This is a genomic window from Streptomyces sp. NPDC051214, from assembly GCF_040682375.1.
GTDB lineage: Bacteria > Actinomycetota > Actinomycetes > Streptomycetales > Streptomycetaceae > Streptomyces.
The window spans coordinates 395,535-447,568 of record NZ_JBFBAT010000009.1 but is presented as its reverse complement, the minus strand read 5'-3'; the positions used below and the strand labels follow the sequence as shown (position 1 = coordinate 447,568).

Annotated in this window: 53 protein-coding genes and 1 other RNA gene (1 of these 54 only partly in view); 23 read left to right on the top strand and 31 right to left on the bottom strand. The window is 71.2% G+C overall.

Annotation, left to right across the window (positions count from 1 at the left end; all coding sequences use genetic code 11):
* Positions 1-619: 619 nt before the first annotated feature.
* A complete protein-coding gene (eda, locus tag AB0M70_RS25755; protein ID WP_365823161.1) occupies positions 620-1,270 on the bottom strand; it encodes a bifunctional 4-hydroxy-2-oxoglutarate aldolase/2-dehydro-3-deoxy-phosphogluconate aldolase in 651 nt (216 codons plus the stop codon).
* A 74-nt stretch (positions 1,271-1,344) separates the two neighbouring features.
* A complete protein-coding gene (yaaA, locus tag AB0M70_RS25750) occupies positions 1,345-2,145 on the bottom strand; it encodes a peroxide stress protein YaaA (protein ID WP_365823159.1) in 801 nt (266 codons plus the stop codon).
* Between the two features lie 159 nt (positions 2,146-2,304).
* On the opposite strand from yaaA, the gene AB0M70_RS25745 reads away from it, so the two are divergent.
* On the top strand, positions 2,305-3,747 hold the full coding sequence (locus AB0M70_RS25745) for an RNB domain-containing ribonuclease (protein ID WP_365823157.1): 1,443 nt from the start codon (positions 2,305-2,307) through the stop codon (positions 3,745-3,747).
* A 1-nt stretch (position 3,748) separates the two neighbouring features.
* Here AB0M70_RS25745 and AB0M70_RS25740 read toward each other — a convergent pair whose 3' ends face one another.
* Together AB0M70_RS25740 and AB0M70_RS25735 are read right to left on the bottom strand one after the other, a co-directional pair.
* Entirely contained in the window at positions 3,749-4,561 is an 813-nt protein-coding gene (locus tag AB0M70_RS25740) for a hypothetical protein (RefSeq protein WP_365823155.1), read from the bottom strand.
* Positions 4,558-5,382 (bottom strand): MerR family transcriptional regulator, encoded by an 825-nt coding sequence (locus AB0M70_RS25735; RefSeq protein ID WP_365823209.1) that lies wholly within the window; start codon positions 5,380-5,382, stop codon positions 4,558-4,560. Before AB0M70_RS25735 ends, AB0M70_RS25740 begins: the two co-directional genes overlap by 4 nt.
* A 246-nt stretch (positions 5,383-5,628) precedes the next feature.
* On the opposite strand from AB0M70_RS25735, the gene AB0M70_RS25730 reads away from it, so the two are divergent.
* Positions 5,629-6,198, top strand: a complete 570-nt coding sequence (locus tag AB0M70_RS25730) for a Uma2 family endonuclease (protein ID WP_365823207.1) — start codon at positions 5,629-5,631, stop codon at positions 6,196-6,198.
* Positions 6,199-6,250: 52 nt separating this feature from the next.
* An RNA gene (gene rnpB / locus AB0M70_RS25725) (RNase P RNA component class A) lies at positions 6,251-6,670 on the top strand.
* 69 nt (positions 6,671-6,739) lie between these two features.
* Here the strand turns inward: rnpB and AB0M70_RS25720 are convergent.
* The 3 genes from AB0M70_RS25720 to AB0M70_RS25710 all read right to left on the bottom strand — a co-directional run bounded on the left by AB0M70_RS25720 (position 6,740) and on the right by AB0M70_RS25710 (position 8,282).
* Complete coding sequence (locus tag AB0M70_RS25720) at positions 6,740-6,997, bottom strand: Txe/YoeB family addiction module toxin (RefSeq protein WP_365823153.1); 258 nt, start codon at positions 6,995-6,997, stop codon at positions 6,740-6,742.
* The gene (locus tag AB0M70_RS25715; protein ID WP_365823150.1) at positions 6,994-7,266 is read right to left on the bottom strand and encodes a type II toxin-antitoxin system prevent-host-death family antitoxin; all 273 of its coding nucleotides are present in this window, start codon (positions 7,264-7,266) and stop codon (positions 6,994-6,996) included. The genes AB0M70_RS25720 and AB0M70_RS25715 overlap by 4 nt, the downstream gene beginning before the upstream one ends.
* A gap of 74 nt (positions 7,267-7,340) precedes the next feature.
* On the bottom strand, positions 7,341-8,282 hold the full coding sequence (locus AB0M70_RS25710; protein ID WP_365823148.1) for a glutaminase: 942 nt from the start codon (positions 8,280-8,282) through the stop codon (positions 7,341-7,343).
* A gap of 294 nt (positions 8,283-8,576) precedes the next feature.
* Between AB0M70_RS25710 and AB0M70_RS25705 the strand changes: the two genes are divergently transcribed.
* Positions 8,577-8,981: a hypothetical protein gene (locus AB0M70_RS25705; protein WP_365823205.1), complete on the top strand. Its 405-nt coding sequence runs from the start codon at positions 8,577-8,579 to the stop codon at positions 8,979-8,981.
* Between the two features lie 25 nt (positions 8,982-9,006).
* Here AB0M70_RS25705 and AB0M70_RS25700 read toward each other — a convergent pair whose 3' ends face one another.
* On the bottom strand, positions 9,007-9,741 hold the full coding sequence (locus tag AB0M70_RS25700; RefSeq protein ID WP_365823146.1) for a DUF883 C-terminal domain-containing protein: 735 nt from the start codon (positions 9,739-9,741) through the stop codon (positions 9,007-9,009).
* Positions 9,742-9,904: 163 nt separating this feature from the next.
* Between AB0M70_RS25700 and AB0M70_RS25695 the strand changes: the two genes are divergently transcribed.
* Entirely contained in the window at positions 9,905-10,846 is a 942-nt protein-coding gene (locus tag AB0M70_RS25695) for an aminoglycoside phosphotransferase family protein (RefSeq protein WP_365823144.1), read from the top strand.
* Positions 10,847-10,884: 38 nt separating this feature from the next.
* Here AB0M70_RS25695 and AB0M70_RS25690 read toward each other — a convergent pair whose 3' ends face one another.
* From AB0M70_RS25690 to AB0M70_RS25680, 3 genes are read right to left on the bottom strand one after another with little or no spacing between them, the layout of a single operon-like run.
* Positions 10,885-11,655 (bottom strand): methyltransferase, encoded by a 771-nt coding sequence (locus tag AB0M70_RS25690; RefSeq protein WP_365823142.1) that lies wholly within the window; start codon positions 11,653-11,655, stop codon positions 10,885-10,887.
* Between the two features lie 19 nt (positions 11,656-11,674).
* Entirely contained in the window at positions 11,675-12,202 is a 528-nt protein-coding gene (locus AB0M70_RS25685; RefSeq protein WP_365823140.1) for an AAA family ATPase, read from the bottom strand.
* A gap of 36 nt (positions 12,203-12,238) precedes the next feature.
* Positions 12,239-12,784: a DoxX family protein gene (locus AB0M70_RS25680; protein ID WP_365823138.1), complete on the bottom strand. Its 546-nt coding sequence runs from the start codon at positions 12,782-12,784 to the stop codon at positions 12,239-12,241.
* Between the two features lie 170 nt (positions 12,785-12,954).
* Between AB0M70_RS25680 and AB0M70_RS25675 the strand changes: the two genes are divergently transcribed.
* Positions 12,955-13,278, top strand: a complete 324-nt coding sequence (locus AB0M70_RS25675; protein WP_365823136.1) for a nuclear transport factor 2 family protein — start codon at positions 12,955-12,957, stop codon at positions 13,276-13,278.
* 165 nt (positions 13,279-13,443) lie between these two features.
* On the opposite strand, the gene AB0M70_RS25670 is transcribed toward AB0M70_RS25675, so the two are convergent.
* Positions 13,444-13,914 (bottom strand): lamin tail domain-containing protein, encoded by a 471-nt coding sequence (locus AB0M70_RS25670; protein ID WP_365823134.1) that lies wholly within the window; start codon positions 13,912-13,914, stop codon positions 13,444-13,446.
* A 168-nt stretch (positions 13,915-14,082) separates the two neighbouring features.
* Positions 14,083-14,934, bottom strand: a complete 852-nt coding sequence (locus tag AB0M70_RS25665; RefSeq protein ID WP_365823132.1) for an SDR family oxidoreductase — start codon at positions 14,932-14,934, stop codon at positions 14,083-14,085.
* Positions 14,935-15,067: 133 nt separating this feature from the next.
* Between AB0M70_RS25665 and AB0M70_RS25660 the strand changes: the two genes are divergently transcribed.
* The gene (locus tag AB0M70_RS25660; protein ID WP_365823130.1) at positions 15,068-16,702 is read left to right on the top strand and encodes an alkaline phosphatase D family protein; all 1,635 of its coding nucleotides are present in this window, start codon (positions 15,068-15,070) and stop codon (positions 16,700-16,702) included.
* A gap of 15 nt (positions 16,703-16,717) precedes the next feature.
* Here AB0M70_RS25660 and AB0M70_RS25655 read toward each other — a convergent pair whose 3' ends face one another.
* The gene (locus tag AB0M70_RS25655; RefSeq protein WP_365823128.1) at positions 16,718-17,719 is read right to left on the bottom strand and encodes a Gfo/Idh/MocA family oxidoreductase; all 1,002 of its coding nucleotides are present in this window, start codon (positions 17,717-17,719) and stop codon (positions 16,718-16,720) included.
* Between the two features lie 192 nt (positions 17,720-17,911).
* Between AB0M70_RS25655 and AB0M70_RS25650 the strand changes: the two genes are divergently transcribed.
* From AB0M70_RS25650 to AB0M70_RS25640, 3 genes are all read left to right on the top strand, one after another.
* Positions 17,912-19,234 carry a Bcr/CflA family multidrug efflux MFS transporter gene (locus AB0M70_RS25650; protein WP_365823126.1) on the top strand — a complete coding sequence of 441 codons (1,323 nt, stop codon included), beginning with the start codon at positions 17,912-17,914 and terminating at the stop codon, positions 19,232-19,234.
* 59 nt (positions 19,235-19,293) lie between these two features.
* Complete coding sequence (locus AB0M70_RS25645; protein ID WP_365823124.1) at positions 19,294-20,358, top strand: serine hydrolase domain-containing protein; 1,065 nt, start codon at positions 19,294-19,296, stop codon at positions 20,356-20,358.
* Between the two features lie 160 nt (positions 20,359-20,518).
* On the top strand, positions 20,519-21,526 hold the full coding sequence (locus tag AB0M70_RS25640) for a small ribosomal subunit Rsm22 family protein (RefSeq protein ID WP_365823122.1): 1,008 nt from the start codon (positions 20,519-20,521) through the stop codon (positions 21,524-21,526).
* Here the strand turns inward: AB0M70_RS25640 and ddaH are convergent.
* Together ddaH and AB0M70_RS25630 are read right to left on the bottom strand one after the other, a co-directional pair.
* Positions 21,523-22,347 (bottom strand): dimethylargininase, encoded by an 825-nt coding sequence (gene ddaH / locus AB0M70_RS25635; RefSeq protein ID WP_365823120.1) that lies wholly within the window; start codon positions 22,345-22,347, stop codon positions 21,523-21,525. The genes AB0M70_RS25640 and ddaH overlap by 4 nt on opposite strands.
* 116 nt (positions 22,348-22,463) lie before the next feature.
* Complete coding sequence (locus tag AB0M70_RS25630) at positions 22,464-22,646, bottom strand: DUF6243 family protein (protein WP_365823118.1); 183 nt, start codon at positions 22,644-22,646, stop codon at positions 22,464-22,466.
* Between the two features lie 142 nt (positions 22,647-22,788).
* On the opposite strand from AB0M70_RS25630, the gene AB0M70_RS25625 reads away from it, so the two are divergent.
* Positions 22,789-23,421, top strand: a complete 633-nt coding sequence (locus AB0M70_RS25625; RefSeq protein WP_365823116.1) for a TetR/AcrR family transcriptional regulator — start codon at positions 22,789-22,791, stop codon at positions 23,419-23,421.
* A 276-nt stretch (positions 23,422-23,697) separates the two neighbouring features.
* Entirely contained in the window at positions 23,698-24,441 is a 744-nt protein-coding gene (locus AB0M70_RS25620; RefSeq protein WP_365823114.1) for a bifunctional DNA primase/polymerase, read from the top strand.
* Between the two features lie 35 nt (positions 24,442-24,476).
* On the opposite strand, the gene AB0M70_RS25615 is transcribed toward AB0M70_RS25620, so the two are convergent.
* The 7 genes from AB0M70_RS25615 to AB0M70_RS25585 form a co-directional block, all read right to left on the bottom strand.
* Positions 24,477-25,415 carry a hypothetical protein gene (locus tag AB0M70_RS25615; protein ID WP_365823203.1) on the bottom strand — a complete coding sequence of 313 codons (939 nt, stop codon included), beginning with the start codon at positions 25,413-25,415 and terminating at the stop codon, positions 24,477-24,479.
* Complete coding sequence (gene efeU, locus AB0M70_RS25610; RefSeq protein WP_365823112.1) at positions 25,318-26,316, bottom strand: iron uptake transporter permease EfeU; 999 nt, start codon at positions 26,314-26,316, stop codon at positions 25,318-25,320. Before efeU ends, AB0M70_RS25615 begins: the two co-directional genes overlap by 98 nt.
* A gap of 22 nt (positions 26,317-26,338) precedes the next feature.
* Complete coding sequence (efeB, locus tag AB0M70_RS25605) at positions 26,339-27,637, bottom strand: iron uptake transporter deferrochelatase/peroxidase subunit (protein WP_365823110.1); 1,299 nt, start codon at positions 27,635-27,637, stop codon at positions 26,339-26,341.
* 19 nt (positions 27,638-27,656) lie between these two features.
* A complete protein-coding gene (gene efeO, locus AB0M70_RS25600; protein ID WP_365823108.1) occupies positions 27,657-28,820 on the bottom strand; it encodes an iron uptake system protein EfeO in 1,164 nt (387 codons plus the stop codon).
* A 296-nt stretch (positions 28,821-29,116) separates the two neighbouring features.
* Entirely contained in the window at positions 29,117-29,962 is an 846-nt protein-coding gene (locus AB0M70_RS25595; protein WP_365823106.1) for a heme ABC transporter ATP-binding protein, read from the bottom strand.
* On the bottom strand, positions 29,959-31,050 hold the full coding sequence (locus AB0M70_RS25590) for an iron ABC transporter permease (protein WP_365823201.1): 1,092 nt from the start codon (positions 31,048-31,050) through the stop codon (positions 29,959-29,961). Before AB0M70_RS25590 ends, AB0M70_RS25595 begins: the two co-directional genes overlap by 4 nt.
* A 5-nt stretch (positions 31,051-31,055) precedes the next feature.
* Positions 31,056-32,069 (bottom strand): ABC transporter substrate-binding protein, encoded by a 1,014-nt coding sequence (locus AB0M70_RS25585; RefSeq protein WP_365823104.1) that lies wholly within the window; start codon positions 32,067-32,069, stop codon positions 31,056-31,058.
* A 156-nt stretch (positions 32,070-32,225) separates the two neighbouring features.
* Here AB0M70_RS25585 and AB0M70_RS25580 point away from each other — a divergent pair, with 156 nt between their 5' ends.
* The 3 genes from AB0M70_RS25580 (at position 32,226) to AB0M70_RS25570 (ending at position 35,895) form a co-directional block, all read left to right on the top strand.
* Positions 32,226-33,665 (top strand): HtaA domain-containing protein, encoded by a 1,440-nt coding sequence (locus AB0M70_RS25580; RefSeq protein WP_365823102.1) that lies wholly within the window; start codon positions 32,226-32,228, stop codon positions 33,663-33,665.
* Positions 33,666-33,749: 84 nt separating this feature from the next.
* On the top strand, positions 33,750-35,210 hold the full coding sequence (locus tag AB0M70_RS25575) for an HtaA domain-containing protein (protein WP_365823100.1): 1,461 nt from the start codon (positions 33,750-33,752) through the stop codon (positions 35,208-35,210).
* Between the two features lie 25 nt (positions 35,211-35,235).
* Positions 35,236-35,895, top strand: coding sequence for a PhzF family phenazine biosynthesis protein (locus tag AB0M70_RS25570; RefSeq protein WP_365823098.1), 660 nt, complete (start codon positions 35,236-35,238; stop codon positions 35,893-35,895).
* Positions 35,896-36,094: 199 nt separating this feature from the next.
* Here AB0M70_RS25570 and AB0M70_RS25565 read toward each other — a convergent pair whose 3' ends face one another.
* Both AB0M70_RS25565 and map read right to left on the bottom strand, forming a co-directional pair.
* Entirely contained in the window at positions 36,095-36,751 is a 657-nt protein-coding gene (locus tag AB0M70_RS25565; protein ID WP_365823096.1) for a biliverdin-producing heme oxygenase, read from the bottom strand.
* A gap of 162 nt (positions 36,752-36,913) precedes the next feature.
* Positions 36,914-37,771 carry a type I methionyl aminopeptidase gene (gene map / locus AB0M70_RS25560; protein WP_365823094.1) on the bottom strand — a complete coding sequence of 286 codons (858 nt, stop codon included), beginning with the start codon at positions 37,769-37,771 and terminating at the stop codon, positions 36,914-36,916.
* A gap of 60 nt (positions 37,772-37,831) precedes the next feature.
* Between map and AB0M70_RS25555 the strand changes: the two genes are divergently transcribed.
* Positions 37,832-38,053 (top strand): hypothetical protein, encoded by a 222-nt coding sequence (locus AB0M70_RS25555; RefSeq protein WP_365823092.1) that lies wholly within the window; start codon positions 37,832-37,834, stop codon positions 38,051-38,053.
* A gap of 40 nt (positions 38,054-38,093) precedes the next feature.
* Here AB0M70_RS25555 and AB0M70_RS25550 read toward each other — a convergent pair whose 3' ends face one another.
* Both AB0M70_RS25550 and AB0M70_RS25545 read right to left on the bottom strand, forming a co-directional pair.
* A complete protein-coding gene (locus AB0M70_RS25550) occupies positions 38,094-39,365 on the bottom strand; it encodes an MFS transporter (protein ID WP_365823199.1) in 1,272 nt (423 codons plus the stop codon).
* A gap of 50 nt (positions 39,366-39,415) precedes the next feature.
* On the bottom strand, positions 39,416-40,030 hold the full coding sequence (locus AB0M70_RS25545; RefSeq protein WP_365823090.1) for a hypothetical protein: 615 nt from the start codon (positions 40,028-40,030) through the stop codon (positions 39,416-39,418).
* Positions 40,031-40,109: 79 nt separating this feature from the next.
* Between AB0M70_RS25545 and AB0M70_RS25540 the strand changes: the two genes are divergently transcribed.
* The 3 genes from AB0M70_RS25540 to AB0M70_RS25530 are packed head-to-tail and all read left to right on the top strand — an operon-like array spanning position 40,110 to position 42,192.
* On the top strand, positions 40,110-41,186 hold the full coding sequence (locus tag AB0M70_RS25540; protein WP_365823088.1) for a sialidase family protein: 1,077 nt from the start codon (positions 40,110-40,112) through the stop codon (positions 41,184-41,186).
* 37 nt (positions 41,187-41,223) lie between these two features.
* Positions 41,224-41,928, top strand: coding sequence for an NADPH-dependent F420 reductase (gene npdG / locus AB0M70_RS25535; protein ID WP_365823086.1), 705 nt, complete (start codon positions 41,224-41,226; stop codon positions 41,926-41,928).
* A gap of 12 nt (positions 41,929-41,940) precedes the next feature.
* A complete protein-coding gene (locus AB0M70_RS25530) occupies positions 41,941-42,192 on the top strand; it encodes a hypothetical protein (protein WP_365823084.1) in 252 nt (83 codons plus the stop codon).
* Here the strand turns inward: AB0M70_RS25530 and AB0M70_RS25525 are convergent.
* Positions 42,182-42,985: a site-2 protease family protein gene (locus AB0M70_RS25525; protein ID WP_365823082.1), complete on the bottom strand. Its 804-nt coding sequence runs from the start codon at positions 42,983-42,985 to the stop codon at positions 42,182-42,184. The genes AB0M70_RS25530 and AB0M70_RS25525 overlap by 11 nt on opposite strands.
* Before the next feature lie 109 nt (positions 42,986-43,094).
* Here AB0M70_RS25525 and AB0M70_RS25520 point away from each other — a divergent pair, with 109 nt between their 5' ends.
* Both AB0M70_RS25520 and AB0M70_RS25515 read left to right on the top strand, forming a co-directional pair.
* On the top strand, positions 43,095-43,454 hold the full coding sequence (locus AB0M70_RS25520) for a DUF6578 domain-containing protein (RefSeq protein WP_365823080.1): 360 nt from the start codon (positions 43,095-43,097) through the stop codon (positions 43,452-43,454).
* A 103-nt stretch (positions 43,455-43,557) separates the two neighbouring features.
* Positions 43,558-46,872: a BTAD domain-containing putative transcriptional regulator gene (locus AB0M70_RS25515; RefSeq protein ID WP_365823078.1), complete on the top strand. Its 3,315-nt coding sequence runs from the start codon at positions 43,558-43,560 to the stop codon at positions 46,870-46,872.
* Between the two features lie 11 nt (positions 46,873-46,883).
* On the opposite strand, the gene AB0M70_RS25510 is transcribed toward AB0M70_RS25515, so the two are convergent.
* From AB0M70_RS25510 to panB, 3 genes are all read right to left on the bottom strand, one after another.
* The gene (locus tag AB0M70_RS25510) at positions 46,884-47,711 is read right to left on the bottom strand and encodes an ABC transporter permease (protein ID WP_363208388.1); all 828 of its coding nucleotides are present in this window, start codon (positions 47,709-47,711) and stop codon (positions 46,884-46,886) included.
* The gene (locus AB0M70_RS25505; RefSeq protein WP_365823076.1) at positions 47,708-48,727 is read right to left on the bottom strand and encodes an ATP-binding cassette domain-containing protein; all 1,020 of its coding nucleotides are present in this window, start codon (positions 48,725-48,727) and stop codon (positions 47,708-47,710) included. The genes AB0M70_RS25510 and AB0M70_RS25505 overlap by 4 nt, the downstream gene beginning before the upstream one ends.
* A gap of 154 nt (positions 48,728-48,881) precedes the next feature.
* Positions 48,882-49,769 carry a 3-methyl-2-oxobutanoate hydroxymethyltransferase gene (panB, locus tag AB0M70_RS25500; protein WP_365823074.1) on the bottom strand — a complete coding sequence of 296 codons (888 nt, stop codon included), beginning with the start codon at positions 49,767-49,769 and terminating at the stop codon, positions 48,882-48,884.
* Positions 49,770-49,925: 156 nt separating this feature from the next.
* On the opposite strand from panB, the gene AB0M70_RS25495 reads away from it, so the two are divergent.
* Together AB0M70_RS25495 and AB0M70_RS25490 are read left to right on the top strand one after the other, a co-directional pair.
* Complete coding sequence (locus AB0M70_RS25495; RefSeq protein ID WP_365823072.1) at positions 49,926-51,518, top strand: MFS transporter; 1,593 nt, start codon at positions 49,926-49,928, stop codon at positions 51,516-51,518.
* 77 nt (positions 51,519-51,595) lie between these two features.
* Positions 51,596-52,034, top strand: partial view of a TetR/AcrR family transcriptional regulator gene (locus tag AB0M70_RS25490; RefSeq protein WP_365823070.1) — the 5' portion only. The gene runs 161 nt beyond the window's last position; 439 of the gene's 600 nt are visible here — the first part of the coding sequence; it begins with the start codon at positions 51,596-51,598; its stop codon lies off the right edge, out of view.

Genomic DNA, 52,034 nt, shown 5'->3' with positions numbered 1-52,034 from the left:
ACCCCCCAGGTCATGCCTTCGACAGGGGGACACAGTCATGCCGGGCCCGGAAGCCAGCGACCCCGTTGCGGAGCCGCGGAAAACATAACGGGGGCGGGGCGGTTGCCCGTGCCGTCCCCTGCGGGCGAGTGGGGGCGGACCGCGCAGTTCCCCGCGCCCCTGGGGGCATGCCGTCGTGTTCCCTCTGCGGGTAAGTGGGGGTTGAGCGCGCAGTTCCCCGCGCCCCTGGGGGGCATGCCGTCGTGTTCCCTGTGCGGGTCAGTGGGGGCTGAGCGCGCAGTTCCCCGCGCCCCTTCGGGCGCGGTGCGACGGGGCCCCGCCAGGGGCGCGAGGAACGGCGCGCTCAGCCACAACCCACCCGCAGGGATCTATAGGGGCGCGGGGAACTGCGCGAGCGACCACGAAGCACCTGTGCAGGGATGAGCGCGGGGCGGGGCCCCGTGAGGGGCGCGGGGAACTGCGCGAGCGGCCACGAAGCACCTGCAGGGATGAGCGCGGGGCGGGGCCCCGTCAGGGGCGCGGGGAACGGCGCGCTCAGCCACAACGCACCCGCAGGGATCCTCAGGGGCGCGGGGAACTGCGCGATCGCCCCCCAGGCCCCCAGCCGGGGCCCACGGATTCAGCGAAGGGACGCCGCCTCGCGGGCCAAGCCCTCGACACGGGGCCAGTCCTTCGCCAAGACCGCGTCAGCGGGAAGCATCCAACTACCCCCCACGCACCCCACGTTCGCCAGAGCGAGGTACGCCGGCGCGGAGGCCAGACCGATACCCCCCGTAGGGCAGAAGCGGGCCTGCGGCAGCGGCCCCCCGAGCGACTTGAGATAAGCCGTACCGCCGGCGGCCTCCGCCGGAAAGAACTTCATCTCGCGCACCCCCCGCTCCAACAGCGCCACCACCTCGGAAGCCGTCGAGACCCCCGGCAGGAACGGCACCCCGGACGCCTTCATCGCGGCAAGCAGCGTGTCGGTCCACCCGGGGCTGACCAGAAAGCGGGCCCCGGCGTCGACGGACTCCGCGACGCCCTGGGGCGAGATGACGGTGCCCGCACCGACCACCGCGTCCGGCACCTCCGCCGCGATGGCCCGGATCGCGTCGAGCGCGGCGGGCGTACGCAACGTGACCTCGATCGCGGGCAGCCCGCCCGCGACCAGCGCACGCGCCAGCGGCACGGCGTCGGCGACGTCCTCCACGACGACCACGGGGACGACGGGGGCAAGATCGAGCACGGAGGCGGAGGCGGAGGAGGAGGCCGCACCGGAGGGGGAAGTCATGGCTGCATCCTGCCCCGGGCCACGCAGCATGCGCAAAGGGCGTTGCGCATGCTGCAACAAGCACCCGTCCGGAGTCAGTGAATCTCCCGCACCACCACGTCCAAGGCCCACGCCTTACCAGCCTTCGAGGGCGCCTCCGCCTCCACCACATGCCCAAGATCCCGCAACGCCTCGACCAGCTCGGCCGGATTCTTCGGCTGCGTGCCGGTCTCCAGGAGCGACCGGACGATCCGCCCCTTCGTCGCCTTGTTGAAGTGCGAGACGACGGACCGCTTCTCGACGCCGTCGACCATCTGCGCGTGCAGCACCCGCACGGTCGCCGTCCGGTCCGCGACCTCACCCTTCGGCTTCCACGCGGCCGCGTACGCCGATGACCGCAGGTCCAGTACGAGCCCGTCGCCCGCGGCCTCGGGCATCGCAGAGGCCATCGGCGTACGCCAATAGGCGCCCAGGGCGCCGAGGCCGGGCAGTTTCACGCCCATCGAGCAGCGGTAGGAGGGGATGCGGTCGGTGACGCTGACGGCGCCCCACAGCCCGGAGAAGACCAGAAGGGAGCGGGCCGCACGGCGCTTGGCGGCGGCATCCAGCGTGGCGAGGCCCAGGGCGTCGTACAGAACGCCCGTGTAGATCTCGCCCGCGGGCCGCGCACCCGCCGTACGCAGCTCGGCGTTCTTCGCGATCTCGCCGCGCAGACCCTCGCTCAGACCGAGTACGTCACGGGCCTTCTCCTCGTCCGCCACGCAGAGATCGACCAGCTCGTCGAGCACCGCCTGCCGCGCGTCCGCGAGCGCCGGCAGGGAGAGCGACTCCGGCTTCAGGGGGGCGCCACGGCCGGAGGACGCCTTGCCTTCGGAGGGCGGCAGCAGGACGAGCATGGGTCTCCTTCAGAGAACAACGGATGGGGGTGCGGACCCTGCGCCAGGGTAATCGCCACCGGGTCCGAGGGGCGCCCACGCCTCCCTCCGCCGGGTCCGGGAGACGTCCACGCGTCCCTCCACCGTGCCACCCCGCCCCACCCCGCCTACGCTCGACCCATGCCCCGTCGCCATCTCCGTGTGACCGGCGCAGCGGAAGCTCCCCTGGGGGGCGCGCTGCGTGAGCTGCGTACGAAGTTGGACGTGCCCGAGGGATTTCCCGCGGACGTCATCGCCGATGCCGAGCAGGCCCTCGCCGCTCCGACCCTCCCCGCGCACGACGCGACCGACATCCCCCTGTTCACCATCGACCCGCCCACCTCCGTCGACCTGGACCAGGCGATGCACCTCTCCCGGCGGAACGGCGGCGGATTTCGCGTGCGGTACGCCATCGCGGACGTCGCCGCGTACGTCACCCCCGGCGGACCCCTCGACACGGAGGCCCATCGGCGCGTCACCACCCTCTACTTCCCCGACGAGAAGGTCCCGCTGCACCCCACCGCCCTGAGCGAGGGCGCGGCCAGTCTGCTGCCGGGTCAGGACTGCCCGGCGGTGCTGTGGACCGTCGACCTGGATGGAGAGGGGCGCACCCTCTCCACCGACGTGCGCCGTGCCCTCGTACGCAGCCGCGCCAAGCTCGACTACGACGGCGTGCAGCAGGCCATCGACGCCGGCACCGCAGAGGAGTCGCTCGCGCTGCTCGCCGACATCGGGCGGCTGCGCGAAGGGCTCGAGGTCGAGCGGGGCGGCATCTCCCTCAACGTCCCCGAACAGGAGATCGTCGAGCGGAACGGCACGTACGAGCTGGGATTCCGCGCGCCGCTTCCCGCCGACGGGTGGAACGCCCAGATCTCCCTCCTCACCGGCATGGCCGCCGCCGAGCTGATGATCCAGGCGGGCGCGGGCATTCTGCGGACCCTCCCCACCGCCCCGGACGGCGCCGTCGGCCGCCTGCGCCGCACCGCGAAGGCCCTGGACGTCGACTGGCCGCACCACGTCCCGTACGCCGAGCTCGTCCGCTCCCTCGACCCGCGCCTGCCCCACCACGCCGCGTTCCTCCAGGAGTGCACGACGCTCCTGCGCGGCGCGGGATATACCGCGTTCAGCGGCGGCCACGTCCCGGAGCTGATCACCCACGCAGCCGTCGCCGCCCCCTACGCCCACTGCACTGCCCCCCTGCGTCGTCTCGTCGACCGCTACGCCTCCGAGCTGTGCCTGGCCGCGATCGCCGGGGACGAACCGCCCGAGTGGGTGCTCGCCGCGCTCCCCGAGCTGCCCAAGGAGATGGCGGACGGGACGCGGCGTGCCAACACCGTCGAGCGCGAGTGCGTGGACCTCGTCGAGGCCGCGCTGCTCAAGGACCGGGTGGGTGAACTCTTCGACGGGGTGGTGGTGGACGTCCAGGAGCGCGAACCCACCGTCGGGACGGTCCAGTTGACCGATCCCGCGATCGTCGCCCGCATCGAGGGCGGCATCGGTGGCCTGCCCCTGGGGGAGCGGCTGCGGGTGCGGCTCACGCAGGCCGACCCGGGGTCGGCGAAGGTACAGTTCGCGCCCGCGTGAGCTACTGGGTGAGCTCCTGCGCACGTCCCCGCGTGCGTTCCAGGGCCCGCCCCAGCGCCGCTCGCAGCTCCGCCGGCTCGTCGGAGTGCAGCCGTACGGTCGTCACGGGCCGGCGCCCACCAAGAAAGCCGACCGCCATGACGGGCTCCGTCAGCTCCAGCGTGAGGGACGTCTGCGCGGCGACCGGAATGTTGAGCACCCCGTCGGCGGCCTCGTGCGTGAAGAGCCGCTCGCCGCGCACGGCGGCGATCCGCTCCAGCGGTATCGACATGTCCCGGTGGGCGCCGTGGCGTACGCGGAGTGAGTCGGCGGACAGCACGTGCGGCCGCGTCACGGAGGCGGCGTGAATGCCGAGCATCAGGATCACGCCGTAGACGTCGATGACGAGGGTGATCGCGTGGAGCGTGGGCATGTTCCGCAGCAGCAGGGCGAGCCCGATGGTCTCCACGACGGAGACGAAGACGAAGCCGTAGAGCATCGCGGCCTGATCCCGGGCGTGCCCGAAGGCGAGATCCCCCTCCCGCACCCCGTGCCGCCGCCGCGCCACCCACAGCACCAGGCTCGACAGCGCCCGCACCTCGTGCCCGACGATCCGTCGCACCGGCTCCGGCACGACGTCCCTGACCGCCGCGCGTCCGCCCCGCCGGTACACGATCAGAAGCCCGGCGCACTCGATAAGAAGCAGCGCAAGGGCCACGGCCTCCACACCGACGAGCACACGCACGGGGAGCACGTCCCCCGTCAACAGGCATACGAAAAGCACGACTTCGACAGGTACGACCACCCAGGCGAGGCCCCGCACGAGCCTGGTCATCGCGCACCCCTTTCGATGAGGAGCCGCATCCCGCGGCGTACGGCCTCGGCCTGGGCGGGGGAGAAGTCGGAGAAGAAGGCTTCGAGGAACCGGTCGTCACCGCGGCCCCGCCCGTCGGCCACCGCCTGTACGCCCTCGGTGCCCAGCTGCTCCAGGAGCGAGTCGGGCAGGGCCGCGGCGAGCGCCTGCGCCGCCTCGTGCACGGCAGCCTCCGTACGCGGATCGGCGAGGTCGGCTTCCGCGAGCGCGTCGAGTAGCGCGTACACCTCGTGCGCGCGCTCCACGGCGTCCGGGGTGGACAGCGCGGGGTGCAGCGCGGCCATGAACCTGTCGCGCTCCTCCGGGGGCGCCGTCGAGTCGATCAGGGCGAGCAGCTCCCGGTCCTTCGCGGCCATCGCGGACTCGGGACCCTCGCGGCCGGCGCCGGAACGGGCCATCTCGGCGAAGAAGTCGCCCAGTTGAGGCGAGACGGGCCCCTCGGCGGACAACCGCCCGTGTTCCGCGTCGTCCAGCAGCACCCGCAGCCGCTCCCGCCGCTCGCGGATCGCGGTCTCCTGCCGGGCGAGGTCCGAGTCCAGCTCGGCGAGCACCTCGGCCAGCTCGCGCCCCGCGTCGTCCGCGAGCACGTCCCGCACCTCGGCGAGCCCGAGCCCCAGCTCGGTCAGCCGCCGGATCCGCGCCAGCGCGACGGCGTGCCGCAGCCCGTACTCCCGATAACCGTTGGCCCGGCGCTCGGGCTCGGGCAGCAGCCCGAGGTGGTGATAGTGCCTGATGGCCCGGGTGGTCACACCGACCACCCCGGCAAGCTCCCCGATCCGCATCCCGCCCGCCCCGTTCATGGAGCCCCTCGCATCGCGTTCATGGGGCCAGTAGAAACGTTGACGCTGCGGCAAGGTCAAGCAGCCGGTCAAGCAGCGACGGGGCGGGACCCGCCGGACGGGCGAAGCCTGACGTCCGCCGGTGATCCTGTGCCACGATCGAGGGAACGACTCCCGATCTCTTGGACGGCGGATCAAGCGATGTCCCAGTCTGGCGAGCGACCGAGGAAGGGGCGTGACATGACTGCCATGGCACACGAGCCGCTCACGCGGGCAGAAGTCCTGCTGGAGGGCTTCCTCGAACTGGGCACGCCGGATGGCTTCCGTGCGGAGCTGATCGAGGGGGAGATTGTCGTGACGCCACCGCCGGACGGGGACCACGAGGACTACATCGAGCTGGTCGTCAGCCAGGTCTACCGGCGCTCCCGGACCGACATGCAGTTCTCCGGGAACAAGGGCTTGAAGTTGAAAAGCGGGGGCGCCTGCCCGAACAATCACGCCATCCCGGACGGCACCTTCGCCCCCAGGAAGCTGCGGCTCTTCCGGGGCGCCGAGTCCTGGATGCCCTGTGAGGGCGTGGCTATGGTTGCCGAGGTCACTTCCACCAAACCGCAGGCGGACCGCGAGGCCAAGCGTCGCTGTTACGCCCGTGGTGGCATCCCCCTCTACCTCCTCATCGACCGTGAGGGCTCCTCGGTGACGCTGTTCAGCGACCCGGAGGGCGACGACTACCGCCAGCACTGCACGCTTCCCTTCGGCAAGGCGGTGGCGCTCCCCGAACCGTTCGGCTTCGAACTGGAGACCGCGGAGTTCGGCTGAGGCCGTCGGCCGCGCGGCTCGGGGCGCCGGGTAGCATGGTCGGCACGGCAGACGAGCCGGGCGGACGGCCGCGTGGAGGTTCCCTCACCAGGGGGTCTTCCCGAGGAACGTCCGGGCTCCACAGGGCAAGGTGGTGGCTAACGGCCACCCGGGGTGACCCGCGGGACAGTGCCACAGAAAACAGACCGCCGGAGGCTTCGGTCTCCGGTAAGGGTGAAACGGTGGTGTAAGAGACCACCAGCGCCTGAGGTGACTCAGGCGGCTAGGTAAACCCCACCTGGAGCAAGGTCAAGAGGAAGCGCCGCTTTGCGAAAGGCGGCGGTTCTGCGCGGATGATCGAGGGCTGCCCGCCCGAGTCCGCGGGTAGACCGCACGAGGTCCGCAGCAATGCGGACCCTAGATGGATGGCCGTCTCCCCGGCCGCCGCGAGGCGACCGGGCGACAGAACCCGGCGTACAGCCCGACTCGTCTGCCGCTACAGCCCTGACCTGGATCGAGGTCGCCATCCGCCCCGCCGGGATGCACGTGTGTGCCCGTGGCCTCAGTAGTGGTAGCGGGCCTTGAGGATCTTGACTTCCTTTACGTCCACCCGGTAGACGAGACGGTGCTCGTCGTCGATCCGGCGTGACCAGTAGCCGGACAGGTCGCCCTTCAGGGGCTCCGGCTTGCCGATGCCGGTGAAGGGAGTGCGCTGGATCTCCGCGATCAGCCGTGTGATCCTCCGGGCCCTGGCGCGGTCCGAGCCGAGCCAGAACAGGAAGTCCTCCCATCCGGCCGGGTCGAAGTGCACGCTCCTCACCCGTCACCCGCCAGCTCTTCGAGCTCATCCATGGTCTTGGTGACCGCGGCATCGCCGGCCCTGTCCCGCGCCACGGCTTCCATGAGGCTCTGCGCGTTGGCGGGGGAGCGCAGCAGGTAGACGGTCTCCTGCCAGGAGTCGTAGTCCTCGGAGGACATCAGCACCGCGTCGCCGTTCTTGGAGCTGATGCGCACAGGGGTGTGGTCATCGTTGACGCGCTTGATCAGCGGGAAGAGGTCCTTGCGGGCCTCGCTGGCGCTCATCGCCATTTACTGGACCTCTTTCCTTCCTGGTGGTACGGAAAAACGGTACCACGATGGTACCGATTTCTGGTACGAGTGTCTCAGAACACCGACAAGCCCGTCAGCGTCGTGAAGCGGTCCAGCGCCACCACTCCCGACACCGAGTTGCCCCGCTCGTCCAGACCCGGGCTCCAGACGCAGAGCGTGCAGTGACCGGGGACGACGGCGATGATGCCGCCGCCCACGCCGCTCTTGCCGGGCAGCCCCACGCGGTAGGCGAAGTCGCCCGCGGCGTCGTACGTCCCGCACGTCAGCATGATCGCGTTGACCTGCTTGGCCTGGCTGCGGCTGAGCAGGCGGGTGCCGTCGGCGCGGATGCCGTGGCGGGCCAAGAAGCCGGTGGCGAGGGCCAGGTCCGCGCAGGACGCCTCGACGGAGCACTGGCGGAAGTACTGGTTCAGGAGCACCGGCACCGGATTGGCGATGTTTCCGTACGACGCCATGAAGTGGCCCAGCGCGGCGTTGCGGTCGCCGTGCGCCGACTCGGAGGCGGCGACGCTCTCGTTGATGGCGAGCCCGGGATTGCCGCTCTCCGCCCGCAGGAAGTCGAGGAGGGCGACCGCCGCGTCGCCCGTCTGGGTCTGCAGGCGGTCGGTGACGACGAGTGCGCCCGCGTTGATGAAGGGATTGCGCGGGATGCCGTTCTCGTACTCCAGCTGCACGAGCGAGTTGAAGGGGTTGCCGGAGGGCTCGCGGCCCACGTGGTCCCAGAGGGCGTCGCCCTCGCGGGCCAGGTCGAGCGCCAGGGTGAAGACCTTGGTGATGGACTGCGCGGAGAACGGCTGCCGCCAGTCGCCCACCCCGTACACCGTGCCGTCCGGCTCCGCGACGGCCATGCCGAACCGGCGCGGGTCACAGGCGGCGAGCGCCGGGATGTAGTCGGCGGGCTTGCCGCGCCCCGGCGTCTTCTCGATCTCGGCCGCGATGCGGTCCAGGACCGGCTGGTAGGTCGGGGGTGTCCGGGGCGGGGTCATGATCGCCATTTTGCACCCGGACGACCGACATCGCGGGTAGCGGCCGGATTTGGCCGTAGCATGTCAACAAGTGTGGGAGCGGCTCTTGTTACCTCCAGTAAGCCGTGCCTCAATGCGACTCAGGGCGCTGACTGGTCGTCAGTTCACCTGAATCCCCCCCGCATTCCCCCCACTTGAAGGCAGGCCCCCATGAGGCAGGACATTCGCGCAACAGGCAGGCCGCAGCGCAGATTCGGCGCCGACAGGCTCCGCAGGATCGGTACCGGGTCGGCGTTGGGCGTCGGGCTGGTCGCCGTGGGTGCCATGGTGATGGCGCCCGCCGCCACCGCGGTCACCCCTGACACCGCCACCATCTCCTTCGACTGCGGGACCTGGGGCTCGGGTTCCGCGACGCTCAAGGCCACCCAGGACGGGACCGCCGCGACCATCAGCGTCTCCACGTCCGCGATCAGCGCCCCCATCGACATCGCCGCCGGTTCCGTCGCCTCGACGCTCACGCTCACCAAGAACGGAACGGACAGCACCACCTTCACCGGCAGCTCCAACCCGGCCATCCCCGCGGGCGGCGAGGTGTCCACCGGACCGCTCGACGGGACCGTCGCCACCGGCGACAGCCTGGAGGGCAAGTCGCTGCAGGTCGTGGTCCTCGGCATCACCGTGACCTGCAACGCCACCTCCGCGCAGGCACCCGGGCCGTTCGTCTTCTGACGGCCGGTTACCTACCGACAGCTGTCTACTGGTGCCCGTCGGCTTCCCCCGCCAGCGGGCGCCAGTACTGGTCCTTGCCCTCGTCCCGTACGACGTACCCCAGACCCTGCATCGTCTCGGCGAGGTCCCGGACGTCCTCCTCGGCCTTGCTCTTCAGCGCGACCTTCCGGGCGGCGAGGACCGCGTGCGCCTCGGCGGGCAGACCGGGAGCCCCGGGGATCCAGCGGTGGAACAGGGCCGCGTGCGGGTCGGTGTCGTGCCAGGGGTAGCCGTGCGAGCGGAGGGCCTTGGACAGGGGCGCGGCTGCCGTCTTGTGGACGCCGCGCGTGAACTCGCGCGATGACTCATCGAGGACCACCAGTTCCTTGCCGTCCAGGAACACCGCCGAGACGCGGGCGCGTTCGATGGTCCGCTTCTTCTCGTGCAGGTCGGCCGTCAACTCCCGGTCGGTCAGCGTCAGCTTGAGGGTCTCGTCGAAGTCCGTCGCGGCGATGAGCAGCCCGGCGACCAGGCCGAGGCCCGCCGCGATCGCCGTCTGCCACGGCCTGTCCAGCGAGCCGACGAACGTGATGCCGTCCCGCCAGGGCAGCACCGGCAGGTCACTCAGCCAGCGGGCCAGAGGCGGCAGGGCGATGCCGAGCAAGAGGCCGAGGATCGGCATGCCGATGAGTACGGTCAGCAGGTCGGCGCGCGGGTAACCGAGGACCGTCGTCCGGTCCTTGTGGAGCGGGACGGGGCCGTAGCTCTCTTCGCTGGTCATGTCCCCGACGTTAGGCGGGCAGGCACCCACGGGGGAGCGGCCGAAAGTAGGTGAGCGACAGACTTCGGTCGGTGTTGTGGGGGTGGGGGAGGGTGCGCGCCGCGGACCGGGCCGTCCACAAATGCGTTGCCGTGGCCGGGCGCCCCCTCCTACCGTGCCGATCATGCTGCCCACCGTGGACACCGACGAGCAATGGGACGTCGTCGTCCCCGACGAGGCCGTCATGCGGCCCGGCGTCGAGGACCTCTGCCGCAGGCTCGGCCTCGCCTCAGCGCCCCTCCACCGGTTCACGGAGGGGACACAACCCGTCTACGCCGTCGGGGACGACCTCGTCCTGAAGCTCTTCCCCGGCGCCGTCGCCCACGACGGCCTCGTCGAGGAGCGGGTGTTGAGCCATCTTGAGGGCCGGCTGCCCGTCCCGACACCGCGGGTGCACGCGGCGGGGACGTACGAGAACGGCTGGCGGTACGTGCTGATGTCCCGGCTGCCCGGCGAAGACCTCGCCGAGGCCTGGCCGCGCATTCCGCGCGCCGACCGGGAGCGTCTGGTCACCGAGGCCGGTGAGGCGCTCGCCGCGCTGCACGCCCTGGACCCCGGGCCGCTCGCCGATGTGCTCGGGCCCGGCGACTGGGGAGCCTTCCTCCGCAAGCAGCGTGCCGGGGCCGTCGCGCGGCAGCGGGAGCGCGGGCTGCCGGAGAGCTGGCTGGAGCAGATCCCCGGCTTCCTGGACGCGGTGCCGCCGCGGGCCGACGCGCCGCGCGTTCTGCTGCACACCGAGTTCATGCGGCAGCACCTGCTGGTCGGGTCCGTCGGCGGGGAGGGGCGGCCCCGCCTCACCGGGCTCTTCGACTTCGAACCCGCCATGATCGGGGACAGGGCGTACGACTTCGTGGGCGTCGGCCTCTTCGTCACGCGCGCGGAGCCGGGGCTCCTCGGCCGCTTCATGGGGGCCTACGGCCACACCTTCGAGCCGCGCGAACTCCTCGCCCACACCTTGCTCCACGTCTACAGCAACCTGCCCTGGTACCTGCGGGAACTGCCCGCCCCGCCGGAGCCGACGCTCGACGCGCTGGCCCGGACGTGGTTCGACGCCGGAAGCGGCTGAGCCCTGACGCCCCCCCTCAGCCCCCCGGCCCAGGACCCTCAGCCCACCGGCATCAGGGTCAGATACGCGAGGCCGAGCACCTGGCGGTAGCCCCGCAGCCAGGTGGAGCGCTGGCGGTCGGCCTTCTCGCCGGTCTCGGCGGCCAGGGGGTGGCCGGGGTTCCTGGCCAGCCATTCCTCCACGTCCGTGCGGTAGCCGGACTCGAAGTCCTCCCACTCCTCCGCGCTCGCCGTCTCCACCCACAGGGGGCGGAAGCCCGCGGCGATCGCCGCGTCCACGAGGTCGCCCAGGAAGAGGTGTTCGCCGGTGTGGGCGCCGGGCCACATCCCGGCGAGTTCGTCGGCGGTGGGCGTGCGCTGCCAGAAGCCCTCGCCGAGCACGACGCGGCCGCCCGGAGTGACCAGGCGGCGCAGGGCGCGCAGGGCGGCCTCGGTGTGGGCGGGCGGTTCGGCGGAGCTGAGCGCGTGGCTCGACCCCAGGCACAGCACCAGGTCGGCGGGGCCGCGGGTGGTGTCCGTCGCGGACTCCTCGACGAAGGAGACGCGTTCGGCCAGACCGCGCTCCTTGGCGGCGGCACGGCCCCTGGCCAGGTCCTCGGCCGACAGGTCGATGCCCACCCCGGTGGCGTCCGGGGCGGCCTCGAGGACGCGGAGCAGCAACTCGCCCCAGCCACAGCCGAGATCGAGGACGGAGCCGGTGCCCGGCGCGACACGCTCGACGAGGCGAGCGGCTCGCGCCTCGGAGAGCGGGCCGTGGAAGGTCAGGCCGGTCAGGCGGGGCGGCACGTTCTGGAGGGTGGTGTCGGTCATGGGCGAGGACGCTATCCGGTCAGCTCCCCTCCCGACCAGCGACTTTCGCAGCGATGTGCCGTGCGACCTCGTCCGGTGGCACACCGGTCGTGTCGATCACCTCGCCCGCGCGCCGCAGCCACGGCAGCGCCTCCTGGTAGGGGACGACGTGGTCGAGGCGCCAGGGGATGATCGCCGGGAGGTCGGACTCGATGCGCCGCACCAGCGTCTCGGAGTCGGCGTGCAGCACGAAGTGGTGTACGGGAACGCCGAGTTGGCCGAGCCCCTCGCGCAGCTCCGTCCAGTACTCCTCCACGAGCACCGTCTGCGGGACGACCAACGTCCCGCCCTTGTACGCGAGCAGGTGGCGCGCGGTCTCCACGACCAGGGCCCGCCACGGCGGCCAGTGCTGGAAGTCGGCCTCCTCCTGGAGAGGGCCGAGCACGTGGTGCAGCATGTAGCCGACCTCTTCGGCGTCGAAGAGCCGGGCGCCCGGGAGCAGACCGACCAGCCGCTCGGACGTGGTGGTCTTGCCCGCCCCGTAGCTTCCGTTGACCCACACAATCATGGGGGTCAGGCAACCACGTACGCCGTGAAGCCGCCGTCAGACCTCGTCCGGCCCCGACGCGCTCTCCTGCTCCCGTACGTTCTTCGCCCGTGAGCCCACCGAGACGAGTACGCCGAGTGCCGTTCCCGCCAGGGCCGCCGGCACCATCCAGTTGCGGTTGAAGGAGTGGCCGAGCGCGTCGTCGAGGGAGTAGGCGCCGGGGCCCGTGACGGCGAGGGTGGCGGCGACCATGCCGAGGAACGCCGGGTACTCGTAGCCGCCCGCCTGGCTGAAGAAGCCGTTGGGGGCGTGCACCGCGGTCGCCCCGGTCATCGCGCCGGCCGCCGCGGAACCGGCGGCGGGGGTCGCGAGGCCCAGTGCGAGCAGCGTGCCGCCGCCTGCCTCGGCGAGCCCGGCGACGACGGCGTTCGCCTTGCCGGGCGCGAAGCCGATGGACTCCATGAAGGCGCCGGTGCCCTCGATGCCGTGGCCGCCGAACCAGCCGAAGAGCTTCTGGGCGCCGTGAGCGGCGAGGACACCGCCGGTTCCGACGCGGAGCAGCAGAAGGCCCAGGTCACGTCGGTCGAAGCAGGAACGGGTCATGGCGCTGTCTCCTGGGGTGGGGGCCGGGTGGGTGCCGGTGGCTGCCGGACGGGTGCCGGGTGCTCGTCACTCCACCGTCCGTCAGAGCTCCGCCGCGCACCCCGCTCGGGCGGCCGTACGGGTGACTCCGTGCGGTGGCGGGGCGGGGCGGGCGATGTGACGGTGAGCGCATGAGCATCGAGGCAGAGCGGCTCGCCGACCCGACGGTCCGGGCCTTCGTCACCGCAGTGAACGCCCACGACGAGGCCGCCTTCCGGGCCGTCCTCACGCCGGACGTGACCATGTCCGACGACGGCTCCGACCGGAACGTCGCCGACTGGGCGGACCGCGAGATCTTCTCCTCCAACGGCCACATGGACGTGGAGAGCGAGTCGGACGGCGGGCACACGCTGGTCGTCACGTACCGCAACGACACGTGGGGCGAGATGCGGACGAAGTGGGGGTTCACCGTCGACGGCGGAAAGGTCTCGCGCTTCGAGACGGGGCAGGCCTGAAGCGACCGGCATGCCGCAGGGCAACCGTTCCGTGGCCCCGGCCCTTCCCGCGGCACTGCGCGGGTCCCCGCCGGCCGTCACGGAGCGGCTGCCCTGCCCCCCTCCCCCTTCACTGTGGCTGATGCAGCAGATGCTGTAGACGCAGCAGAGGTGACAGATGTGCCGTCAGTGGCAGTTCTTGTAGCCGGGGTTGCTGTTCGTCCAGGAGCAGGAGTCCTTGAGCGAACCGCTCGGCTTGATGAGGCGGGCCTTGTCGCTGGTGTTGTTCCAGACGTACGAGCCGCGGCCCCAGTAGCGGACGCCGGACGCGTTGGTGCCCTTGCCGGTGCGGACCTTGACCGTCTTGCCCGCCCCGATCTTGTAGCTGCCGAAGGTGTACGTGTAGCCCGTGTTGTCCTTCAGCTTGTAGCCCTTGAGCTGGATCGCCGAGCCGGAGTTGTTGTGGATGTTCACCCACTCCGCGTTCAGCGAGGAGTTGGAACGGGAGTCCCGGCCCGGGCTGTCGAACTGGATGTAGCCGAGGTGCAGTCCGCCCTGGTGTGCGGCGGCGGCCGCCGCCGCCGGGGACGCGGCGAGCAGAGGGGCCGCGAGTGCGGCCGCGGCGAGGACGGCCGGGGCCGCGGAACGTATGCGCAAGGTGTGCTCCGAGTGTGCAGTTCTCGTGGAGGGCACGCTGAGCATACGGGGGTTGATGCGCGTAATTGACGCGGTATTTCCCATTCCGTTTGTGAAGATGTGGGCCGACCGTGAACGAGGGGTCACGGTCGGCCACGAGGGGCCGGCGGGGCCGTCGGCGCCAGGGACCTAACCCCGCCCGATGAAGGGCATGTTCGTCGCGAGCACCGTGGCGAACTGGACGTTCGCCTCCAGCGGCAGTTCCGCCATGTGACGCACCGTCCGGGCCACGTCCGACACGTCCATCACCGGCTCGGGCGCCAGCTCTCCGTTGGCCTGGAGGATCCCGGCCTGCATCCGCTCGGTCATGTCCGTCGCCGCGTTGCCGATGTCGATCTGGCCGCAGGCGATCCGGTGGGGGCGGCCGTCCAGGGAGAGGGACTTCGTCAGGCCGGTCAGCGCGTGCTTCGTCGCCGTGTACGCGATGGAACGCGGACGCGGCACGTGCGCGGAGATCGAGCCGTTGTTGATGATCCGGCCGCCCTGCGGGTCCTGCTCCTTCATCTGCCGGAAGGCCGCCTGCGCGCACAGGAACGCGCCGTTGAGGTTCGTGTCGACGACGTGCCGCCACGCGTCGTACTCCAGTTCGTCGACGGACACGCCGCCGGGGCCGAACGTGCCGGCGTTGTTGAAGAGGAGGTCGAGCCGGCCGAAGCGGTCGCGCACGGCGGCGAACAGCGCGGCCACGTCCTCGGGCCGTGAGACGTCGGTGCGCACGCACAGGGCGTCGGTCGCGGCCGGGGCGTTCGGCTCGGCGGACCCCTCGGCGTGCGGGACGGGCCGCACCGCGGCGCCCTCCGACACCCCCGCGGCGATCGCCGCCGTCTCCTCGAGCGTCTCCTTGCGGCGCCCCGCGAGCGCCACGGACCATCCGGCCCTCAGCAGTTCCACCGCCACGGCCCGGCCGATCCCGGAACCCGCGCCGGTCACCACGGCGGTCTTCGGTCGTCCGGTCGGGTGCTCAGTTGGCTCAGCGTTCATGGCCCCGCAGCGTACGGGAGGTGTGTCTATAGGGTCATCATCCGCCCGCCATTTGGGTGTTGTGTACGCGACAGTCGCGCGTCTTCCCCCGCCACTTGCATGCCCAGGACACCAATCGTCAGGGGAGGGCCACATGACACCCAAAGGCCAGCAGGACACAGCCGAGCTTCGAGCCGCCGCGCGCCACCTGGGCCGCCGGCGCTTCCTGACCGTCACCGGCGCCGCGGCCGCGCTCGCGTTCGCCACCAATCTGCCGACAGCGGGCGCCGCCGGCGCCGCCGAGATGGACGCGCGGAAGATCGCCGACGATCCGTTCACCCTCGGCGTCGCGTCCGGCGACCCGCAGCCCGACTCGGTCCTTCTCTGGACCCGCCTCGCCCCGTCCCCGTACGAACCGGGCGGCGGGCTGCCGAACCAGCGCGTCGTCGTCGAGTGGGAGCTTGCCCACGACGCCGGTTTCCAGCGGGTCGCCAGACGAGGCTTCGAGATCACCCATCCCGAGTTCAACCACACGCTGCACGTCGAGGTGGGATTCCTGGACGCGGGGCGGACCTACTACTTCCGGTTCAAGACGGGGAAGTGGATCAGCGAGACCGGCCGGACCCGCACCGCGCCCGCGGCCGGCAGCACGGTGAGCTCCCTGAAGTTCGCCGCGGTGTCCTGCCAGGCGTACCACGACGGCTATTTCACCGCCCACAAACACCTGGCGAAGGACGACGTCGACGTCGTCTTCCACCTCGGCGACTACCTCTACGAGTACGCGGTGAACTCGGCCGGCGGCCACCGCAACTACACCGACCGCGTGCTGCCCGCCGTCTTCAACCGCGAGACGCAGACCCTGGAGGACTACCGCCTGCGGTACGCCCTCTACAAGACCGACCCGGACCTGCGGGCCTCGCACGCGGCCCACCCCTTCGTCGTCACCTGGGACGACCACGAGACCGAGAACAACTACGCGGACGACCTCGACGAGAACGGCAGCCCGCCCGCCGAGTTCCTGGTGCGCCGCGCCGCCGCCTACCGCGCGTACTGGGAGAACCTGCCGCTGCGCAGCCCCCAGCAGCCCGTCGGCCCCGACCTGCAGCTCTACCGCCGGCTGCAGTGGGGCCTGCTCGCGCAGTTCGACATCCTGGACACCCGGCAGTACCGCTCCAACCAGGCCTACGGCGACGGCGCGGACATCCCGGGCCCCGAGTCGACCGACCCGAAGCGCAGCATCACCGGGGCCACCCAGGAGCGCTGGCTCATCGACGGCTGGCGCAGCTCGAAGGCCGTGTGGAACGTCATGCCGCAACAGGTCAACTTCTCGCAGCGCAAGCTGGACCTCAACGCGGTGGCGAAGCTCAGCATGGACGCCTGGGACGGCTACCCGGCCTCCCGCGACCGTGTCCTCGCGGGCGCGGCGTCGGCCGGGATCGAGAACCTGATGGTGCTCACGGGCGACGTGCACGTCGGGTACGCCTACGACATCAAGGCGGACTTCGACGACCAGGCGTCCAAGACGGTCGGCACGGAGATCGTCGCCACGTCCGTCGCGAGCGGCAGGGACGGCGCCGACAAGCCCGCCACCTGGGACACCTACACCAAGGCCAACCCGCACATGAAGTTCTACAACGGGCGGCGCGGCTACGTGACCGTGGACCTCGGCCAAAAATCCGCGCGCGCCGACTTCAAGACGGTGTCGGCGGTGACCACGCCGGGAGCGCCCGTCACGACGGCGGCCTCCTTCGTGACGGAGGCGGGGAACCCGGGCCTGAAGCCCGTATGACCTGCGGGGGTGCGCTCACTCGCCCGGGTAGCGCACCCCGATCCGCTCCCGCACCGTGTCCAGGGTCCGCATCACCGCGAGGGTGCCGTCCAGCGGGACGAGAGGCGACTCGGTGTCGCCCGCGCGCAAGCGGTGCATGACCTCGGCGGCCTCGTGCTTGAGGCTGTCGCGGGGGCCGTACTCGGGGGAGGCGGCGAACTCCTCCGGGTCACGGCCGTCGCGGTGCAGCACGAAGCTCTCCGGGAAGAAGAAGCCGTTCGGGATGTCGATGCGGCCCCGCGAACCGGTGACGGACGCGGTGACGGGGGTGCCCGCGTTGATGGAGCAGTGCAACAGAGCGTGAGCACCGCTCTCGTACGAGAGCAGCATGCCCGTCTGGAGATCGACGCCCTCGTCCGAGAGCGTCGCTCTCGCACTCACCCCCGAGGGCTCCCCGAGCAGCAGCTGCGCGAACGACACCGGGTACACCCCGAGATCGAGCAGCGAGCCGCCGCCCTGCGCCGGGTCACGGAGCCGGTGCGCGGGCGGGAAGGGACCCGCGAGGCCGAAGTCGGCCTGCACGGTCCGCACCTCGCCGATCGCCCCGTCGTCGACCAGCGCCTTCATCCGCCGGATCAGCGGATGGCAGTACATCCACATGGCCTCCATCAGGAAGAGGCCGCGCTGCCGGGCGAGCGTCACCAGCTCCGCCGCCTCGCGCGCGTTCAGCGTGAACGCCTTCTCGCAGAGCACCGAACGGCCGGACTCCAGACAGAGGCCCGCCGCCGCCCGGTGCGAGGCGTGCGGCGTCGCCACGTACACGACGTCGACGTCCTTGTCCTCGGCGAGCGCGCCCCACTCGCCGTACGCGCGCGGTATGCCGAAGCGCTCGGCGAACGCCTTCGCCGACGCGTCGGTCCGCGAGGCGACCGCGACGACCTCGGCGTCCGGCATGTCGAGGAGGTTCGCCGTGAACGATGCGGCGATCCCGCCCGTCGCGAGGATGCCCCAACGCACGGGCTCACGGTTGTCTTCCACTGCTGGGCCCCTGTTCGTACAGCCGGAGTGCCGCGGAGTACCGCGCAGTAGCACGGAAATGGTCTCAACCAGCACAGCTGAGCTGAGAGCATAGGTAATCGCACGCCTAATCGGGAGGGAATCCGCATGCCGGAGCACGGCAGCCGCACCACGAGCGGGTCGCAAGGCCCCCTCATACGGCAGTCAACGACGGTGGAAAGGACGGCGGAGAAGGGCCCGGCACCCGACACCGTCGGCCTCACCGCCCAGCGCCGCACCGGCCTTCTCGTCACCCTCGTGCTCGGCGGCCTCACCGCGGTACCGCCGCTCTCCATGGACATGTACCTCCCGGCGCTCCCGGAGGTCACCCGCTCGCTGCACACGTCCGCCGCGACCGCGCAGCTCACCCTCACCGCCTGCCTCACCGGCATGGCGCTCGGGCAGCTCGTCGTCGGGCCGATGAGCGACAAGTGGGGGCGGCGCAGGCCGCTGCTCGTCGGGCTCCTCGTCTACATCCTGGCCACGGCGATCTGCGCGTTCGCGCCCACCGTCGAACTCCTCGTCGCCTTCCGCCTGTTGCAGGGCCTCGCGGGCGCCGCCGGCATCGTGATCGCCCGTGCCGTCGTCCGTGATCTCTACGACGGCGTGGAGATGGCCCGCTTCTTCTCCACCCTCATGCTGATCTCCGGGGTCGCCCCGGTCGTCGCGCCCCTCATCGGCGGCCAGGTCCTGCGCTTCACCGACTGGCACGGCATCTTCGCCGTGCTCACGGTCGTCGGCATCGCCCTGACCGTGGTGGTCTGGCGTGGCCTGCCCGAGACGCTCGCCCCCCGGGACCGGCACAGCGGCGGGACCGTCGAGGCGCTGCGCACCATGAGGTCGCTCCTCGCCGACCGCGTCTTCACCGGGTACATGATCGCGGGCGGGTTCGCGTTCGCCGCGCTGTTCGCGTACATCTCCGCGTCGCCGTTCGTCATCCAGGAGATCTACGGGGCGTCCCCGCAGACCTTCAGCCTGCTCTTCGGCGTGAACTCCGTCGGCCTGATCGCCGTCGGCCAGATCAACGGCAAGATCCTCGTCGGCCGGGTCAGCCTCGACAAGGTGCTCTCCATCGGTCTGGGCGTCATCGTCCTCGCCGCCGGCGCGCTGCTCCTGATGACGTCGGGAGTCTTCGGTGACGTCGGTCTGTTCCCCGTCGCCGCCGGGCTCTTCGTCCTGATGTCGGCGATGGGCCTCGCGATGCCCAACACGAACGCCCTCGCCCTGATGCGCACCCCGCATGCCGCGGGCTCGGCGTCGGCGCTGCTCGGCACGTCCTCGTTCCTCGTCGGCGCGATCGCGTCGCCGCTGGTCGGCATCGCGGGCGAGGCCACGGCCGTGCCGATGGCCGTGGTCCAGCTCGTCTGCGGCCTTGCGGCCATCGGCTGCTTCTTGGGACTGTGCCGACCCTGGCAGAACTCGCACGCGCATGCGCATGCGCACGCGAACGCGCACGCGTTCTCGGCGAGACCGACTCAGGAGGGGACGGACCACTGACCGCGCCACGCCTGCTGCGCGCCGGGACGCCGGATCGCGCGGGGCTCGACACGGACGAGATGGCCCACCTCGTGCGCGAGGTGCGTGCGCTGACGCGCGGCGAGCGGCCCTGGTGCTCCGGTGCCGTCGTGCTCGCCGGGCGTGGGCCGGTGGTCGCCGTTCATGAGGCGGTGGGCCGTGCGGTGCGTTATGCCGCGTACGACCCGGAGAAGGACGCGGGCGTCGAACTGCCGCCCGCGGAGCAGGTGCTGACCCGCACGGGCACGCCCTTCGACCTGGCCTCGCTGACCAAGCTGTTCACGACCGTCGCGGCGATGCAGCAGCTGGAGCGTGGCACGCTCGGCATCGACGCGCTGGTGTCCGCGTACGTCCCTGAATTCACGGCCGCCGCCGAGCACGGCATCACGGTGCGGCAGCTGCTCACCCACACCTCTGGTCTGCGGCCCGAACTCCCGCTGTACGACCTGCCGGACGGCGCCGCGCGTCTCGCCGCGCTGCGGGGTGAGGCTCCGTCGAGTCCGCCGGGGGATCACCTCTACTCCGACCTGAACATGCTGCTCCTCCAGCACGTCCTGGAGCGCATCACGCGGCGCCCGCTCGACGTCCTCGTCCGGGAGGGGATCACCCGGCCCCTCGGCATGGCGGCCACCGGCTTCGGGCCCCGTCCCGACGCCGCCGCCACCGAGGATCAGCGCAGGCCCTGGGCGAAGGCTGACCGGGGGATGCTGCGGGGGGAGGTGCACGACGAGAACGCCTGGGCGCTGGGTGGTGTCGCGGGCCACGCCGGGCTCTTCTCCACCGCGCGTGACCTCGCGGTCTTCTGCCGTGCGCTGCTGTGCGGGGGCTCTTACGGTACGGCGCGGATCCTCGGCCCCGACTTCGTGGAGCTGATGCTGACGCCGCCGGGTCTTGGCTTCGGGCTCGACCAGGCGTGGTTCATGGGGGAGCTGGCGGGGCGGGGGGCGGCGGGGCATACGGGGTTCACCGGGACGTCGCTGGTCCTCGACCCGGCCACGGACACGTTCCTGATTCTCCTGGCGAACACGGTCCACCCGTGGCGGGGGGTCGCCGACAGTGGGCCCCGGGCTCGGGCGGCCACGCGGCTGGCCCACGCGGCGAGGTAGCCTGCGGCTCGCTGGGCCGGCTTGGCTTGGCTTTCCTCGGCTCGGCGGGACATCACCTGCGGCCCGGTGGGGGCTTGTCGCGCAGTTCCCCGCGCCCCTGACGGGGCCCGCGGCGGAGCCGCCTGCTGGATGGGTCTGGCGAGGCGCCTAGAATTGTCTGGTGAACGTCCCGATTTTTTCGGCTGGGTCTGCCGATGTCCTGCGTAGTGCTCTCGGTGGGCTTCTTGATGGGTTGCCGCCCAAGCAGGCCGCGCAGGCCGTTGAGCGGTTGATCGCCAATTACCGGGGGGTCACCCCTACCGATGCGCCGATTCTGCGGGACCGGGCGGATGTCGCCGCCTATGCCGCGTACCGCATGCCCGCGACCTTCGAGGCGGTGCGTTCCGCGCTCGGGGCCCTTGCGGACGCGGCGCCCGCCGGGTGGGCGCCCGGCAGTCATGTGGACGTCGGCGGCGGGACCGGTGCGGCCACCTGGGCGGTGAGCGCGACCTGGGACGGCGAGCGGCCCGTCACGGTTCTCGACTGGGCCGAGCCCGCCCTCGCCCTGGGGCGTGAACTGGCCGCCGCCAACCCGCGGTTGAAGTCCGCCCAGTGGCAGCGCTCTCGTATCGGATCGGCGCTCAGCATCGAGAGCACCGATCTCGTCACCGTGTCGTACGTGCTGAAGGAGCTGACCGAAGACGATCGGCGCTCCCTCGTCGACGCCGCCGCGGACGCCGCTCAGCAGGCCGTCGTCATCGTCGAGCCCGGCACCCCCGACGGCTACGCACGCGTCATCGAGGCCAGGGACCGCCTCATCGAGGCCGGCTTCCGCGTGGCCGCGCCCTGCCCGCACAGCGCCGCCTGCCCGATCGTGCCCGGCGACGACTGGTGCCACTTCTCCGCCCGCGTCAGCCGCTCCTCCCTGCACCGGAAGGTCAAGGGCGGATCGTTGGCGTACGAGGACGAGAAGTTCAGTTATGTGGCCGCCGTGCGGTTCGATGCCGAGCCCGCACCCGAGCGCGTCGTCCGCAGGCCGCAGATCCGCAAGGGCCAGGTCCTGCTCGACCTGTGCGCGGCGGACGAGACCCTGCACCGCGAGACGGTGACCAAGCGCCACGGACCGCTGTACCGCGCGGCCCGCGACGCGGTGTGGGGCGACCCCTGGCCGCCCCACCAGGAGAGCTAGCCCCGCAGCTCCTGCGTGCAGCACTTCACGCTGCCGCCGCCCTTGAGCAGCTCGCTCAGATCCATCGCGACGGGTTCGTAGCCACGTTCCCGCAGGGGTGCGAAGAGACCGGCCGCGGCCTGCGGGATCAGCACGTGCAGGCCGTCCGAGACCGCGTTGAGCCCGAGGGCCACCGCGTCCGGCTCATCGGCGATCAGCGCGTCGGGGAAGAGGCGCCGCAGCACTGCCTGGCTGCCCGCCGAGAACGCGGGCGGGTAGTACATGACGTCGTCCGCCGCGTCGTCGAGCACCGCGAGTGCCGTGTCGAGGTGGTAGTAGCGGGGGTCGACGAGATCGAGCCCGAGGACCGGGCGGCCGAAGAACTCCTGCGCCTCCCCGTGGGACAGGGGGCTCGCCCGGAAGCCGCGCCCCGCGAGGACGTACGAGGAGGTGACGGCGAAGTCGCCCTCGCCCTCGTTGATGTGGGTCGGTTCGTGGAGGTCAGTGAAGCCGTGCTGCCGGAACCACTCCAGGTGGGCGACGGCCTCGGGGCCGCGCTCCGGGTGGGCGAACCGCGCGCCGAGCACGCGGCCCTCGATGACGGTCGCGCCGTTCGCGGCGAAGACCATGTCGGGCAGGCCGGGACGCGGGGTGAGCTCCTCGACGGTGTGGCCGAGCGAGCGGTAGCGGTCGCGCAGGTCCTCCCATTGGGCGATGGCCAGGGGGACGTCGACCGGTTTCGAAGGGTCCATCCAGGGGTTGATGGAGTACGTGACCTTGAAGTGTGCCGGTGAGCACATCAGATAGCGCCGGGGTGTGGCGCGACGAGGAAAACGACTCAACGAGGGCTCCTCACGTACCGCTGGGTCAGTTACTGCCCATAGTGGGGCAGTTGCTGCCCATGGTGCGGTCTGAGGAGCCCTCGCGCAGTGATCTGAACGGGTGGTTCATCGAATGGTCATGACCGGTCGTCCGCCGTGCGGCCTTCCCGCAGTTTGCGCAGCAACTCACGCTTCTGCGCCTGCGGGCTGAGCCCGCCGCCGACCTGGCCGCCACGGCCACCGCCGCGCAGCGCCTTGCGGGAGAGGTTGGTGCGCGTACCGCCCACACCCAGCATGTTTCCTGCTCCGCCTCGCGTCATGTCTGTACCTCCGGATCGGCAATCGGACTCTGGCGAGACGGTCCGTCTCGCTTCGATGTCCTTACTTTGAACGAGACGATTCGTCTTGTCAAGCGTTTACGAGACGGTACGTCTCGGCTCGTTCGCTGCTACATTCGACGGCATGGCCACGAAATCCGCCCCTGACTCCAAGCGCCGCAGCGAACGCTCGCGCCGCGCGATCTATGACGCCGCCCTCGACCTGGTCTCCGAGGTCGGGTACGGCAAGCTCACGATCGAGGCGATCGCCGCCCGCGCGGGCGTGGGCAAGCAGACGATCTACCGCTGGTGGCCGTCGAAGGGCGCCGTCCTGCTGGACGCCTTCCTGGACCTCGGCGAACAGGCCCACCAGGAGGCGAGCGACAACGCGGGGCGGGACCTGGCCCCGACCGAGATCCCGGACACCGGGGACCTGGAGGCGGACCTCAAGCTCGTCATGCGGGCCACCGTCGACGAGTTCAAGAACCCCAAGTACGACGCCCCTTGGCGCGCGCTCGCCGCCGAGGGCATGCTCAACTCGGAGCTCGGCGCCGAGTACGTCGAGAAGCTCCTGGAGCCAGGACTTCAGATGTACGTGCGGCGCATCGAGCTCGCCCAGGAGGCCGGCCAGGTCGCGCCCGACGTGGACCCCCGCGTCGCCCTGGAGCTGTGGACGGGCCCGCTCGCCCAGCGCTGGCTGCAGCGCACAGGACCACTCACGCACGAGTACGCCGACAAGCTCGTCGAGTACGCCCTCTACGGGATCGCGCCCCGCTGACAGCTCACGGGGAGTTGACCGGCCACTTCCGTCGCAGGCCGGCCACGCTCACGGTGGTGAGGCTCATGAGCCCCGAGAGTCCCGTGAGCACAGTCCTGGTGACCATGGCGAACACGGTAGGGGGGTAAATCACCGGTTAGTACGCAATGACGCGCGATGTCACCCTGCGCCGTGCATCACCCCAGCTACCCCGGATGTGGGCTCTGGCCCCCCGAGGAGCAGGATGGTGCGACCATGGGAGATGCTTCTCGGCACACATGTGAGGTGAGGGGATAGATGGGCGCGGAGTTCGGCCGCCGGTCCGGCGGACAGAGCAGGATTTCCCAGTGGCTTCGCCGGCGTCCCCGACCGGAGGACACGGCAGGCGACGAGGCGAGCCGCGAGGCCCTGCTGGTCGCCGCCGCGGCAGCGGGTCTGCCGCTCTCACCCGCCGCGCACCCCTCCGCGTACCGATGTTCCTGTGACCGCATCGGCTGTCCCACCCCCGCCAGGCACCCCATCTCCTTCGCCTGGCAGACGCAGTCCACCACCGACCGCGGGCAGATCGAGCGCTGGGCGAGGCATCAGCCGCAGGCCAACTTCATCACCGCGACCGGCATGGTCCACGACGTCCTCGACGTGCCGCTGGCCGCCGGACGCGAGGCCCTCGCCAGGCTCCTCGCCGACGGCATCGAGGTTGGCCCCGTCGCCGAGTCCGAGGGCACCATGGACGAGGGGCGGATGCTCTTCTTCACGCTCACCCGCGGCACCCCCGAGGACGAGGACGAGTGGTGGCCCTGCGAGCTGGACTGCCACCCCGAGACGACCAACGAACACCCGGGCCTGCGCTGGCACTGCCGCGGTTCGTACGTCCTCGTGCCGCCCGCACGGCTCCCCGGTGACCTGGCGGTCCACTGGATCCGTGGCCCCGAGCACGCGCTCCCGGACCCGCTGACGCTCCTCGAGACGCTCACCGACGAATGCGCCCGTGTGGCGGGCGAGCCCCAGCACGACGTCGCCGCCTGGCCGATGAGGGGCTGACGCCCGCGCACCGGCCCCCGGGCATCCGCCCCCGGCTACTCGCCCTTCGCGCCCGTCAGTCCCTGGATGCGGCTGAGGAACGTCACCTTGCCCGTCCCCGCCGGGTCCAGGACGACCTGGTTGGAGACGCGTTCCAGCGTCACCGACTGCTTGACCTCGCCCTTCATGAGGGGCTTCACCTCGGGCTCGACGGTGAGGTTCACACCCTTCGCGGCGGTCTGCCTCTCGTAGTGGTGCGTCGAGAAGAAGACCATCGCCCCGCCGTCCTGGGTCCGCAGACCCACCGGCGCGAACGTCCCGTCGTTCTGCGGCTCGTCGATGTACTGCACCGCGATCCCGCGCCGCTTGGTGTTCTTGTCGCGGAACGCCTTCCACGTCGACGTGTGGTCGCCCGGCGCGAACGTGTCGCCACCCGACTTCAGATACGACGTGTACTCCTTGCCGAGGTTCTTCGGCGCCACCGCGAGCGCGGAGGAGCCGGCCTCCACCGGCTCCGCCCAGCCGTCCTTGTCCTTCTTCAGCTCGGGCATCTTGGAGGGCGACACCAGATTCAGGTAGGACGCCTCCCACAGCTGGTCCTTGCTGCCCTTGGTGAAGACCAGCAGCCAGCGCAGGTCACCCCTGCGGTTGGACTTCGTGTCGGCTACGAACCAGCGGGGCCAGCCGGCCTTCTTGGGGATGGAGAACTTCGCGTCCGTCAACTCCAGGGGCACCTGGTTGGGGTTGCCGCCAGGATTCCGCGCGCCCTTCGACTTCAGGCCCGCCTGGTTGATGGCGCTCAGCGGGCCCGTGACCCGGGCCGCGTCCAGGGCCGGGTCGTACGCCTTCTCGGCCTTGTTGTACGCGGTGAGGAAGTCCTTCAGCGCGCGGTCGGCCTCAGCCTTCGTCGCCGACGGGACGACTTCCCGCTCCCCGTGCACCGTCACGCAGCCGCTCGCCGTCACCGTCAGTACGGTCACCGTCGACGCCACCATCGCGAACCGGACCTGCCGTCGCGACCGGCCGTCCCGCATCGGAGTGCGCTGCCTTGGAAGCCTGCTCATGCGTTGCGTTCACCTTCCCCTTCCCGGGCCCGAACCCTACCGGGGCGAAGAAGAACGCGAGCGTCGGGATCAGGTACAGCAGCCACACCGTGACCTGGACAACCGTCGGGTCGGGCTGGAAGTTGAAGACGCCCTTCAGGAGCGTGCCGTACCAGCTGTCAGGCGGGATCGTCGCGCTGATGTCGAACGCCTTGTTCTGCAGCCCGCCGAGGAACTCCGCCTCCTGCAGGTCATGGACGCCGTACGCGAGCACGCCCGCCGCCACGACCACCAGCATCGCGCCGGTCCAGGTGAAGAACTTCGCCAGGTTGATGCGGACCGTGCCCTTGTAGAACAGCCAGCCGAGGGCGATCGCCGTCAGCAGGCCGAGGAGCACGCCGATCAGCGGACCGGGCGTCCCGTCGTTCGACGCGCGCACCGAGGCCCACACGAACAGCGCGGTCTCCAGGCCCTCCCGGCCCACGGCGAGGAACGCGGTGGCGACCAGGGCGCCCGTGCCCATCTGCAGGGCCGCGTCCAGCCTGCCGTGCAGCTCCGCCTTGAGGTGGCGTGCCGTACGCCGCATCCAGAAGACCATCCACGTCACCAGGGCGACGGCGACGATGGACAGCGAACCGCCCAGCGCCTCCTGCGCCTTGAACGTCAGCTCCTGCGAACCGAAGGTGAGCGCGCAGCCGAAACCGAGCGCGAGGCCGCACGCGACCCCGATGCCGATCCAGATGGGCCTGAGGGCGTCGCGCCGCTCCGTCTTCACCAGATAGGCGATGAGGATGCAGACGACCAGGCTGGCCTCGAGACCTTCGCGCAGGCCGATCAGGTAGTTGCCGAACATGTCTGTCAGATCCCCTTAGGCCTCAGCCGAACAGTGCCCGGCCCCACCAGTCGTCCTTGTTCCGGACGCCCGGCGGGATCGCGAAGACCGCTGAACCCACGTGCTGGATGTACTCGTTGAGAACGTCGGCGCGCGCCAGACTGCGCTGCACCGGGATGAAGCCGGTGCGCACGTCCCGCTGGTACGCGAGGAAGAAAAGGCCCGCGTCCAGGCGGCCGAGACCGTCGGTGCCGTCCGTGAAGGAGTAGCCGCGGCGCAGGATCGTCGCACCGTCGTTGGTGTCCGGGTGCGCGAGCCGTACGTGCGAGTCCGGTTTCATCGCCTTCAGGAACGGCTCGTCGTGCTCCTTGGCCTTGCCGACCGGGGCGCCCTCGCCCTTGTCGCGCCCGAAGATGTCCTCCTGCTCGCCGAGCGGAGTCCGGTCCCAGGTCTCGACGTTCATGCGGATGCGGCGTGCGACGAGATACGAGCCGCCGGTCATCCAGGCGGGCCCGTCCTTCTCGCCGACCCACACGTGCTCGGCGAGCGCGGAGCCGTCCTCGCCCGAGATGTTGCGGGTGCCGTCCTTGAACCCGAAGAGGTTACGGGGCGTCTGCGCGCCCGGAGTCGTGGAGGACGTCTTGCCGAAGCCGAGCTGCGACCAGCGCACCGCGACCTTGCCGAAGCCGATGCGGGCGAGGTTGCGGATGGCGTGCACGGCGACCTGCGGGTCGTCCGCGCAGGCCTGCACGCACAGGTCGCCGCCGCCGCGGGACTTGTCGAGGTTGTCGCCGGGGAACTTCGGGAGGTCGACGAGCGCCTCGGGGCGCCGGTCCGCGAGCCCGAACTTCGTGAAGAGACTCGGCCCGAAGCCGATGGTCAGCGTCAGCCGGGACGGCTTGAGGCCAAGCGCCTCGCCGGTGTCGTCCGGCGGCGCCTCGGTGAGACCGCCGAAGGCGCCCTCACCGACCTCGTGCCCCGCGGTCATCCGCGCGGCGGCCTTCGTCCAGTCCTTGAGGAGCTGTACGAACTGCTCGCGGTCGTCCGTCTTCACGTCGAAGGCGGCGAAGTGCAGCCGGTCCTGGACGGGGGTCGCGATGCCCGCCTGGTGCTTGCCGAGGAAGGCGACCGCGCCGCCCGCCGACGCGGCCGGCACGGCCTCGTCCCCGGACCGGGTCACCGCCACCGCGCCTCCGGTGACGGCGGCGCCGAGCGCGAGCCCGGCACCACCCCAGCCAAGGAGCGAACGCCGGGAAGGGGAGCCGGAGTTGGCGGCGTTCTCGTCGTCGGGCGCGGTGTCGGCCCCGTCGTCGGTCCCGGTGTCGTGCGTGATCTCAGCCATGGTCCCGGCCCCCTTGCCGTTACTTGCTGCTCACGACGGCGGCGGCCAGCTTCGACAGCGGCTCCGCGAGCGCGTTGACGCCGTCCGACAGCTCCTTGGTGTCCGCCTTGTCGAGCTTGTCGTACGACGTGAACGTGTACGAGTCCTTGCCGCCGCCCTCGCGGTACTCGCCGAGCAGCTTGTCCAGCGCCGCGAACTGCTTGTCGAGCTCCTTGGTCAGCGCCGGGTCGTTCTCGGAGGCGACGGCCTTGAGCAGCCCGTACGCCTTCTCCGCGCCCTCGACGTTCGCCTTGAAGTCGACGAGGTCGGTGTGCGAGTAGCGCTCCTCCTCGCCGGTGACCTTGCCGGTGGCGACCTCGTCGAGGAGTTCCTTGGCGCCGTTGGCCATGGAGGTCGGGGTGATCTCCGCCTTGCCGACGCGGTTCTGCCAGTCCTTGAGGTCCTTGTCCAGCTGGGTGGCGAGCTCCTTCTCGCGCTCACCGAGCTTCTTGTCCTTCCACAGGGCCCGCTCCAGACGGTGCCAGCCCGTCCAGTCCTTCTCCAGGTCCTGGCCGTCCTCCAGGCCGTCCTCGCGGAGGTCGACCTTCGGGTCGATGTCACCGAAGGACTCGGCGACCGGCTCGGTGCGCTCCCAGCCGATGCGGGAGTTGGAGTACGCCTTCTTGGCGGCCTCGATGTCGCCCTCGCGGACGGCGTCGGTGAAGAGCTTCGTCCTGGGCAGCGTCGCGTCGGCCTGCTCCTGCGCGTAGGCGCGGTAGTCGGCGACGGCCTTGTCCAGGCGCGGGTCGCGCTTGACGGCCTTGCCGCCGCTGACGGTGACCTTCTGGCGGATGCCGTCGCCCTTCATGCCGGGCTTGCAGGCGATCTGGTACGAACCGGACTTCACCTCGGCGGTGAGCTTCTGCTTCGTGCCGGGGCCGATGTTCTCGCGCTCGCTGACGATGCGGTCGTCGGGGAAGAGGAGGTAGACCTCGGTGACCTTGGAGCCCTTGTTCTCGATGGCGAGCTCGACGTGCCCGGAGCTGAGCTTGGTCTTGGAGACCTCGCACTTGTCGTCGGTGGCGGTCACCTCGACGGTGTTGCCGCCGCCCTTGGCGTCGCTCTTCTCGGTGCAGCCCGTGACGGCGGTGAGTGCTGCCACTGCGGCGATGGCGGTGGCGACGGGGAGGCGGGCGGGGTGCATGGGGGCTCCAAGGCGGTTCACGGACGGGACGCGGACGACTCCGACATGCCGGTGAGGCGGACCTAACTTAACTGAGCCTTACCTGGTCGATACCCAGCTGTTCCGTGATTCACCTCTCACCGTTCAGCCCTGCTCACGGGGGCGTCACGGTGGGGTGATGGGGGGTTCATGGGGTGGCAAAGTGCGGGTCAAGGGGAAGGGATATTCAGCCCCTCCGGCGTTTGAGGAGCGGGGTCTGGGGCGGAGCCCCAGGTTCGGGAAGGGGTGGGATTGGGGAAGGCCCCGCAGGGTTCGCCCTATCCCCGCACCGGCGCCACCAGCGGAGCCCCCGTCCGTGGGTGCGGGAAGACCTCCACCGGCTGGCGGTAGACCTCGCTCAGGAGCGAGCCAGTGAAGACGGCACCCGGAGCCCCCTCCGCAGCGAGGGCCCCGCCCCGCAACACCGCCACCCGATCCGCGTACGCCGCCGCAAGCCCCAGATCATGCAGGACCACCACCACCGCGTCCCCCGCGGCAGCCCGCTCCCGGCAGATACGGAGCACCAGCTCCTGGTGGCGCAGATCGAGCGCGGCGGTGGGCTCGTCCAGGAGGAGGAGCGGGGTCCGCTGGGCGAGGACCCGGGCCAGCGCGACCCGCGCCTGCTCACCGCCGCTCAGCGCGGAGAAGGGACGTGCGGCGAACTCGCCGACCTCCGTCGCGCCCATCGCCTCCCGCACGACACGGTCGTCCTCGTCCTCACGCGCCGTACCCGCCCAGGGCGAGCGCCCCATCCGTACGACGTCCTCGACCACGAAGGGGAAGGAGAGCGCGGCCGCCTGCGGCAGCACCGCACGGCGCAGGGCGAGTTCCCGCGCCGGCCACTCCCCGGTGGGCCGCCCGCAGACACGGACGACCCCCTCGTCGGCCGGAAGGTCCGCGGCCAGCGCGGCCAGCAGCGTCGACTTGCCCGCCCCGTTCGGCCCGACCAGGGCGAGCACCTCGCCCGCGCGGGCGGAGAGGGACACCCCCGCCAGCACCGCACGCCCCCCGAGCCGCACGACGAGCCCCGACGCCTCGGCGAGCGGGTCGCCGGGAGCGAAGGGATCCGGAAGCGCGAGCCCGCGGCCGGACGAGAAGAGCCGCTCGGCGATCCGCGTGATCATGCCCAACCCCCTTGCTTGCGACGGGTCCTGCGCAGCAGCCAGAAGAAGAACGGACTCCCGACGAACGCGGTCAGCACGCCGAGCGGCAGTTCCGCCGGAGCCGCCACGGTCCGCGCCGCGAGATCAGCGCCGACCAGGACGACCGCCCCGCCCAGCGCACTGCCCGGCAGCAGGAAGCGGTGGCCGGGCCCCGCCGCCATCCGCAGCAGATGCGGGACGAGGAGACCGACGAACGTGATGATCCCGGCGACGGCCACGGCGGCCGCGGTCAGCAGCGCCACCACCAGGACAAGGACGAGCCGCAGCCGCTCGACGTCGACCCCGAGGTGCCGGGCGGGCCGTTCGCCGAGCGCCAGCAGGTCCAGCTTCCGTGCGTACAGCGGCGCCACGGCAAGGCCCGCAAGCGCGCACGGCAGCACGGCGAGCACCTTCGGCCAAGTCGCCTGCGCGAGCGAGCCGAGCTGCCAGAACGTGATCTGGGTGACCTGCGCGTTGTCCGCGAAGAAGACGCAGAGCCCGATCAACGCGCCCGCGAACGCGTTCGCGGCGATCCCCGTGAGGATGAGCGTGACGACCTCCGTGCGCCCGCCGTCGCGCGAAAGGACGTACACGAGAAGGACGGTGGCGAGGCCGGTGACGAACGCGCAGACCGTCACGGTCCAGTTGCCGAAGAAGCTGAGGCCGAGCGCGATCGACGCCACCGCGCCGACGGCCGCGCCCGCCGAGATCCCGATGACGCCGGGCTCGGCCAGCGGATTGCCGAACACGCCCTGCATGAGCGCGCCCGCGCACCCGAGCGACGCCCCGACGAGCAGCGCGAGCGCCACGCGCGGCAGCCGCACGTTCCACAGGACGCTCTCGCCGACCCGGTCGAGCGTGCTCCCGCCGAGACCGATCCGGTGCTGAATGGAGCCGATGACGTCCCCGAGGGGGATGTCGTACGCGCCGATGCCCGCGGAGAGGAGACAGAGCAGGACGAGGGTGGCCGCGAGCCCGGCGGTCAGGGCGGCCGCCGTCCCGCGCCGCCGGCTCCGGGGAGGCGTCGGCTCTTCCGTCCCGGGCGGTCCCGTGTCCGTCGCCTTGGTCAGGACGGTCACTTCTTGCCCCCGTACAACTGCTCCACCAGGGACTTCAGGACCTGGTCCGTGCGCGGCCCGTAGTTCAGGAGCACCCCGTCGTCGATCGAGACGATGCGCCGGTCGAGTCCGGCCGGGGTCTCGGCGACGCCCGGAACCTTGAGCAGCCCGTCCACGCCGTCGACCGATGCGAGCCCCTTGGACATGACCAGGATCGCGTCCGGCGCCGCCTTGGCGAGCGCCTCGCTGGTGATCGCCGTGAAGTCCTTCTTCAGCCCCGAAGCCTTGCCCGCGTCGACCGCGCCCGCAGCCTCCAGGAGTGAACTCGCGCCGGACTCGCGGCCGCCGAGCAGATAGACGGAGGCGGAGCCGCGCAGGTAGAGGAAGGCGACGCGGGGCTTCTCGGTGCGGGCGGACGCCGGGATGGACGCGCGCACCTTCGCGATGCGGTCCTGCGTACGGGACCTGAGTTCGTCGCCCGACTTCTCGACCCCGAGCGCCTTGGCCACCGCGTCGATCCGGGGGCCCACGTCGTCGAGGCCCTTGGCCGGATCGAACACGACCAGCGGGATGCCCGCGTCCCGGATCTGGCCGATGGCCTCCGCGGGCCCCGTCAGGGTGTCCGCGAGGACGACCGTCGGCTTCAGGGACAGGACGCTCTCCGCCGAGACGTCGTGCGCGCGTGTCACCACCGGCAGCTTCTCGGCCTGCTCGAAGGTCGCGGTGATGTCGCGCGCCACGACGTTCTCGCCGAGCCCGAGCGTGAAGACGATCTCGTTCAGGCTGCCGGTGAGCGGCACGATGCGGCTCGTGTCCTCGACGGTGACCTTCTTGCCGTCGGCCGACGTGACGGTGGCGGGAAGCACGGGGGCGTGACGGGACTTCAGCGGCTCGACCCGGTCGGGCGCGGAGGCGGCCGCCTTCGCCTTCGGGGACGTCTCTCCACCGCCGTCCGAGGACGACCCGCAGCCCGTGAGGGCCAGGGCGAGAACGGCGGTCCACGCGCCGGCGATACGGAGTGAGCGCGGCATACGCACCGAAGTCCACCGTCCTGTCGTGCTGTTGAGGGGCTGGCGCCAGGGCCCGCCGTGGGGCTTGTGGGGCGGGGTGGCCGGGATGGGGGTTCCAGCCGAAGTGATCGTAGTTTAGGTTAGCCTTACCTCATTAGCTACACCCGGAGGGGTCCCATGTCGTCGTCAGGACAGGCGCGAGCCACCGCCCGCGCCGGAGCCGTGGCCGTGCTCACCGCACTCGTCGGAGCACTGCTTCCCACGGCCGCCGCACACGCCGAGGACCGCACGGTCCAGGGCGGACGGCTCGACTGGGGCATCAAATCCTCGTTCCAGAGCTACGTCACCGGACCGATCGCCCAGGGGAGTTCGACCCTCCAGGGCGGCGCGGCCACCGTCGGCGGCAGCCAGTTCCGCTTCCACTCGGCGAAGGGCTCGTACGACCCGGACACCGGGGCCTTCAGCGCCGGATTCTCCGGAGGAGTCCACTTCCTGGGGCACAAGAAGGGCGGCTCGTACGAGCTCGACCTGACCATCAGCCGCCCCACCGTCAAGATCTCCGGCGGCTCCGGCACGCTCTACGCCGACATGGTCAGCAAGGAGAAGGGCACGGGCAAGGTCACGACCAACGCCCAGGTGCCGCTCGCGTCCCTCGGCATGTCCGGCGTCAACATGAAGGGCGGCTCGGGACCGATCGCCCTCAACAACCTCCCCGCGACACTCACTTCCCAGGGCGCCAAGGCCTTCGCCGGCTACTACACGGCGGGCACCGAGCTCGACCGGGTGAGCCTCTCGACCGATCTCGCGGCGAAGCCGTCCGGCTCCGGCAAGCAGTCGAAGAAGCCCGCGCCGAAGCCCGCGAAGTCCTCGGAGGCCGGGAAGAAGGAGACGAAGGCGGGCCGGATCGAAGACGCCGCCGTCGACTGGGGCGTGCGCCGCACCTTCCGCGAGTACGTCACCGGCTCCATCGCCCAGGGCGAATGGAAACTGTCCGCGGGAGCCCAGGACGGCGGCGCGCTCTTCCGCTTCCCCGAGGGCGAGGGGACGTACGACAAGAAGAAGCAGACCCTGGACGCCGACTTCGCCGGCACCGTGCGCTTCACCGGTGAGCACGGCCTCGACCTAGCGCTGAGCAAGGTCGCCGTGAAGGTGAAGGACGGCAAGGGCACTCTTTTCGCGAACGTCGAGAGCAAGGGTGACGGGGGCGGGAAGGGCGTCACGCTCAAGAAGGCCCCGCTGATCACCTTCGCGGCCAAGGGGCTGAAGCCGAAGGACGGGCTCGTCTCCCTGACCGAGGTGCCGTCGAAGCTCACCGCCGACGGCTCCAAGGCCTTCGGCGGCATGTACAAGGCGGGCTCCGCGATGGACCCGCTCTCCCTCGCCGTGGCTCTCGACGCCGACGCGAAGCTGCCCGCGCTGCCGGACCTCGGCTCGTCCGCGAGCCCGTCCCCGCAGCCGAAGAAGGCCGCCGGACCGAAGACCGAGAACGCCGCCGACTCGTCCGACTCCTCCTCGCCTGCCCTGCCGATCGGCGTCGGCGCGGGCGTGGCGGTGCTGCTCGCCGCCGCGGTCACGTTCGGGGTCCTGCGCAAACGGCGCGGCGCCGACCGGACCTGACCTCACCGACCTGCCGGGCATGCCTACCGCCCTGCCCGGCGCCTCACTTCACCACGCCTCATCTCAACAAGGAGATCACTGACCATGGCAGCCATTCGCCGCCCGATAGCCCTCGCCGCAGCAGCCGGCACCGCCGTGGCGCTCGGCGCCACCGTCCTCGCGGCCGCCCCCGTGTCCGCGGCCGAAGTGCCGCTGAAGGACTACCGGCTGACGTGGGGCGTCAAGGAGAGCTACCGCAGCTACGTCACCGGCATGGCGGCGGGGAAGATCACGGTCGCCGACGGTGCCGAACAGGCCACGGGCAACGGGCCGTTGAGCTTCGTCGACGGAGCGGGATCCTACGATTCCGAGAAGCACACCGTGGACCTGGCCTTCAAGGGCAGCGTCAACTTCACCTCCAAGCTGCACGGCTTCGACGTCAAGCTCGCGGACGTCCGCTTCGACAGCGCGAAGGCGAAGATCACCGCTGACGTCACCAGAGACGGCGGTACGCCCCAGGACGACGTGCCCCTCGCCGACGTCACCGTCACACGCACCATGACCGACATGAAGACCAAGCTGACCAAGGAGGCGGACGCGGCGCTCGGCGGCGGTGGCCGGTACACGGGCGCGGACGGCGACCCGCTGACGGTCGCGCAGAAGACGCCTCCGACGGGCACGCCGACGCCGACGCCCACCCCGACGCCCACGGACAAGCCGACCTCGACGCCGAAGCCGACGGCCACTCCCACGCCGTCCGGCACGACGACGTCCTCGCCCGCCCCCGCTCCCACCTCGTCCACCTCGAAGCCCGCGCCCACGAAGGAGGCGGGCGAGGTCCACGACGGCACGCTCGCCTGGGGCGTCAAGGAGAGCTTCCGCCGCTACATCGAGTCCGGCGGCGGCGCCACGCTCTCCGGCGGAGCCGAGAAGAACGACAACGGCTACGACTTCCCGTACGCCGACGGTGACGTGGACAGCGGCGCGAAGAAGCTGAACGCGTCCTTCGGCGGCGCCGTCCGCTTCGCGTACAAGGCGCACGGCATCGACATGAAGTTCAGCGACATCAAGATCGCGGCGGACGGCGCCAAGGGCACGTTGAGCGTGGATGTCACCACGCCCAAGGGCACCGCCGACGACGTGAAGTTCGCGACGCTCGACCTCTCCAAGGCGTCGTACGCGGCGAAGGACGACGTCGTCGTCCTCGACAAGGTGCCCGCGGCCTTCACCGCGGCGGGCGCGAAGCAGTTCGCGAGCGAGGACGCGCCGTCCAGCTACAAGGAGGGCGACGCGATCGACCCCGTGACGGTGGCGCTCTCCGTCGCCGAGGGCGCCGAACTGCCGGGCGGCAGCGGCGGCTCGACGGGCGGTTCGACCGACTCCGGTTCCACGGGCGGGGGTTCGTCCGACCTCGGCGGTGGCGGCGGCACGGTCGGCGGCGGTACGGGGGGCTCGCTGGCGTCCACCGGTTCGTCGGTGCCGACGGGTGCGCTGCTCGGAGCGGCCGGGGCGATCGCCGCCGCGGGCGCCGGGGCGGTGTACGTGGCTCGCCGCCGGGCCTCTTGATGCCCCGGGGTGCTTGAATGCCGGAATGACGCAACTGCCTGACGGTCTTGACGTACTCCGCGTGTTCTGCGGGCCCGACGGTCGGCACGGCAATGAGCTCGGTGTCGTGCGTGACGGGGCCCGTGTTCCGGGGCGGGGTGAGCGGCAGGAGGTCGCCGGGAAGCTGGGCTTCAGCGAGACGGTGTTCGTCGATGACCCCGAGCGCGGGGTCATCGACATCTACACGCCCACGCTACGGCTGCCCTTCGCCGGGCACCCCTGCGTCGGTACGTCCTGGCTCCTCGACGTCCCTGAGGTCGTCACGCCCGCGGGGGTCGTTCGGGCCCGCCAGGACGGGGAGTTCAGCTGGATCGCTGCGCGGGCGGAGTGGGCGCCGCGGCGGACGCTGCGTTCTTTCGGGAGCCCGGCCGAGGTGGACGCGCTGGCGGTGCCCCCGCCGGGGGAGTGGATCTACGCGTGGGCGTGGGAGGACGAGGCGGCGGGGCGGATCCGGGCCAGGGCCTTCCCCGGCCGGGACGACGGCATCCGGGAGGACGAGGCTACGGGGGCGGCGGCGTTGCTCCTGTGCGCCGAGCAGGGCCGTGCGTTGAACATCACGCAGGGGCGTGGCTCGCAGATCCTTACGGCGCCGGGCCCTGGCGGGGTGATCGAGGTGGGGGGACGGGTGCGGTTGGCAGGGGGCTGAGGTCTGCCTCCGGCGGTCTTTTCCCCAACCCCGCCCCTTCCCGAAAACCCGCTCGGCGCGGGGGCCTTGTCCTCAAACGCCGGACGGGCTGGAAATCCAGCCCGTCCGGCGTTTGAGGACATCTTGTCGGGGGTCCAGGTGGCGGAGCCCCTTGGTTTCGGGAAGGGGTGGGATTGGGGAAGGCCCCGCAGGGATCGCCCTACGCCGACAGCGGGAACTCCGCCCCCAGCTCGCGGAACACCCCGGTATTCAAAGCGAAAGCGCGCTTGCACTCGTCCACGATCCGCTGCCGCTCCAACTCGTCCGGCACCACCTCGCCCAGACCGTCGAGCAGCTCCCGGTAGCCCCGCTTGAACGCGGCCGGGTTCGAGATGCCCTCGAAGACGTAGAAGCGGACGCCGTCGCCCTTGCGGGCGAAGCCCCACGTCTGCTCCGCCTTGCCGCGGATGATCTGGCCACCGGAGAGATCCCCGAGGTAGCGGGTGTAGTGGTGGGCGACATAGCCGCCGGGCCACTCCTCGGCGCACTCCGCGACCCGCGCCGCGTACGCAGCCGTGGCGGGCAGCGGCGCGGCCGAGGTCTTCCAGCCCGCGCCCCGCAGATGCGCGAGGTCCCGCTCCAGCTCCGCCACCCGCAGCAGCTCGGGCTGTATGAACGGTGCCGCGACCGGGTCGTCCTTGAGCGCGGCGGCGCCCTCCTCCAGGGCGCGGTACACGAACCACAGCTGCTCCGTGTAGCGCGCGTACGCGTCGACGCCGAGCCTGCCGCCGAGCAGGTCGCTCATGAACGTCGAGGTCTCCGCCTCCGTGTGCTGCTCGTGCGACGCGGTGCGGATGACCGTCGAGAACGGATCCATGAGGGACCTCCGAAGCCGGGGAAAGCGAGGATCGCCGAAGAAAGGCAGGAACCAGTGACGAAGAACGGATGAACCGGTGACCTCCACCGATCATCCAAGTTAGGCTTACCTAAGTCAACTGGTTCCCGACGTCCTGTCGGTAAAATGCTACCCGCCCTGAGCTCAGGGAAGCGTAAGGATCTCCGCCCCGCTGTCCGTCACCACGAGCGTGTGCTCGAACTGCGCGGTCCGCTTGCGGTCCTTCGTGACGACCGTCCAGCCGTCCTCCCACATGTCGTACTCGTGCGTGCCGAGGGTCAGCATCGGCTCGATGGTGAACGTCATGCCGGGCTTGATCACGGTCGTGGCGTGCGGGCTGTCGTAGTGCGGGACGATCAGGCCGGAGTGGAAGGACGTGTTGATGCCGTGGCCGGTGAAGTCACGGACGACGCCGTAACCGAAGCGCTTGGCGTACGACTCGATGACGCGGCCGATGATGTTGATCTGGCGGCCGGGTTTGACCGCCTTGATGGCGCGGTCGAGGGACTCCCGGGTCCGCTCCACGAGGAGCGTGGACTCCTCGTCGACGTCCCCGACCAGGTAGGTGGCGTTGTTGTCGCCGTGCACGCCGCCGATGTACGCGGTCACGTCGAGGTTGATGATGTCGCCGTCGTTCAGGACGGTGGAGTCCGGGATGCCGTGGCAGATGACCTCGTTCACCGAGGTGCACAGCGACTTCTTGAAGCCGCGGTAGCCGAGCGTGGAGGGGTAGGCGCCGTGGTCGCACATGTACTCGTGGGCGACACGGTCCAGCTCATCGGTGGTCACCCCGGGCGCGATGTGCTTGGCGGCCTCGGCCATCGCGCGCGCGGCGATACGGCCCGCGGTGCGCATCAGTTCGATGGTCTCGGGGGTCTGCACCTCGGGCCCGGTGTACGGGGTGGGCGCGGGTTTCCCCACGTACTCCGGGCGCCTGATGTTTCCCGGAACGGGGCGGATGGGGGAGAGCTCCCCTGGGACGAGCAGTGACTGGCCAGACATGCCAGCGAGTCTAACCAGCGGTGGTGGGGCAGCATGGCTGGAGAGAGAGGAGCAGATCACATGCCACTGTTCAAGAAGCGGACCGTCGGTAAACCGGGCGAGTGGTACTACTGCCTGGAGCACAAGAAGGTCGAGGAGGGGCCCGACTGCCCGGGCAAGGACCGCTTCGGGCCGTACGGCTCCCGCGAGGAGGCCCAGCGGGCGATGGAGACCGCCGCCGAGCGGAACCTGGAGTGGGAGACCGACCCGAAGTGGCACGACAAGAACCCCGGCAGCGCCTGATCCGCCGCCGGGGCGCAGTCGGCCATCGGGGCGCAGCCGGCTACCGGGTGGCGGACACCTCCCGGCGCCGGACGGCGTCCTCGTCCGTGCTCGCGTCGTACGACAGCAGCTTCGGCAGGACCGCCGTCAGGGCGGCGACCGAGGCCACGCAGGCGAGGCCGCCGGACCAGATGGCGCTGCGGGTGCCCGTCCAGCCGGCGGCCGCCCCCGCGCGGACCTGGCCGAGCTGCGGGCCCACGCTGTAGGACAGCACCTCGATGCCGGCGAGCCTGCCCCGCAGCTCGTCCGGGATCGTCTGGTTCCAGATCGTGGAGCGGCCGAGCCCGCTGAGCATGTCGCCCGCGCCGGCCAGGGCCAGGCACACGAGGACCAGCCAGACGTTGCCGAACCATCCGGCGGCCGTGATCGCGAGTCCCCATCCCGCCGCCCCGAACACGACGAGCAGCCCGTGTCGGCGCACCCGTGACGTCCACCCGCTGGTCAGGCTCAGAAGCAGCGAGCCGACCGCCCCGGCCGCGTACATCAGGCCGAGCGACCACTCGGCGTCGAGGTCCTCGGCGAGGAACGGGAAGATCGTGTTCGGGAAGGCGAAGAACATCGCCGCCATGTCGATGGCGTACGTGCCGAGCAGCACCGGCCGCGACCACGCGTACCGCGCGCCGTCCGCCAGGCCCCGCAGGGACGGCTTCTCCGCGTCGTGCGCGGGAGGCGCGGGCGCGATGCGCGCGCACAGGGCCACGGAGACGGCGAAGGAGAGCACCGTCACCGCGTACGCGGGTGCGTGCCCGGCGTAGGCGACGACCAGGCCCGCCAGGGCGGGGGCCGCGATCGCGCCGACGTTCCAGCGCAGCGAGTTGAGCGCGGCGGCCGCCGTGAGCTGGTCGTGCGGCACGATGCGGGCCATCAGGGAGTCGAGCGCGGGGCGTTGCAGACCCGCGAGCGCCGAGACGCCCGCCGCCACCACGTACAGCGGCCACAGCAACGGCTCCGGGAGCAGCGCGTTCACCAGGAGCACCGCGGCCAGCAGGCCGAGCCCCGCCTCGGTCAGGAGAATCACCCGGCGCCGGTCCACCGCGTCGGCCAGCGCGCCCCCGTACAGCCCGAAGACGATCAGCGGGACCAGCTCGACCGCGCCCATCGCGCCGACGGCGAGCGGTGAGTCCGTGAGGTCCTTGATCTGGAGCGGCAGCGCGACCAGGGCCATGAAGCTGCCGAAGGTCGTGACGAGCCCCTGCACCCAGAGCAGCCGGAAGTCACGCGTGGAACGCCAGGGAGAGAGGTCGGGCAATATCGAGGAAAGGGACACGAACAGCCATGTTCAGTGCTGCTCATGGGGTGAGGCAACCGAATTCCGCGGCGCTCTCACCACCGAGCGGGTGGTGGCGCCGTCAGCTGGTCCGCCAGGCGGGACAGTCGGTCGCGCAGGCGCCTGCGGCCGTGCGCCGCGGGCAGTGAGTTCTCGCCCGCCGCCGCACTCACCAGGTGCTGGACCATGTCCAGGTCCAGGTCGGGGGATTCCGGCACCGCCAGGGCCTCGTGCGCCATGGCCCGCAGATCGCCGTGCCCCGAACCCAGGGACAGCACCGTCGCCCCCGCCGCGCGGGCGTCGTGGACCCGCTCGAGGAGGTCAGCCGCCGGGGGCGGTGCGGGCGTGTCCGGCGCCACCACCAGGAGGGTCTCGCCGCGCCGCGCCGCCTCGATCCGGCCGAGCCCGGTCGACAGATGCGCGGGATCACCCTCGCGCACCCGGTGGCGTACGAGCGTCGGCGTCAGTTCCGGCGTCCCCGACCACGCCGCCTCGTCCACGAGGTGGGCGGCCAGATGCCACGGCTCGTACTCCTGCGTGCCCACCAGGAGCAGCCCGCCCCCGTGCGGCACCACGGAGGACCGCAGCGTCCCCGCGAAGCGGCGTGTCGCGCCCACCCACTCGGTTCCCGCGAGCACTTCGCGCAGCAGCGCGACCCGTACGGCGTCCATGGGGTCGCATCCTGCCGCAACGGGCGAGTCGTCAGGCGGAGTTCACCGGGAATTCGTCCGGGGTGGGGACGGACCGGGGATGGCTGATGAGACAACTGTTCCCTTCCGGGCCGGGCGCGAGGGCTACGCGAGCTTCCGCATCCCCGCCGTCGTGCTCAGCAACTCCGGCACCGTGCTGGCCTTCTGCGAGGGGAGGGTCGGCTCGCAGGAGGACTTCGGCAACATCGACGTGGTCCTGAAGCGCTCCAGCGACGGCGGCCGCACCTGGGGACCCCTCCAGGTCGTCGCGCAGAACGGCACCGGCCTCGCGGGCAACCCCGCCCCCGTCGTCCTGGACTCCGGCCGGATCCTCCTCGTGCACGTCCGCAACGCCGCCGCCGCGACCGAGGACGCCATCCGGCGCGGCAAGGTCTCCGCCGCGAACGGACGGCGGATCTGGGTGCGGCACAGCGACGACGACGGGCTCACCTGGTCGGTGCCCCGGGAGATCACCGGGCAGGTGAAGAAGGCGAACTGGCGGTGGTACGCGACCACGCCGGGCCACGCCGTGCAGACCCGTACGGGGCGCGTCGTCGTGCCCGCCAACCACTCCCTGCCCCCGACCGGCACCGACAACGGCACCGAGGGCAAGTACAACGGCGGCCACTGCCTGCTCAGCGACGACCTCGGCCAGACCTGGCGCATCGGCTACGTCGACGACAACACCAACGGCTACGTGAACGTGAACGAGACCACCGCCGCCGAACTCCCCGACGGGCGGCTCTACCTCAACACCCGCAACGACTCCCCGTCCCCCGGCACCCGCGCCGACGCCCACTCCCTCGACGGCGGGCAGAGCCTGGTCAAGCCCTTCCGGCCGCAGGCCGGGCTCGTCGGTCCGGTCGTCGAATGCAGCGTGCTGCAGCTGCGTACGCCGGACGTGCTGCTGTTCTCCGGACCCGCCGACCCCGGCTTCCGTGCCCTGATGACGGTGCGCCGCAGCCGCGACGGGGGCACCACGTGGCAGGACGCGTACACGGTGGACGGGCTGCCCGCCGCGTACTCCGACCTGGTCCGCGTCGACGACGAGACCGTCGGACTCCTCTACGAGACGGGAGACTTCAGCGCGTACGAGACCATCACCTTCCGGCGGATACCGGTGGGCGCGCTGGTCTGACGGCGGCGGCGCCGAACCGGTGAGTAAGGTCGGCGGCATGACCTCTAACGACAATGCGCACAAGCCCCCGGCCAAGGACCCCTGGGAGCTGCCCGACGTCTCCGGGCTCGTCGTCGGCGTGCTCGGCGGCACCGGTGACCAGGGCCGCGGCCTCGCCTACCGCCTGGCCCGCGCGGGCCAGAAGGTGATCATCGGCTCCCGCGCGGCCGAGCGGGCGCAGACCGCGGCCGACGAGCTGGGTCTCGGCGTCGAGGGCGCCGAGAACGCGGAGTGCGCGCGGCGCAGCGACATCGTGATCGTCGCCGTGCCGTGGGACGGGCACGGCAAGACCCTGGAGGCGCTGCGCGAGGAGCTGAGCGGCAAGCTCGTCATCGACTGCGTGAACCCGCTGGGCTTCGACAAGAAGGGCGCCTACGCCCTGAAGCCCGAGGAGGGCAGCGCCGCCGAGCAGGCCGCCGCCCTGCTGCCGGACTCCCGGGTCACCGCCGCCTTCCACCACCTCTCGGCCGTCCTGCTCCAGGACCCGGCCGTCGAGGAGATCGACACCGACGTGATGGTCCTCGGCGAGGTCCGCGCCGACACGGACATCGTGCAGGCGCTCGCCGCCCGCATCCCCGGCATGCGGGGCGTCTTCGCGGGCCGGCTGCGCAACGCCCACCAGGTCGAGTCCCTGGTGGCGAACCTGATCTCCGTGAACCGGCGCTACAAGGCCCACGCGGGGCTGCGGGTGACCGACGTCTAGGGCGTAGCGGGCATGGGGGACACTGGGACCGACCGTCGAACCACACGGACCGACCCCCAACAGGAGCCGACCCCCATGCCCCGCCTCGCTCTCTACGCCCTCACGGTCTGCGCCCTCGCCGTCGTCGCGGCCGTGGTCTCCTTCGTCCAGGGCTACTGGATCGGCGTCGTCTGGGTGCTGCTCGCCGGGCTCTCATCGAACATGGCGTGGTACTACCTGCGCCGCGCCAAGGCCGAGCGGAACGCGCGCGCCGCTACGGGTTGAGCGTGCAGTACTGGCTCGGGTCGCCGTCCCAGAAGCGATAGAAGTCCTGCCCGCAGTACGTCTCCAGGTCATTGACCCCGAGGCCCCGCAGGATCGCGTCGATCGCGTCGAAGAAGGCGCCGTTGACCTCGGGGATCCACAGGATGCCGAAGACCGCGATCAGGCCGAACGGCGCGAACGGCTCCACCTGGCGGCGGATCTTGTGCGAGAGCCAGGGCTCGATGACGCCGTAGCCGTCCAGGCCCGGGATGGGCAGCGAGTTCAGGATCGCGGCCGTCACCTGGAGCAGCGCGAGGAAGGCGAGCGCGAAGCGGAAGGTGTCCGGGACGCCGGAGAGCGCGTCGAGCCAGAAGGGCGCGGTGCAGACGACCGCGAACGCCACGTTCGTGAGCGGTCCGGCGGCCGAGATCAGCGAGTGCTTCCACTTGCCCCGGATCCGGCCGCGCTCGATGAAGACGGCGCCGCCGGGCAGGCCGATGCCGCCCATGATCACGAAGAGCACCGGAAGCACGATGCTGAGCAGTGCGTGCGTGTACTTCAGCGGATTGAGGGTCAGATAGCCCTTCGCGCCGATGGAGATGTCGCCGCTGTGCAGGGCGGTGCGCGCGTGCGCGTACTCGTGCAGACAGAGCGAGACGATCCAGGCCGCCGTCACGAAGAGGAAGACCGCGAGCCCGGCGTTGTCCGCGAACCCGGTCCACGCGGCCCAGCCGGAGACCGCGGTGACGGCGGCGATCCCGAGGAAGACGGGGCTGATGCGCCGGTCGCTTGGCCGGGTGGGAGCGGTGGTCATGGGGCGAGGCTCCTGAAGATGGCGGGCCGGGTGTCGTACGGGGGACCGTACCCCGACGTACGCCGAAAACGTCTCGCACCGGGTGGGTGGTTCCAGGGAGGGTGGGGGGATGGCGCTGTGGAACGTGATGTACGACGACTGGCAGATGGAGTGCTGCGGGAAGCCGTTCTCCGTGGGGGACGAGGTGTCCTGGCAGCTTGGGGGAGGACCCTCGCTCTACTCCGTCGAACGGCACGGGAGGTACGGGCCTGACACGGTGGGCCGGGTGCGGTCGATCCAGATCGTGACGCAGGGCTTCGCGCTGCGGGCGGACGTGTACGAGCCGGTGGAGGGGGAGAGGTGGCTCCGCCCGGTGGAGACGTGCCCCAAGTGGTTCACGGACCCGGTGGACGGAAGCCGGGAGCAGGGGCGCTTCCGCAGGGAGGTGGGGGTGCTGGTCTCCTTGGAGGTCGCCGAGGCCACCGCCTGACCGCCGATCGCGCTCACCGCCACGGCTCGGCGGGCTACGAGACGTACGTGAGCCGCCCTCGCCTTGCCCGCCTGAACATCGCTCCGCATCCCCACCAGAGACAATGGACCCCGTGCGCTACCGCATTCTCGGCACCACCCAGGCATTTCGTACCGACGGCACCCCGATCGCCGTGGGTGGCTCACGGCTGCGCGCGCTCCTGACGATCCTCGCCCTGCGCGCACCCCGGGCCGTCCCGGCGGCCGTGCTCGTCGACGAGGTGTGGCACGGTGATCCGCCCGCCGACGCGACCGGCGCGCTGCAGGCCCTGGTGGGCCGGCTGCGCCGGGCCGTAGGGGCCGGGACCGTCGTCTCCACCGACGGCGGCTATCAGCTGTGCGCCGCCCCGGACGACATTGACCTGTACCGCTTCGACCGCCTCGCGGCCGAGGGCGCCGACGCACTCGCCGACGGCGACGCGGCCAAGGCGGCGGCGATCCTGGACGATGCGCTGGCCCTCTGGCAGGGCTCCGTGCTCGCCGACCTGCCCGACCGCACGGCGGAGGCGGCCCGGTGGGAGGCCCGCCGCCTCGAGGCCCGGCGTGCCGGGCTGGCCGCTGCCCTCGCGCTCGGCCGGGCCGAGCAGGCGCTGCCCGAGCTGGCCGCCCTGTGCGACGACCACCCCCTCGACGAGCCGCTCCAGGCCCTGCGGCTGCGAGCGCTGCGCGACGCGGGCCGCCCGGCGCAGGCGCTCGCCGCGTACGACGGCGTACGGCGGCTCATCGCGGACCGCATCGGCGCCGACCCCGGGCCCGAACTCCGTGCGCTGTACGAGGAGTTGCTGCAGGCCGACGCCCCGCGGGCGCCCGCGGCCCGGACCCGTCCGTCCCAGAGACCGCAGGGCAACCTGCGGGCCAGGCTCACCTCCTTCGTCGGCCGCGAGGGTGACATCGAGGCCATCCGAAGCGATCTGGCGCGGGCCCGCCTCGTCACACTGCTCGGGCCCGGCGGCGCCGGCAAGACACGGCTCTCGCAGGAGGCCGCCGAGGCCCACGCCGACGGGGTGCCCGACGGTGTATGGCTGGCCGAGCTCGCGCCGGTCGAGGACCCCGACGCCGTGCCCGAGGCGGTCCTCACCGCGCTCGGCGCCCGCGAGACGGTGCTGCGCGGTGCGGGCGCCGAAGAGCTGCGGGCGGTCTCGGAGTGGCACGGCGACGACCCCGTCGTCCGCCTCACCGAACACTGCGCCTCGCGCCGCATGCTCCTCATCCTCGACAACTGCGAGCACGTCATCGACGCCGCGGCCCGCCTCGCGGACCGGCTCCTCGCGCACTGCCCCGGCCTGACGGTCCTCGCCACCAGCCGTGAACCCCTCGGCGTACCGGGCGAGTTGCTGCGCCCCGTGGAGCCCCTGCCGGAGCCGATCGCGCTGCGCCTGCTCGCGGACCGTGGCGCGGCGGCGCGACCGGGCTTCCGCGTCGAGGACGACCGGGCCGCGGCGGCGGAGATCTGCCACCGCCTCGACGGCCTGCCCCTGGCCATCGAACTGGCCGCGGCCCGCCTGCGCATGCTCACCCCGCGCCAGATCGCCGACCGCCTCGACGACCGTTTCCGCCTCCTGACGAACGGCGCCCGCACGGTCCTGCCCCGCCAGCAGACCCTGCGCGCGGTCGTCGACTGGTCCTGGGACCTCCTTGACGACCCCGAACGCACCGTCCTGCGCCGCCTCTCCGTCTTCGCGGGCGGCTGCGACCTGGCCGCCGCCGAGGCGGTGTGCGGGACCCGGGCCGAGTCGGCCGACGTCGCCGACGTGCTCGGCTCGCTCGTCGACAAGTCCCTCGTCGTCGCCGCCCCCTCGCCCCAGGGCGTCATGCGCTACCGGCTCCTGGAGACCGTGGGCGAGTACGCGGGGGAGCGGCTCGACGAGGCAGGCGACCGCGCCGCCGCCGAGCGGGCCCACCTGGTGTACTTCCGCGAGCTGGCCCGGACGACCGAGTCGCGTCTGCGGGGCGGCGGGCAGCGGGAGGCCGTCGAACGGCTGGAGGTCGAGTACGAGAACCTGCGGACCGCCCTGCGGCACGCCGTGGCCGCCCGGGACGAGCAGGAGGCGCTCTGCCTGGTCCTCTCGCTCTCCTGGTTCTGGACGATCCGCGACCTGCGCATCGAGATCCGCAACTGGTCCCGCGATGTCGTCGCCCTCGGCCCCGATCCCTTCACGCGGCCGGTCACCCCGGTGGAACCCCTCTACGAACGCTGCACGGACAACCCGCCGCCGATGCGCCCCGAAGTGCTCCAGGAGGCGCGGCGCGGCGTGCACCTCATCCAGCTGTCCTGCATGGACATGAACCTGGAGTCCTGGCACACGCCGGAGGCCGTGGAGAAGCTCGCGGGCATCAGGGAGGCCTACCGGCCGGGTCTTCCGCAGACCTGCTGGTCGCCGGGGAGCCTGTGGTTCTTCGCGGTCCTGCTCGACGGTGACATCGACAGACTGCACGTCATCATCGACGCGACCATCGCCACCTGCCGCGAGCGCGGGTACGACTGGGAGCTCGCCGCGTCCTTGCAGCAGCGCGCCAACGTCCTCGCCAACCGCGCCGACCGGGCGGGCGACGCACACCGTGACGCCGACGAGTCCCTGGAGATCTTCACCCGGCTCGGCGATGTGTGGGGCATGGCCGAGGCGCTCTCCTCGCGCGGCGAGGCCCATGAGCGGCGCGGCCGTTTCACCCTGGCCGCCGAGGACTTCGCGGCCGCCATCGGGCACGCGGAGCGGCTCGGTGCCCCCGCACAGGTGAGCGTGCTCACGGCACGGCTCGGGGCGGTGCTCGCGGAGGCCGGTGAACTGGCCCGGGGCGAGGAGCTGCTCTGGTCGGTCCTCGAGCACGACGGTCAGGCCGCCGCGAACTCCAGCGAGTCGCTGCCCGCCGCCCGGTTCTTCCTCGTGGACCTGCTCGCCCGCACCGGCCGCACCGTGGCGGCGCGGGAACAACTCCGGCTGCTGAAAGAGGAGTTCAAGGCCGTCGAGTTCGTCATCTTCGAGGGGTTCATGCTGGGCGCCGAGGCCTGGCTCGACACCGTCGACGGACGTCACGCACGGGGGCTTGCCACGGCGCGCGAAGCGCTCGGCAAGTCCCTCGACCCGCTGGTCAAGATGATGGCGCCGCAGATGACGTCCGTGCACCTCACCACCGCCGCCCGCGCCCTGGCCGCCCTCGACGACGGCCGGTACGCCCATGACGCGGCCCGGCTGATCGCGGTCGGCGACCGTGAGCTGCCGCCCGGTCACTTCGCGCCCGCCGCGGAGCGCGACATCCGCGACACCGCCGTGAAGCTGGCCCGCGGGGCGCTCGGCGATGCCGCGTACGAAGCCGCGTACGCGGAAGGCGGCAGCCTCTCCGTGGAGGAGGCCGCCGCCCTCTGTGACAGCCACATCGGCTAGCGCGCCCGCACTCAGTTCTTCGTGCGGAACTTGTGGATCGCGATGGGCGCCATCGCCAGGGTGAGCACCGCCGACCAGCCGACCGTGACCCAGACGTCGTGCGCGACCGGGCCGCCGACCATCAGGCCGCGCGCGGAGTCCGCGAGCGAGGACAGCGGGTTGTAGTCGGTGAAGCCCTGCAGCCAGCCCGGCATCGACTGCGTCGGCGCGAAGATCGACGAACCGAACTGCAGCGGCATCAGGACCAAAAAGCCCATCGCCTGCACGGACTGGGCGCTCTTCATGGAGACGCCGAGGACCAGGAAGATCCACATGATGGACGTGCCGAAGAGTGCGGAGAGGCCCACGGCGGCGAGCAGTCCGCCCCAGTTGGTGATGTCGAAGCCGACCAGGACACCGACGATCATCATGATCGTCGTCGCGATGAGCAGACGCATCAGCTCCACCACGATCTTGGCGAAGAGGACCGAGCCCTGGCCGATCGGCAGGGTGCGGAAACGGTCCATGATGCCGTTCTGGAAGTCCTGGTTGAAGCCCGTGCCGACGGCCATCGCGATGTTCATGCTCATCATCGCCATCATGCCCGGGACCACGTACTGCACGTACTGGTCCTGACCGCCGCCGAGGGCCTGGCCGATGGAGCCGCCGAAGACGTACACGAACAGGAGCGTGAAGACGATCGGCATCAGGACCGCGTCGAACATCGACTCCGGGTCCTGGCGGATCCACAGCAGATTGCGGCGGACCAGCGCGCTGGTGTGCCGCACGTGGTCGCGAAGACCGATACGGGCGTCGGCCTCTCCCTGGTGGAGGGGCGGCGCGAGAGTGGTGCTGCTCATGCGGCAACCTCCTCGAGTTCGGGGCGGGCGTCCTGCGGGGCGCTGGCCTTCTGGCCGGTGATGGAGAGGAACACCTCGTCCAGGCTGGGCAGTTCGGTGCCGATCGAGCCGATCGTGATGCCGCGCGCGGCGACGGCGCCGACCACGGCGGTGAGCTGCTCGTCGCTGAGGATCGGCACCAGGACCGTGCCGGTCTCGATGTCCACGGTGGAGGTGGCGAGGCCGGTCAGGCCCATGTCGTCGAGCGCGCCGGCCAGCGGGCGCAGCTCCAGCGGGTCGGCCGGGCGGATGCGCAGGGTGCGGCCGCCGACCTTCGCCTTCAGCTCGTCGATGCCGCCGTTGGCGATGACCTTGCCGCGGTCGATGACGGTCAGCTCGGAGGCGAGCTGCTCGGCCTCCTCCATGTACTGCGTGGTGAGCAGCACGGTGACGCCTTCGGTGACCATGCGCTTGACCTCGGCCCACACCTCGTTGCGGGTGCGGGGGTCGAGGCCGGTGGTCGGCTCGTCCAGATAGAGGACGGAAGGGCTGCCGATCATCGACGCCGCGAGGTCGAGGCGGCGGCGCATGCCGCCGGAGTACGTCTTGGCCGGGCGGTTCGCCGCCTCGGTGAGCGAGAACCGCTCGAGCAGGCCGTCCGCCCTAGCCCTGGCCTCCTTGCGGGAGAGGTCCAGGAGGCGGCCGATCATGTAGAGGTTCTCGCGCCCGGAGAGCTTCTCGTCCACGGAGGCGTACTGGCCGGTGAGGCCTATGACCCGGCGGAGCTGGCGGGGCTGCTTGGCGACGTCGTACCCGGCCACGTAGGCCGTGCCCGCGTCGGGGGTGATGAGGGTGGAGAGGCAGCGCACGAGGGTGGTCTTGCCGGCGCCGTTCGGGCCGAGCACGCCGAGGACGGTGCCTTCGCGTACGTCGAGGTCCACGCCGTCCAGTGCTTTGGTCTCGCCGTAGTGCTTGACCAGTCCCCTCACGGTGACGGCGCTTGCGGCGCCGCCGGGGATGTTGTCGATTCGCGTCATGCCGCAAGGTTGGCATCCGCCACCGACAACTCACCGACAAGCCACCGACAGGACGCCTGCACCCGGGAAAACGGACAGCCCGTCGACGGGGGAAATCGACGGGCTGCCGGTGGTGCCACTGTGGTCTGGGGGTGGGGAGAACCGCCCTGCGGTGCTAGTGGACCGCGTGTTCCGGGGCGGGGAACGTGCCGCCCACCACATCCTCCGCGAACGCCTTGGCCGCGCCGGTCATCACGCCCCGCAGATCCGCGTACTGCTTCACGAAGCGCGGCATCTTGCCGCCGGTCAGGCCGAGCATGTCCGTCCAGACGAGGACCTGCGCGTCGCACGCGGCCCCCGCGCCGATCCCGACCGTCGGGATGTGCAGGGAGCGGGTGACCTCGGCCGCCAGCTCCTCGGGGACCAGTTCCAGGACGACCGCGAACGCGCCCGCGTCCTGCGCGGCCTTCGCGTCGCTCAGCAGGCGGTGCGCCGCCTCGTCGCCGCGGCCCTGGACGCGGTAGCCCATGGTGTTCACGGACTGCGGCGTCAGGCCGAGGTGGGACATGACGGGGATGCCGGAGGAGACGATGAGCTCGGTCTGGGGGAGCGAGCGCTCGCCGCCCTCCAGCTTCACCGCACCGACCCCGGCCTCCTTCACCAGGCGCGTCGCCGAGCGAAGGGCCTGCACCGGGCCCTCCTGGTAGGACCCGAAGGGCAGGTCGCCGACGATCAGGGCACGCGACGTGCCCCGTACGACGGCCGCGGACAGCATGGCCATCTGGTCGAGCGTGACCGGCACGGTCGTCTCGTACCCGAGGTGACAGTTGCCCGCCGAGTCGCCGACCAGCATCACGGGGATGCCTGCCTCGTCGAAGACGGACGCGGTCATCGCGTCGTACGCGGTGAGCATGGGCCACTTCTCGCCGCGCTCCTTGGCGGCGGTGATGTCCCGGACGGTGATGCGGCGGGTGCTCTTGCCTCCGTACAGCGCCTTGCTGCTGTCGGTGGACTGACCGGCGGGGCCCGCGGGCTGGTTCTGGGCAGCCGAAAGTTGCGTCATCGCAACGGCTCCTTCTGTTATCTCGAGGCGCCCTGACGGCGTCCCCGGATCACCTCCATGGTGGCATCGCCCGGCGCCCGGCGGCTAGTGGACCCTTCGGTAAAGTCTTTACAATACGAGACGGTCTCGTATCGAAATGGGCCTAGGCTGGCACCCATGACTACTCCCGCCGTCTCCACTCCCCGCATCCCGGAAGCCGTCCACCGGCGTCGGTGGGCGATCCTCGGCGTCCTGATGCTGAGCCTGCTGATCGTGGTGCTCGACAACTCGATCCTGAACGTCGCCATCAAGACGATCTCGACCCCCGAGCCCACGGGCCTGGGCGCCACCCAGGGCGACCTGGAGTGGGCCATCAACTCCTACACCCTGGTCTTCGCGGGGCTCCTCTTCACCGCGGGCCTGCTCGGCGACCGGCTCGGCCGCAAGAAGGTGCTGCTCGCGGGCCTCGCCGTCTTCGGCATCGGCTCCGCGCTCGCCGCCGAGTCCGGCTCACCCGTCCAACTCATCCTGTTCCGCGCGGTGATGGGTCTCGGCGCGGCCTTCGTGATGCCCGCCACCCTCGCCGTCCTGATGAACGTCTTCGAGCGTGACGAGCAGCCCAAGGCCATCGGCATCTGGGCGGGCGGCGTCGGCCTCGCCATCGCGATCGGGCCCATCACCGGCGGCGTCCTTCTCGACCACTTCTGGTGGGGCTCGGTCTTCCTGGTGAACGTGCCGATCGTGATCGTCGCGATCGGGCTGATGATCTGGCTCGTGCCCGAGTCGCGCGACCCGAAGCCGGGCCGGATCGACCTGGTGGGCGTCGCCCTGTCCGTCGTCGGCCTCGTCCTGCTCGTCTACGGCATCATCAAGGGCGGCCAGCTCGCCGACTTCACCGACCCCGCCGTCATCGGCACGGTCGTCGCGGGCCTCGCCGTACTCGTCGGCTTCGTGCTGTACGAGAAGCGCAGCGACCACCCGTCCATCGACATCTCGTATTTCAGGAACCGTGTCTTCTCGGCGGCGATCAGCAGCCTCGCGCTCGTCTTCTTCGCGCTGATGGGCGTGACGTTCTTCGCCGTCTTCTACACGCAGAGCGTGCGCGGCTACTCACCGCTGCAGACCGGCCTGCTGATGCTGCCGCTCGCCGCGGCCCAGCTCATCTTCGCGCCGCGCGCCCGTCTCGTCGTCGACCGCTTCGGGGTCCGCGCCGTGTGCTCGGGCGGGCTGCTGCTCCTGGCCGCGATGCTCGCCGCCTTCACGGCCCTGGAGGCCGATACGCCGATCTGGATCCTGGAGGTCATCTTCTTCCTGATGGGCACCGGCATGGCGCACATCATGACGCCCGCCAGCGTCGTCATCATGCAGGCGCTGCCCCGCGAGAAGGCGGGCTCCGCCTCCGCGCTGAGCAACACCTTCCGGCAGGTCGGCGGCGCCCTCGGCATCGCGGTGCTCGGCTCCGTGCTCTCCGCGGCCTACCGCAGCGGCGTAGAGGACAAGCTCACGCTCCTGCCCGCCGACGCGCGGCACGCGGCGGGCGAGTCCATCGAGGCCACCCTCGGCGTCGCCGCCAAGCTCGGCCCGCGCGGTGAACCCCTGGTAACGGCGGCCCACGACTCCTTCCTGCACGCCATGCACATCACAGCACTCTGCGGCGCGGGCGTGGCCCTGATCGGCGTCGTGGTCGTCGCCCTGTTCCTGCCGGGCCGCACGCCCCAGGAGCCAGAGGCGGAGCGTCCGGAAGCCGACCCCGTGGGCGCGGGGCGCTGACCGGAGCGGGGGAGAGCAGGGGGAGCAGGGGAGAATCGCCACGGCAGAGCGCCGGACGACGAGAAGACGGAGTTGACGTGGGCCACATCGCCAAAGGCGTCCGGGGGCGCCCCCGCAGCGAGGCCGTGGAGCGGTCGATCGTCGAGGGCGTCCTGAAGCTGATCGAGGACGGCGTGCCCCTGGCCGATCTCTCCATCGAGCGGATCGCGCGCACGGCGGGTGTCGGCAAGGCGACCATCTACCGCCGCTGGAGCGGCAAGGAGGAACTCTTCGTCGACATCCTGCGCGGCATCGACGACCCGCCGCCCGAACTGACGGGCGACTCGATGCGCGGCGACATCATCGTCCTCCTCGACCATCTGCGCAGGCGCGGCGTGAACATGCGCTCCTCCGCGCTGCTGCACAACGTGTTCGCGCAGATGAAGAGCCTGCCGAAGCTGTGGGAGGCGTACCACGCGACCGTCGTCGAACCCCAGCGCCGCGTCATGCTCGGGGTGCTGCGCCGGGGCGCGGAGA

Bases quoted from the DNA above. Each gene is read 5' to 3' on its own strand.
- AB0M70_RS25555 (WP_365823092.1), top strand. From the start codon at position 37,832: ATGCCACTGTTCAAGAAGCGGACCGTCGGTAAACCGGGCGAGTGGTAC.
- AB0M70_RS25620 (WP_365823114.1), top strand. From the start codon at position 23,698: ATGGGCGCGGAGTTCGGCCGCCGGTCCGGCGGACAGAGCAGGATTTCC.
- AB0M70_RS25575 (WP_365823100.1), top strand. From the start codon at position 33,750: ATGGCAGCCATTCGCCGCCCGATAGCCCTCGCCGCAGCAGCCGGCACC.
- AB0M70_RS25705 (WP_365823205.1), top strand. From the start codon at position 8,577: ATGGTGATGGCGCCCGCCGCCACCGCGGTCACCCCTGACACCGCCACC.
- AB0M70_RS25675 (WP_365823136.1), top strand. From the start codon at position 12,955: ATGAGCATCGAGGCAGAGCGGCTCGCCGACCCGACGGTCCGGGCCTTC.
- AB0M70_RS25520 (WP_365823080.1), top strand. From the start codon at position 43,095: ATGGCGCTGTGGAACGTGATGTACGACGACTGGCAGATGGAGTGCTGC.
- npdG (WP_365823086.1), top strand. From the start codon at position 41,224: ATGACCTCTAACGACAATGCGCACAAGCCCCCGGCCAAGGACCCCTGG.
- AB0M70_RS25680 (WP_365823138.1), bottom strand. From the start codon at position 12,784: ATGACCCGTTCCTGCTTCGACCGACGTGACCTGGGCCTTCTGCTGCTC.
- AB0M70_RS25515 (WP_365823078.1), top strand. From the start codon at position 43,558: ATGGACCCCGTGCGCTACCGCATTCTCGGCACCACCCAGGCATTTCGT.
- panB (WP_365823074.1), bottom strand. From the start codon at position 49,769: ATGACGCAACTTTCGGCTGCCCAGAACCAGCCCGCGGGCCCCGCCGGT.
- AB0M70_RS25660 (WP_365823130.1), top strand. From the start codon at position 15,068: ATGACACCCAAAGGCCAGCAGGACACAGCCGAGCTTCGAGCCGCCGCG.
- AB0M70_RS25495 (WP_365823072.1), top strand. From the start codon at position 49,926: ATGACTACTCCCGCCGTCTCCACTCCCCGCATCCCGGAAGCCGTCCAC.
- AB0M70_RS25615 (WP_365823203.1), bottom strand. From the start codon at position 25,415: ATGGTGGCGTCGACGGTGACCGTACTGACGGTGACGGCGAGCGGCTGC.
- AB0M70_RS25645 (WP_365823124.1), top strand. From the start codon at position 19,294: ATGGCCCACCTCGTGCGCGAGGTGCGTGCGCTGACGCGCGGCGAGCGG.
- AB0M70_RS25595 (WP_365823106.1), bottom strand. From the start codon at position 29,962: ATGATCACGCGGATCGCCGAGCGGCTCTTCTCGTCCGGCCGCGGGCTC.
- efeO (WP_365823108.1), bottom strand. From the start codon at position 28,820: ATGCACCCCGCCCGCCTCCCCGTCGCCACCGCCATCGCCGCAGTGGCA.
- AB0M70_RS25715 (WP_365823150.1), bottom strand. From the start codon at position 7,266: ATGGCGATGAGCGCCAGCGAGGCCCGCAAGGACCTCTTCCCGCTGATC.
- AB0M70_RS25690 (WP_365823142.1), bottom strand. From the start codon at position 11,655: ATGACCGACACCACCCTCCAGAACGTGCCGCCCCGCCTGACCGGCCTG.
- AB0M70_RS25695 (WP_365823144.1), top strand. From the start codon at position 9,905: ATGCTGCCCACCGTGGACACCGACGAGCAATGGGACGTCGTCGTCCCC.
- AB0M70_RS25625 (WP_365823116.1), top strand. From the start codon at position 22,789: ATGGCCACGAAATCCGCCCCTGACTCCAAGCGCCGCAGCGAACGCTCG.
- AB0M70_RS25630 (WP_365823118.1), bottom strand. From the start codon at position 22,646: ATGACGCGAGGCGGAGCAGGAAACATGCTGGGTGTGGGCGGTACGCGC.
- map (WP_365823094.1), bottom strand. From the start codon at position 37,771: ATGTCTGGCCAGTCACTGCTCGTCCCAGGGGAGCTCTCCCCCATCCGC.
- AB0M70_RS25540 (WP_365823088.1), top strand. From the start codon at position 40,110: ATGGCTGATGAGACAACTGTTCCCTTCCGGGCCGGGCGCGAGGGCTAC.
- AB0M70_RS25735 (WP_365823209.1), bottom strand. From the start codon at position 5,382: ATGCGGATCGGGGAGCTTGCCGGGGTGGTCGGTGTGACCACCCGGGCC.
- AB0M70_RS25530 (WP_365823084.1), top strand. From the start codon at position 41,941: ATGGGGGACACTGGGACCGACCGTCGAACCACACGGACCGACCCCCAA.
- AB0M70_RS25730 (WP_365823207.1), top strand. From the start codon at position 5,629: ATGGCACACGAGCCGCTCACGCGGGCAGAAGTCCTGCTGGAGGGCTTC.
- AB0M70_RS25525 (WP_365823082.1), bottom strand. From the start codon at position 42,985: ATGACCACCGCTCCCACCCGGCCAAGCGACCGGCGCATCAGCCCCGTC.
- AB0M70_RS25505 (WP_365823076.1), bottom strand. From the start codon at position 48,727: ATGACGCGAATCGACAACATCCCCGGCGGCGCCGCAAGCGCCGTCACC.
- eda (WP_365823161.1), bottom strand. From the start codon at position 1,270: ATGACTTCCCCCTCCGGTGCGGCCTCCTCCTCCGCCTCCGCCTCCGTG.
- AB0M70_RS25665 (WP_365823132.1), bottom strand. From the start codon at position 14,934: ATGAACGCTGAGCCAACTGAGCACCCGACCGGACGACCGAAGACCGCC.
- AB0M70_RS25710 (WP_365823148.1), bottom strand. From the start codon at position 8,282: ATGGCGATCATGACCCCGCCCCGGACACCCCCGACCTACCAGCCGGTC.
- AB0M70_RS25565 (WP_365823096.1), bottom strand. From the start codon at position 36,751: ATGGATCCGTTCTCGACGGTCATCCGCACCGCGTCGCACGAGCAGCAC.
- AB0M70_RS25700 (WP_365823146.1), bottom strand. From the start codon at position 9,741: ATGACCAGCGAAGAGAGCTACGGCCCCGTCCCGCTCCACAAGGACCGG.
- AB0M70_RS25580 (WP_365823102.1), top strand. From the start codon at position 32,226: ATGTCGTCGTCAGGACAGGCGCGAGCCACCGCCCGCGCCGGAGCCGTG.
- yaaA (WP_365823159.1), bottom strand. From the start codon at position 2,145: ATGCTCGTCCTGCTGCCGCCCTCCGAAGGCAAGGCGTCCTCCGGCCGT.
- AB0M70_RS25570 (WP_365823098.1), top strand. From the start codon at position 35,236: ATGACGCAACTGCCTGACGGTCTTGACGTACTCCGCGTGTTCTGCGGG.
- AB0M70_RS25685 (WP_365823140.1), bottom strand. From the start codon at position 12,202: ATGATTGTGTGGGTCAACGGAAGCTACGGGGCGGGCAAGACCACCACG.
- AB0M70_RS25510 (WP_363208388.1), bottom strand. From the start codon at position 47,711: ATGAGCAGCACCACTCTCGCGCCGCCCCTCCACCAGGGAGAGGCCGAC.
- efeB (WP_365823110.1), bottom strand. From the start codon at position 27,637: ATGGCTGAGATCACGCACGACACCGGGACCGACGACGGGGCCGACACC.
- AB0M70_RS25545 (WP_365823090.1), bottom strand. From the start codon at position 40,030: ATGGACGCCGTACGGGTCGCGCTGCTGCGCGAAGTGCTCGCGGGAACC.
- AB0M70_RS25585 (WP_365823104.1), bottom strand. From the start codon at position 32,069: ATGCCGCGCTCACTCCGTATCGCCGGCGCGTGGACCGCCGTTCTCGCC.
- AB0M70_RS25745 (WP_365823157.1), top strand. From the start codon at position 2,305: ATGCCCCGTCGCCATCTCCGTGTGACCGGCGCAGCGGAAGCTCCCCTG.
- AB0M70_RS25740 (WP_365823155.1), bottom strand. From the start codon at position 4,561: ATGACCAGGCTCGTGCGGGGCCTCGCCTGGGTGGTCGTACCTGTCGAA.
- efeU (WP_365823112.1), bottom strand. From the start codon at position 26,316: ATGTTCGGCAACTACCTGATCGGCCTGCGCGAAGGTCTCGAGGCCAGC.